Origin of the sequence: Mesorhizobium shonense (genome assembly GCF_040545255.1) — a bacterium.
GTDB classification, from domain to species: domain Bacteria; phylum Pseudomonadota; class Alphaproteobacteria; order Rhizobiales; family Rhizobiaceae; genus Mesorhizobium; species Mesorhizobium shonense.
Map to the genome: position 1 here is coordinate 397,598 of NZ_JBEPLM010000002.1, position 54,967 is coordinate 452,564.

Annotated in this window: 57 protein-coding genes, 1 tRNA gene and 1 pseudogene (2 of these 59 cut by a window edge); 24 read left to right on the plus strand and 35 right to left on the minus strand. The window is 62.7% G+C overall.

The genetic code is table 11. The annotated features are described in order from the left end of the window. From cyoB to ABID26_RS07345, 3 genes are all read right to left on the minus strand, one after another. Positions 1-1,441 carry the 5' portion of a cytochrome o ubiquinol oxidase subunit I gene (cyoB, locus tag ABID26_RS07335; protein WP_292303995.1) on the minus strand. It extends 563 nt beyond the left edge of the window, so only the first 1,441 of its 2,004 coding nucleotides appear in the window; it begins with the start codon at positions 1,439-1,441; the stop codon falls past the left edge of the window. A 2-nt stretch (positions 1,442-1,443) separates the two neighbouring features. Beyond that, positions 1,444-2,388: a ubiquinol oxidase subunit II gene (cyoA, locus tag ABID26_RS07340; RefSeq protein WP_354414706.1), complete on the minus strand. Its 945-nt coding sequence runs from the start codon at positions 2,386-2,388 to the stop codon at positions 1,444-1,446. 301 nt (positions 2,389-2,689) lie between these two features. Further along, positions 2,690-3,238 (minus strand): DUF6496 domain-containing protein, encoded by a 549-nt coding sequence (locus ABID26_RS07345; RefSeq protein WP_292303991.1) that lies wholly within the window; start codon positions 3,236-3,238, stop codon positions 2,690-2,692. A 284-nt stretch (positions 3,239-3,522) separates the two neighbouring features. On the opposite strand from ABID26_RS07345, the gene ABID26_RS07350 reads away from it, so the two are divergent. After that, positions 3,523-3,960, plus strand: coding sequence for a DUF2267 domain-containing protein (locus ABID26_RS07350; RefSeq protein ID WP_292303989.1), 438 nt, complete (start codon positions 3,523-3,525; stop codon positions 3,958-3,960). A 77-nt stretch (positions 3,961-4,037) separates the two neighbouring features. On the opposite strand, the gene ABID26_RS07355 is transcribed toward ABID26_RS07350, so the two are convergent. Then, entirely contained in the window at positions 4,038-4,478 is a 441-nt protein-coding gene (locus ABID26_RS07355; protein ID WP_354414711.1) for a CBS domain-containing protein, read from the minus strand. Positions 4,479-4,878: 400 nt separating this feature from the next. Between ABID26_RS07355 and ABID26_RS07360 the strand changes: the two genes are divergently transcribed. Beyond that, positions 4,879-7,326 carry a phosphoketolase family protein gene (locus ABID26_RS07360; protein WP_292303986.1) on the plus strand — a complete coding sequence of 816 codons (2,448 nt, stop codon included), beginning with the start codon at positions 4,879-4,881 and terminating at the stop codon, positions 7,324-7,326. After that, positions 7,323-8,489 carry an acetate/propionate family kinase gene (locus ABID26_RS07365; protein WP_292371342.1) on the plus strand — a complete coding sequence of 389 codons (1,167 nt, stop codon included), beginning with the start codon at positions 7,323-7,325 and terminating at the stop codon, positions 8,487-8,489. Before ABID26_RS07360 ends, ABID26_RS07365 begins: the two co-directional genes overlap by 4 nt. A 70-nt stretch (positions 8,490-8,559) precedes the next feature. On the opposite strand, the gene ABID26_RS07370 is transcribed toward ABID26_RS07365, so the two are convergent. After that, entirely contained in the window at positions 8,560-9,162 is a 603-nt protein-coding gene (locus ABID26_RS07370) for an alpha-ketoglutarate-dependent dioxygenase AlkB (RefSeq protein ID WP_292303124.1), read from the minus strand. Positions 9,163-9,280: 118 nt separating this feature from the next. On the opposite strand from ABID26_RS07370, the gene ABID26_RS07375 reads away from it, so the two are divergent. From ABID26_RS07375 to ABID26_RS07385, 3 genes are all read left to right on the plus strand, one after another. Beyond that, positions 9,281-9,496, plus strand: a complete 216-nt coding sequence (locus tag ABID26_RS07375; RefSeq protein ID WP_292303123.1) for a KTSC domain-containing protein — start codon at positions 9,281-9,283, stop codon at positions 9,494-9,496. 107 nt (positions 9,497-9,603) lie between these two features. Continuing rightward, complete coding sequence (locus ABID26_RS07380; protein WP_292303122.1) at positions 9,604-10,410, plus strand: nucleotidyltransferase family protein; 807 nt, start codon at positions 9,604-9,606, stop codon at positions 10,408-10,410. Beyond that, positions 10,403-11,155: a metallophosphoesterase family protein gene (locus tag ABID26_RS07385; protein WP_292303121.1), complete on the plus strand. Its 753-nt coding sequence runs from the start codon at positions 10,403-10,405 to the stop codon at positions 11,153-11,155. Before ABID26_RS07380 ends, ABID26_RS07385 begins: the two co-directional genes overlap by 8 nt. A 135-nt stretch (positions 11,156-11,290) precedes the next feature. Here the strand turns inward: ABID26_RS07385 and ABID26_RS07390 are convergent, their stop codons facing one another. From ABID26_RS07390 to ABID26_RS07410, 5 genes and pseudogenes are all read right to left on the minus strand, one after another. Continuing rightward, on the minus strand, positions 11,291-11,572 hold the full coding sequence (locus ABID26_RS07390; RefSeq protein WP_126098216.1) for a hypothetical protein: 282 nt from the start codon (positions 11,570-11,572) through the stop codon (positions 11,291-11,293). A gap of 78 nt (positions 11,573-11,650) precedes the next feature. Then, the gene (locus ABID26_RS07395; RefSeq protein WP_292303120.1) at positions 11,651-12,679 is read right to left on the minus strand and encodes an ATP-dependent DNA ligase; all 1,029 of its coding nucleotides are present in this window, start codon (positions 12,677-12,679) and stop codon (positions 11,651-11,653) included. A gap of 13 nt (positions 12,680-12,692) precedes the next feature. Then, positions 12,693-13,113 (minus strand): annotated as a pseudogene (locus tag ABID26_RS07400) (PPC domain-containing DNA-binding protein). 189 nt (positions 13,114-13,302) lie between these two features. Further along, positions 13,303-13,491 (minus strand): DUF2934 domain-containing protein, encoded by a 189-nt coding sequence (locus tag ABID26_RS07405; RefSeq protein ID WP_292303119.1) that lies wholly within the window; start codon positions 13,489-13,491, stop codon positions 13,303-13,305. Between the two features lie 130 nt (positions 13,492-13,621). Beyond that, positions 13,622-15,613 carry a protein-L-isoaspartate(D-aspartate) O-methyltransferase gene (locus ABID26_RS07410; protein ID WP_292303118.1) on the minus strand — a complete coding sequence of 664 codons (1,992 nt, stop codon included), beginning with the start codon at positions 15,611-15,613 and terminating at the stop codon, positions 13,622-13,624. Positions 15,614-15,974: 361 nt separating this feature from the next. Between ABID26_RS07410 and ABID26_RS07415 the strand changes: the two genes are divergently transcribed. Genes ABID26_RS07415 through ABID26_RS07425 form a run of 3 tightly spaced genes read left to right on the plus strand, consistent with a single transcriptional unit; the run spans position 15,975 to position 17,832 of the window. After that, on the plus strand, positions 15,975-16,325 hold the full coding sequence (locus tag ABID26_RS07415; protein WP_292303125.1) for a MaoC/PaaZ C-terminal domain-containing protein: 351 nt from the start codon (positions 15,975-15,977) through the stop codon (positions 16,323-16,325). After that, complete coding sequence (locus ABID26_RS07420) at positions 16,322-17,566, plus strand: MFS transporter (RefSeq protein ID WP_292303117.1); 1,245 nt, start codon at positions 16,322-16,324, stop codon at positions 17,564-17,566. The genes ABID26_RS07415 and ABID26_RS07420 overlap by 4 nt, the downstream gene beginning before the upstream one ends. Before the next feature lie 59 nt (positions 17,567-17,625). Further along, positions 17,626-17,832, plus strand: a complete 207-nt coding sequence (locus ABID26_RS07425; RefSeq protein WP_292303116.1) for a GntR family transcriptional regulator — start codon at positions 17,626-17,628, stop codon at positions 17,830-17,832. On the opposite strand, the gene ABID26_RS07430 is transcribed toward ABID26_RS07425, so the two are convergent. The 6 genes from ABID26_RS07430 to ABID26_RS07455 form a co-directional block, all read right to left on the minus strand. Continuing rightward, positions 17,829-18,578, minus strand: a complete 750-nt coding sequence (locus ABID26_RS07430; protein ID WP_292303115.1) for a ribonuclease activity regulator RraA — start codon at positions 18,576-18,578, stop codon at positions 17,829-17,831. The genes ABID26_RS07425 and ABID26_RS07430 overlap by 4 nt on opposite strands. A 22-nt stretch (positions 18,579-18,600) precedes the next feature. Further along, entirely contained in the window at positions 18,601-19,764 is a 1,164-nt protein-coding gene (locus ABID26_RS07435; RefSeq protein ID WP_292303114.1) for a mandelate racemase/muconate lactonizing enzyme family protein, read from the minus strand. Between the two features lie 60 nt (positions 19,765-19,824). Then, positions 19,825-20,922 carry an ABC transporter ATP-binding protein gene (locus ABID26_RS07440; RefSeq protein ID WP_126098224.1) on the minus strand — a complete coding sequence of 366 codons (1,098 nt, stop codon included), beginning with the start codon at positions 20,920-20,922 and terminating at the stop codon, positions 19,825-19,827. Between the two features lie 9 nt (positions 20,923-20,931). After that, entirely contained in the window at positions 20,932-21,825 is an 894-nt protein-coding gene (locus ABID26_RS07445) for a carbohydrate ABC transporter permease (protein ID WP_126098225.1), read from the minus strand. Continuing rightward, positions 21,822-22,709 (minus strand): carbohydrate ABC transporter permease, encoded by an 888-nt coding sequence (locus ABID26_RS07450; protein WP_435528551.1) that lies wholly within the window; start codon positions 22,707-22,709, stop codon positions 21,822-21,824. Before ABID26_RS07450 ends, ABID26_RS07445 begins: the two co-directional genes overlap by 4 nt. Positions 22,710-22,858: 149 nt before the next feature. Further along, on the minus strand, positions 22,859-24,340 hold the full coding sequence (locus ABID26_RS07455; protein WP_126098227.1) for an ABC transporter substrate-binding protein: 1,482 nt from the start codon (positions 24,338-24,340) through the stop codon (positions 22,859-22,861). A 215-nt stretch (positions 24,341-24,555) separates the two neighbouring features. On the opposite strand from ABID26_RS07455, the gene ABID26_RS07460 reads away from it, so the two are divergent. From ABID26_RS07460 to ABID26_RS07480, 5 genes are all read left to right on the plus strand, one after another. Next, positions 24,556-25,266: a GntR family transcriptional regulator gene (locus ABID26_RS07460; protein ID WP_126098228.1), complete on the plus strand. Its 711-nt coding sequence runs from the start codon at positions 24,556-24,558 to the stop codon at positions 25,264-25,266. A gap of 54 nt (positions 25,267-25,320) precedes the next feature. Next, a complete protein-coding gene (locus ABID26_RS07465) occupies positions 25,321-26,484 on the plus strand; it encodes a mandelate racemase/muconate lactonizing enzyme family protein (RefSeq protein ID WP_292303113.1) in 1,164 nt (387 codons plus the stop codon). A 63-nt stretch (positions 26,485-26,547) separates the two neighbouring features. Then, positions 26,548-27,906 (plus strand): mandelate racemase/muconate lactonizing enzyme family protein, encoded by a 1,359-nt coding sequence (locus ABID26_RS07470; protein WP_354414720.1) that lies wholly within the window; start codon positions 26,548-26,550, stop codon positions 27,904-27,906. A 103-nt stretch (positions 27,907-28,009) separates the two neighbouring features. After that, the gene (locus tag ABID26_RS07475; RefSeq protein WP_126098231.1) at positions 28,010-28,336 is read left to right on the plus strand and encodes an NIPSNAP family protein; all 327 of its coding nucleotides are present in this window, start codon (positions 28,010-28,012) and stop codon (positions 28,334-28,336) included. A 9-nt stretch (positions 28,337-28,345) separates the two neighbouring features. Further along, positions 28,346-29,545, plus strand: coding sequence for a mandelate racemase/muconate lactonizing enzyme family protein (locus tag ABID26_RS07480; protein ID WP_292343565.1), 1,200 nt, complete (start codon positions 28,346-28,348; stop codon positions 29,543-29,545). 113 nt (positions 29,546-29,658) lie between these two features. Here the strand turns inward: ABID26_RS07480 and ABID26_RS07485 are convergent, their stop codons facing one another. The 3 genes from ABID26_RS07485 to ABID26_RS07495 all read right to left on the minus strand — a co-directional run bounded on the left by ABID26_RS07485 (position 29,659) and on the right by ABID26_RS07495 (position 33,216). Further along, positions 29,659-30,372 (minus strand): alpha/beta hydrolase, encoded by a 714-nt coding sequence (locus tag ABID26_RS07485; protein ID WP_354414723.1) that lies wholly within the window; start codon positions 30,370-30,372, stop codon positions 29,659-29,661. 110 nt (positions 30,373-30,482) lie between these two features. Next, positions 30,483-31,931, minus strand: coding sequence for an NAD-dependent succinate-semialdehyde dehydrogenase (locus tag ABID26_RS07490; protein ID WP_435528552.1), 1,449 nt, complete (start codon positions 31,929-31,931; stop codon positions 30,483-30,485). 58 nt (positions 31,932-31,989) lie between these two features. Continuing rightward, positions 31,990-33,216, minus strand: a complete 1,227-nt coding sequence (locus ABID26_RS07495; protein WP_354414726.1) for an iron-containing alcohol dehydrogenase — start codon at positions 33,214-33,216, stop codon at positions 31,990-31,992. Between the two features lie 247 nt (positions 33,217-33,463). On the opposite strand from ABID26_RS07495, the gene ABID26_RS07500 reads away from it, so the two are divergent. Together ABID26_RS07500 and ABID26_RS07505 are read left to right on the plus strand one after the other, a co-directional pair. Further along, positions 33,464-34,162: a GntR family transcriptional regulator gene (locus ABID26_RS07500; RefSeq protein WP_354414728.1), complete on the plus strand. Its 699-nt coding sequence runs from the start codon at positions 33,464-33,466 to the stop codon at positions 34,160-34,162. A 44-nt stretch (positions 34,163-34,206) separates the two neighbouring features. After that, positions 34,207-34,800, plus strand: coding sequence for a DJ-1/PfpI family protein (locus ABID26_RS07505; protein WP_126098237.1), 594 nt, complete (start codon positions 34,207-34,209; stop codon positions 34,798-34,800). 825 nt (positions 34,801-35,625) lie between these two features. Here the strand turns inward: ABID26_RS07505 and ABID26_RS07510 are convergent. Continuing rightward, positions 35,626-35,702: transfer RNA gene (locus tag ABID26_RS07510), tRNA-Met, on the minus strand. Positions 35,703-35,942: 240 nt separating this feature from the next. Between ABID26_RS07510 and ABID26_RS07515 the strand changes: the two genes are divergently transcribed. Continuing rightward, positions 35,943-36,908 (plus strand): Gfo/Idh/MocA family protein, encoded by a 966-nt coding sequence (locus tag ABID26_RS07515; protein WP_126098239.1) that lies wholly within the window; start codon positions 35,943-35,945, stop codon positions 36,906-36,908. A gap of 50 nt (positions 36,909-36,958) precedes the next feature. Here ABID26_RS07515 and mnmA read toward each other — a convergent pair whose 3' ends face one another. After that, positions 36,959-38,149: a tRNA 2-thiouridine(34) synthase MnmA gene (gene mnmA / locus ABID26_RS07520; RefSeq protein ID WP_354415041.1), complete on the minus strand. Its 1,191-nt coding sequence runs from the start codon at positions 38,147-38,149 to the stop codon at positions 36,959-36,961. 269 nt (positions 38,150-38,418) lie between these two features. Between mnmA and sciP the strand changes: the two genes are divergently transcribed. Continuing rightward, positions 38,419-38,694, plus strand: coding sequence for a CtrA inhibitor SciP (gene sciP, locus ABID26_RS07525; protein WP_006203587.1), 276 nt, complete (start codon positions 38,419-38,421; stop codon positions 38,692-38,694). A gap of 68 nt (positions 38,695-38,762) precedes the next feature. On the opposite strand, the gene ABID26_RS07530 is transcribed toward sciP, so the two are convergent. Continuing rightward, complete coding sequence (locus ABID26_RS07530) at positions 38,763-39,689, minus strand: NADP-dependent oxidoreductase (RefSeq protein ID WP_292343571.1); 927 nt, start codon at positions 39,687-39,689, stop codon at positions 38,763-38,765. 90 nt (positions 39,690-39,779) lie between these two features. Here ABID26_RS07530 and ABID26_RS07535 point away from each other — a divergent pair, with 90 nt between their 5' ends. Next, on the plus strand, positions 39,780-40,184 hold the full coding sequence (locus ABID26_RS07535; RefSeq protein WP_126098242.1) for a winged helix-turn-helix transcriptional regulator: 405 nt from the start codon (positions 39,780-39,782) through the stop codon (positions 40,182-40,184). 86 nt (positions 40,185-40,270) lie between these two features. On the opposite strand, the gene ABID26_RS07540 is transcribed toward ABID26_RS07535, so the two are convergent. Beyond that, complete coding sequence (locus ABID26_RS07540; protein WP_126102563.1) at positions 40,271-40,648, minus strand: flagellar export protein FliJ; 378 nt, start codon at positions 40,646-40,648, stop codon at positions 40,271-40,273. Positions 40,649-41,097: 449 nt separating this feature from the next. Between ABID26_RS07540 and ctrA the strand changes: the two genes are divergently transcribed. Further along, positions 41,098-41,793 (plus strand): response regulator transcription factor CtrA, encoded by a 696-nt coding sequence (ctrA, locus tag ABID26_RS07545; RefSeq protein WP_006203583.1) that lies wholly within the window; start codon positions 41,098-41,100, stop codon positions 41,791-41,793. 69 nt (positions 41,794-41,862) lie between these two features. Here ctrA and ABID26_RS07550 read toward each other — a convergent pair whose 3' ends face one another. Beyond that, on the minus strand, positions 41,863-42,231 hold the full coding sequence (locus tag ABID26_RS07550) for a response regulator (protein WP_126098243.1): 369 nt from the start codon (positions 42,229-42,231) through the stop codon (positions 41,863-41,865). Between the two features lie 233 nt (positions 42,232-42,464). Next, positions 42,465-43,094: a histidine phosphotransferase ChpT gene (gene chpT / locus ABID26_RS07555; RefSeq protein ID WP_292298891.1), complete on the minus strand. Its 630-nt coding sequence runs from the start codon at positions 43,092-43,094 to the stop codon at positions 42,465-42,467. A 388-nt stretch (positions 43,095-43,482) separates the two neighbouring features. Here chpT and ABID26_RS07560 point away from each other — a divergent pair, with 388 nt between their 5' ends. Together ABID26_RS07560 and ABID26_RS07565 are read left to right on the plus strand one after the other, a co-directional pair. Continuing rightward, the gene (locus ABID26_RS07560; protein WP_292298910.1) at positions 43,483-44,019 is read left to right on the plus strand and encodes a DUF1134 domain-containing protein; all 537 of its coding nucleotides are present in this window, start codon (positions 43,483-43,485) and stop codon (positions 44,017-44,019) included. A gap of 141 nt (positions 44,020-44,160) precedes the next feature. Further along, complete coding sequence (locus tag ABID26_RS07565) at positions 44,161-45,306, plus strand: coiled-coil domain-containing protein (RefSeq protein ID WP_292298890.1); 1,146 nt, start codon at positions 44,161-44,163, stop codon at positions 45,304-45,306. A 49-nt stretch (positions 45,307-45,355) separates the two neighbouring features. Here ABID26_RS07565 and ABID26_RS07570 read toward each other — a convergent pair whose 3' ends face one another. The 6 genes from ABID26_RS07570 to ABID26_RS07595 all read right to left on the minus strand — a co-directional run bounded on the left by ABID26_RS07570 (position 45,356) and on the right by ABID26_RS07595 (position 50,130). Further along, the gene (locus tag ABID26_RS07570; RefSeq protein WP_292343573.1) at positions 45,356-46,153 is read right to left on the minus strand and encodes a TrmH family RNA methyltransferase; all 798 of its coding nucleotides are present in this window, start codon (positions 46,151-46,153) and stop codon (positions 45,356-45,358) included. 56 nt (positions 46,154-46,209) lie between these two features. Further along, complete coding sequence (locus ABID26_RS07575; protein ID WP_126098248.1) at positions 46,210-46,548, minus strand: ArsR/SmtB family transcription factor; 339 nt, start codon at positions 46,546-46,548, stop codon at positions 46,210-46,212. Between the two features lie 164 nt (positions 46,549-46,712). Beyond that, positions 46,713-47,483 (minus strand): HugZ family pyridoxamine 5'-phosphate oxidase, encoded by a 771-nt coding sequence (locus ABID26_RS07580; RefSeq protein WP_292343575.1) that lies wholly within the window; start codon positions 47,481-47,483, stop codon positions 46,713-46,715. Positions 47,484-47,540: 57 nt separating this feature from the next. Continuing rightward, positions 47,541-48,716 (minus strand): CaiB/BaiF CoA transferase family protein, encoded by a 1,176-nt coding sequence (locus ABID26_RS07585; RefSeq protein ID WP_292343577.1) that lies wholly within the window; start codon positions 48,714-48,716, stop codon positions 47,541-47,543. 5 nt (positions 48,717-48,721) lie between these two features. Continuing rightward, on the minus strand, positions 48,722-49,483 hold the full coding sequence (locus tag ABID26_RS07590) for a 3-hydroxyacyl-CoA dehydrogenase (protein WP_292343579.1): 762 nt from the start codon (positions 49,481-49,483) through the stop codon (positions 48,722-48,724). A 110-nt stretch (positions 49,484-49,593) separates the two neighbouring features. Continuing rightward, positions 49,594-50,130 carry a GNAT family N-acetyltransferase gene (locus ABID26_RS07595; protein ID WP_126098252.1) on the minus strand — a complete coding sequence of 179 codons (537 nt, stop codon included), beginning with the start codon at positions 50,128-50,130 and terminating at the stop codon, positions 49,594-49,596. 314 nt (positions 50,131-50,444) lie between these two features. On the opposite strand from ABID26_RS07595, the gene ABID26_RS07600 reads away from it, so the two are divergent. Continuing rightward, entirely contained in the window at positions 50,445-51,428 is a 984-nt protein-coding gene (locus tag ABID26_RS07600) for a glutathione S-transferase family protein (protein ID WP_292343581.1), read from the plus strand. On the opposite strand, the gene ABID26_RS07605 is transcribed toward ABID26_RS07600, so the two are convergent. Next, positions 51,429-51,932, minus strand: a complete 504-nt coding sequence (locus ABID26_RS07605) for an NUDIX domain-containing protein (RefSeq protein ID WP_126098254.1) — start codon at positions 51,930-51,932, stop codon at positions 51,429-51,431. A 68-nt stretch (positions 51,933-52,000) separates the two neighbouring features. Here ABID26_RS07605 and ABID26_RS07610 point away from each other — a divergent pair, with 68 nt between their 5' ends. After that, entirely contained in the window at positions 52,001-52,945 is a 945-nt protein-coding gene (locus ABID26_RS07610; protein WP_126098255.1) for a metallophosphoesterase family protein, read from the plus strand. An 84-nt stretch (positions 52,946-53,029) separates the two neighbouring features. Here ABID26_RS07610 and ABID26_RS07615 read toward each other — a convergent pair whose 3' ends face one another. The 3 genes from ABID26_RS07615 to ABID26_RS07625 form a co-directional block, all read right to left on the minus strand. Then, positions 53,030-53,647 carry a hypothetical protein gene (locus ABID26_RS07615; RefSeq protein ID WP_292340299.1) on the minus strand — a complete coding sequence of 206 codons (618 nt, stop codon included), beginning with the start codon at positions 53,645-53,647 and terminating at the stop codon, positions 53,030-53,032. A gap of 70 nt (positions 53,648-53,717) precedes the next feature. Further along, complete coding sequence (locus tag ABID26_RS07620) at positions 53,718-54,521, minus strand: alpha/beta fold hydrolase (protein ID WP_126098257.1); 804 nt, start codon at positions 54,519-54,521, stop codon at positions 53,718-53,720. Positions 54,522-54,750: 229 nt separating this feature from the next. Then, positions 54,751-54,967, minus strand: the final stretch of a protein-coding gene (locus ABID26_RS07625) for a tetratricopeptide repeat protein (protein ID WP_292343584.1). Its footprint extends 1,550 nt past the window's final position; the window shows 217 of its 1,767 coding nt (coding positions 1,551-1,767); its start codon lies off the right edge, out of view — the gene reads right to left on this strand; it ends in the stop codon at positions 54,751-54,753.

Consider the following 54,967-nt stretch of genomic DNA (forward strand, 5'->3'; position numbering starts at 1 on the left):
GGCGCGTCATGCCGAGCAGGCCGACGATGTAGAGCGGCACGAAGACCAGCACGTAGCCGGCAAGCGTGAACCAGAACGCGGCCTTGCCCCAGCCTTCGTGCAGCCGGAAGCCGAAGGCTTTCGGGAACCAGTAGGTGAAGCCGGCGAAGGCGGCGAACAGAACGCCCGAGATGATGACGTTGTGGAAGTGCGCCACGAGGAAGAGCGAATTGTGCAGCATGAAGTCGGCCGGCGGCACGGCGAGCAGCACGCCGGTCATGCCGCCGATGATGAAGGTGGTGACGAAGGCCAGTGACCACAGCATCGGCGTGTCGAAGCGCACGCGCCCGCCATACATGGTGAAGAGCCAGTTGTAGATCTTGACCCCGGTGCCGACGGCGATGACCGAGGTGGCGATGCCGAAGGCGGCGTTGACGTCGGCGCCGGCGCCCATGGTGAAGAAGTGGTGCAGCCAGACCATGAAGGAGACGATGCAGATGAACAGCGTCGCCGCGACCATGGAGCGGTAGCCGAACAGCGGCTTCGACGAGAAGGTCGAGAAGATCTCGGAATAGATCCCGAAGGCGGGCAACACCAGGATATAGACCTCGGGATGCCCCCACGCCCAGATGAGGTTCATGAACATCATCTGGTTGCCGCCGGCTTCGTTGGTGAAGAAGTGGAAGCCGAGGTAACGGTCGAGCGTCAGCATGGCGAGCGTCGCGGTCAGGATCGGGAAGGCCGCGACGATCAGCAGGTTGGAGGCGAGCGAGGTCCAGCAGAACATCGGCATGTGCAGATACCCCATGCCGGGCGCGCGCATCTTGAGGATGGTCGTCGCCAGGTTGACGCCGGTGAGCAGTGTGCCGACGCCGGAAATCTGGATCGACCACAGATAATAGTCGACGCCGACACCGGGCGAGTAGGCCGTCTCCGACAGCGGCGCATAGGGCAGCCAGCCGGTGCGCGCGAACTCGCCGACGACGAGCGAGATGTTGACGAGCAGCGCCCCGGTCGCCGTCAGCCAGAAGCTGACCGAATTCAGCGTCGGGAAGGCGACGTCGCGGATGCCGAGCTGCAGCGGCACGGCGAAATTCATCAGCCCGATCACAAACGGCATCGCGGCGAAGAAGATCATGATTGTGCCGTGCGCCGAAAACACCTGGTCGTAATGCTCCGGCGGCAGGTAGCCGGGCCCGTGTATCGCCATCACCTGTTGGGTGCGCATCATGACGGCGTCGACGAAGCCGCGAAAAAGCATCAGCGCCGCCAGCACGATATACATGACGCCGATGCGCTTGTGGTCGACCGAGGTTATCCACTCGTGCCAGAGATAGGGCCAGTAGCCTTTGACCGTTACCCAGATCAGCACCGCGGCGGCCGCCAGAAAGACGATGAGGGCAGCACCCAGCGGGATGGGCTGATCGAAGGGAACGGCCGACCAGTCGAGCTTGCCGAGCATCGTCATCCTCCCACTTTGGGCTGTTGAGCCGCGGGCGTCGTTCCCGCCTTCGGCTCGGCCTTCGGGCTCAACTGCGCCTCGCCGGCGGCGGCCTCAGTCGGTCCCGGGCCTGGCGGCAGCGTCTGCCGCACGATTGCGTCGAACAGGCCTGGCTGCACATGGCCGAAGGAGGACGGCGGCACGTTGATGCTCTGCCGGGCAAGCTCGCGATAGGCGCTGGCGTTGAGCACGCCGCCGCTATGCAAGGACGAGGCCCAGCTGGCGAAGGCGTCGGCCGGGATCGCCCGCACGCGGAAATTCATGTCCGAAAAGCCGTCGCCGCTGAAATGCGCCGACAGGCCGAGATAGTCGCCCTCTCGGTCGGCCTGCAGATTAACTTCGGTCTGCATGCCGTTCATGACATAGACCATACTGCCGAGCTGCGGCACGAAGAAGGTGTTCATCACGCTGGCCGAGGTCAGCTTGAAACGCACCGGCACGCCGGCCGGGATGACCAGCTGGTTGACCGTTCCGACGCCCTGGTCCGGGTAGAGGAACAGCCACTTCCAGTCGAGCGCCACGACCTGGATGTCGAGCGGCGGCTGGCTGGAGGCGATCGGCCGGCGCGGATCGAGATGGTAGGACCCGTAATAGATCAACCCGCCAAGGAAGAGGATGGTGAGCGTCGGGATCGACCAGACGATCAGCTCGATGCGGCCCGAATAGGTGAATTCCGGATCGTAGCGGGCGTTGCGGTTGGAGGCGCGGAACATCCAGGCAAACAAAAGCAGCGCCACCAGCGTCGGAATGACGATGACCAGCATGACCGCCAGCGAGTTCAAGAGGATCGTGCGGTTGCCCGCGCCGATCGGGCCTTGCGGGTCAAGCACGCCTCCCGCGCAGCCGGACAGAGCCGCGAATATCCAGAATAGCGACAGCGTTCGCCTAGATTTGCCGAGGGAGAACACTTGATCTCATCATGTGCGGCAAGAGCTTATCTGGTAAGGCCCGTGGACACTTTGTGCTGGGCATCATTCAATGGACAGGATACCTAAAGCGTGTCGCGCAGAAAAGGATTCAGGGGACGCACTTCAAGTCTTTTCTTCGTTCGATTCATGTCGTTCGCCCAAAACCGCTGCGCACCTTTGGGCGACATGCATTAACTGAGGTCCCCGCCACTTGTTCCGCGGATGCGTCCCTTTTTTGTTCGATGGTGCTACCGCATCACCGACAGGATCGTCCGTGAAGGCGTATCTGGATGGCCGGGAGCTAGCTGCGGCTCGCGCGGGTTCTGGCCGCCTTCTTCGCCGCTTGCTTCCTGCCTTGAGCGCCCTTGGTCTCTACGGCTTTCCGTGCGGCCGCCGAGCGCCCGGCTGCGCCTTTCGTCTCGGCCGCTTTTTTAGCAGCGGCCGACCGTTCACCGGCGGTCCGGCGCGAAGCCGCTCTCTTGGTTTGCCGTGACAGCGCCTCATGAGATGCGCTGCTTTTCGGTTCATCCTGAAGGACCTCGGACACGGCCTTCGAAACTTTCGGCCGGCGCTTGGGTTTGCGTTCGCCCTGGCCGACTTCGTATGCGTATTCAGCGCTTTTGCGCGTGCTCTCCTTGACCTTGCCCTTCTTTGGCGGGGGCAGGTCGACCCCGGCGCGGCGCGCTTCCGAAAGGCCGATGGCGATCGCTTGCTTTGTGGAGCGCGCGCCGTGCTTGCCGCGGCGAATCTCGTCAATCTCCTCGCGCACGAACTCGCTTGCTTGCGTGCTCGGCGACTTGCCTTCACGCTTGTCCTGTCGCGCCTTCTCGATGGTTTTCTTGTCCGGCATCGCCTTCTCCTTTCTCGGCTGGGGACGGCCGATCCGCGTCCTTAAAAGGTGGCAACGCGTCAGGGACGCAATTGATCCTTAGCTCCGAAAGTACGTCCGCATCTCACGCCGAGGGTTGGGTCTTCGCTACTGCCTGGCTGTCCGACCGCGCCATCGGCGAGCGCCTTCCCACAATCGATTTGCGCAGAGTTCAGGCAATCGACCGGATGGACGAAACAATAGCCTCAGCCGGACGTTCCAACCAAAGCAAGGGTGCGTGGGGCGCTTTTGTCTGGGAGATTACGATGAGCGCAAACGGCCTCGAGGTTTTCGACAAGACAGTCCAGATCACCAATATCTGGTTGAATGAGATCATGGATGACCTCGGTCCGGATCGGCAACTTGCATGGCATGCGCTTGGTGTGGTTCTGCGTGCTTTACGCGACAGGCTGCCCGCGGAACTGGGAGCCAATCTGGGCGCGGAGCTACCGCTCCTGATCCGCGGTGCATATTACGACCAATACCAGCCGTCCAATTTGCCGAACCGGAATCGCTCGGTCGAAGAGTTCTTCAACACCATCGCTGAAGGCTTGGAGTCCGGACGACCGGTAAACGCCAACCACGCGGCCAGGACGGTATTCAAGGCAGTCGCCCATCACATCGATTTGGGGCAGTCGGCGAAGGTGCGCGATAGCCTGCCCAAGGACTTCAAGGCGTTGTGGCCCGAGAGCATCGGGGCCTAGGCGGCACGACTGGATGGCACCCAGCGTCGGCCAACGCCCCGCGAAGGCCTGACGTTCCGGCGATCCGGCATCCTGGATCAATGGGTAGTTTGCGAATGTTGCCCGCCAGGCACCGATATGCTGCCCAAAGCCTCTCCGGCTTCTGCCGATTCTCCGCTCTTCGCGAGGTCGCCAAGGGAAATGATCCCGACAAGCCGTTTGTCTCGATTGAGAACGGGAAGTCGGCGCACCTGCAAGTCGCCCATATTCGCAAGTACATGCTCGATGTCTTCGTCATCGAAGCAATATCTGACCTCTCCAACGCTCATGACGTCACGCACCTTGGTGTCAGGCCCGTTGCCCAGCGCTACGCCGCGGACCACGATATCGCGGTCGGTGATCATGCCGACCAGCCGGTCGTTGTCACCAACAGGCATCACGCCGGCATCGAGGCTGGACATCATCTGCGCTACGTCTCGAATTGGCTGGTCGGGATTTGCGATTTTGACGTCCCTCGTCATGCAGTTGCCGACTTTCATGGCAATCTCCTATCGCTTTGCAAAGCCCGCCGCTCGATCCGTGTCGATGAGGGAACGAACTCCTCGCCGATAACGTTCCACGAAATTCGGCCTTGACCGCTGATCCGCGTTCGCAGCTTTCCGCATCCGAAAGAAGGCAGCATACGCGTCGAGCTTATCGAGCCGCCACTCGATCGCGCGTGTCCAGACTGACCTGCCAAAACCAGAGACAGTTTGCCTGGCACGCTTCTGCACTTACGGCCGATGACGCCGGGCATTTGCGATAGATCAAAGCCTGTTCCTCGCTTGCCGGATAGATCGGCGGTGGCCGACCTTTGTAGCGACCGGCATGAACCGGTGCGGGCACCGACGCGTTGTGCTTCAACCGAAGGTCGGCTTGGAACCAGCGAAGGATTGAGAGATGGCCGAGCAACCCAGCGCCAAACGCCTGTCCGAGCAGGAGATGCAAGACATCCATGCCTACTGGCGTGCCGCCAACTACCTGACCATCGGGCAGATCTACTTGCTCGACAATCCGCTGCTTCGCGAGCCGCTTCGGCTGGAGCATGTCAAGCCGAGGCTGCTCGGCCATTGGGGAACCTCGCCGGGGCTCAGCTTCATCTATACGCATCTCAACCGCGCAATCAGACAGCGCGATGCAAATGTCATCTACCTCTGCGGTCCCGGTCATGGCGGACCTGCGATGGTTGCAAACACCTACCTCGAGGGCACCTACAGCGAGATCAATCCGGATATCCAATTGGACGAGGCCGGAATGAGGAAGCTCTTCCGGCAGTTCTCCTTTCCCGGCGGCATCCCAAGCCATGCGGCGCCCGATGTGCCCGGCTCGATCCATGAAGGCGGCGAGCTCGGCTATGCGCTCTCGCATGCTTTTGGCGCCGCCTTCGACAATCCCGATCTTATCGTCGCCTGCGTCGTCGGCGACGGCGAAGCGGAAACCGGGCCGCTCGCCACGTCCTGGCACTCCAACAAGTTTCTCAACCCGGCGCTTGACGGGGCGGTGCTGCCGATCCTGCATCTCAACGGCTACAAGATCGCCAATCCCACCATTCTGGCCCGCATCCCCGAAGAAGAGCTGCGAGCGCTATTCGTCGGCTATGGTTATGAGCCGCTGTTCGTCGAGGGCGATGATCCGGCCTGGATGCATGAGCGGATGGCCGCCGTGCTCGACGATGCGCTGGATCGCATCAAGGCGATTCAGGACGCAGCTCGAAACGGCGCGGAGGCTGCACCGTCCCGGCCGAAATGGCCGATGATCGTGCTGCGAAGCCCGAAGGGCTGGACCGGCCCCAAGGAGGTCGACGGCCTGAAGACCGAGGGTTTCTGGCGCGCCCACCAGGTCCCGCTCTCCGGTCTCGCGGAAAATCCGGCGCATCTGAAGATGCTCGAGGAATGGCTGAGGAGCTACCGGCCCGAAGAACTCTTCGATGCCGCGGGCGCTCCGGCGTCCACGATCCGCGCCACCGCGCCGAGCGGCGCCAGACGCATGGGCGCCAATCCGCATGCCAATGGCGGTCTGCTGCGCCGGTCTCTCGATCTGCCGGATTTGCTCGAGCACGCCGTCCCGGTCAAGCACCCCGGAGGCGTCAAAGCGGAATCGACCCGTGTGATGGGCAACTTCCTGCGCGATGTCATGGCGTTGAACCAAAGCGCGAGGAATTTCCGCATCGCTGGTCCCGACGAGACGGCCTCGAACCGGCTTCAGGATGTCTTCGAGGTGACCGAACGCGCCTGGATGGAAGAGATCCTGCCCGAGGATGTCCACCTCGGCAGGCAGGGCAGGGTTCTGGAGATACTATCCGAGCACACCTGTCAGGGCTGGCTGGAAGGCTATCTGCTGACCGGCCGGCACGGCTTCTTCTCCTGCTACGAGGCCTTCACGCATATCGTGGACTCCATGTTCAACCAGCATGCGAAATGGTTGGACGCTTGCGGCAAGCTTCCCTGGCGACGACCGATCGCTTCGCTGAACTACCTGTTGTCGAGCCACGTCTGGCAGCAGGAGCACAATGGGTTCAGCCATCAGGATCCAGGCTTCATCGACGTGGCCTTGAACAAGAAGGCGGACGTCGTGCGCGTCTATCTGCCTGCGGATGCCAACAGCCTGCTCTGCGTGACCGACCACGTGCTCAAGACATGGAACCGCATCAACGTCATCGTCGCCGGCAAGGTCAATTCCTGGCAGTGGCTCTCCATCGACGAGGCGAAAGTTCACTGCAGCGCCGGCATCGGCATATGGGAGTGGGCATCGACCGACCACGGGGCCGAGCCGGACGTGGTCATGGCCTGCGCCGGCGACGTGCCGACGCTCGAGACCCTGGCCGCCGTCCAAATTCTGAAACGCGCTACTCCGGAACTGCGGATCCGGGTGGTCAACATCGTCGACCTGATGACCTTGCAGGCAAAGGAACATCATCCGCACGGGCTGTCGGATCGCGAGTTCGACGCGCTGTTCACCAGCGACAAGCCCGTCATCTTCGCCTACCATGGCTATCCATGGACCGTCCACCGCCTGACCTACCGGCGAACCAACCACGACAACATCCACGTGCGCGGCTACAATGAGGAAGGGACGACAACCACGCCCTTCGACATGACCGTCCTGAACGGCCTCGACCGCTACCATCTCGTACTGGGTGTTATCGAACGTCTTCCCGGGCCAACCGGCGCCCATGTCGACCTCAAACAGGCCATGGAAGGCAAGCTGATCGAACACCACGCCTATATCCGCGAGCATGGGCAGGACATGCCGGAGATTCTCGGCTGGAAATGGGAGCAGTCGTCGATGCCGAAGCGCCAGGCCGCCAGGACGAGCGCCGCAAAAGCGGCAGGAGCCGGCCGGCCATGACCGGTGCAATCCTCGTCCTCAACGGCGGCTCCTCAAGCCTGAAGTTCGCGGTGTTTCAGCAGCGCGACGACCTTCACCTTTTGGTGCGCGGCAGCGTTTCATCGATCGGGCGCCGGCCACGACTGCATGTCGCGCCGACGGCTGTCTCGCCCGAGATCGACCGGAGCTTGGGAGACGGGCCGATCGATATTGCCAAGGCATTCGAAGCCGTGGCGTCCTTTCTCACCGATCGCGGCCTTTTGCGCCAGGTCGGGAAAGTCGGACATCGGATCGTGCATGGCGGCAGGAGTTTTGTTCGCGCGACTCGGCTCGACGAGCATACGCTCGACGCCCTGCATGGGCTTGAGCCGCTCGCCCCGATCCACCAGGCGATCAACCTCGAGATCGTCGATCTGGCCAGCCGGCTCCTGCCGGAAGCCAAGCAGGTCGGCTGTTTCGATACGGCCTTTCACGCGGCGCGGCCGGAACTCGCCAAAATCTATGGCTTGCCGCATGAGATGTCCGACCAGGGCATCGTCTCCTATGGCTTCCACGGGCTCTCCTATAGCCACATCGCCGCGAAGCTTCGTGACCGCTACGGCCCAGGTGCCAGCGGCCGGGCCATCGTCGCCCATCTCGGCAGCGGAGCGAGCTTGTGCGCCATGATGGCAGGGGCAAGCACCGCCACCACCATGGGGTTTTCGACGCTCGACGGTCTTCTCATGAGCACGCGTTGCGGCGCCATCGATCCCGGCGTGATCCTGCATCTCCTGCAGGACCGGAAGCTGTCGCCCGATCAATTGACCGAATTGCTTTACGAGCGTTCCGGCTTGCTGGGGATATCCGGCATTTCCGGCGATATGCAGACGCTGCTTGCGTCGAAAGATGCCGCGGCACGTCGTGCCATCGATTTCTTCGTCTACCGTATCGGGCGTGAGATCGGATCGCTCGCAGCCGCGCTTGGAGGGCTCGACACACTCGTGTTCACCGCGGGCATCGGCGAGCATGCGCCTCAAATCCGTCAAAGGATCTGCGAGGCCGCCGCGTGGCTGGGTGTCGCGCTCGACGATGGGTTGAACGCGAAGGGCCAAGAGCTGATCAACACTCCGGATTCGAAGGTAGAAGTACTTGTCGTTCCCGCCGACGAGGAAATCGCCGTGGCCAGAGAACTCATCAAGCTTTGAACAGCTTGCCTGCGGCCCACTCGTGTGGCGGGTGACGGCAGCGGCGCCGGGCGCGTAATCGGGCGGGCAATCATAGGCCGGGCCGCAACGTCCGGAAGGTGACCGAGTAACGATGTTCCGCGACCGGAGGAATGCTGTGTTCCCATTCATTCCGCGCCGGACCATCCATGACATAAGCGGATCTCGGTTCGACCTCGATCGTCTCCCGGTCCCATCCCGCTCCATTCTTGCAGCGTAGCCGGAAGCTGCAGGACGCCAGCAGGGAAACGCCGGCGACGAGCCCGAATTGCGGCTTGTCGCGATGCCAGCCTATGCCGGCGCCCGGCCGATACTCGTTGATCAGCAGCTGCGCGAACTCGGCCGCGGGCCGGTGGGCGAGACCCGCAACCTTGTCGCGGAGCCGAAGCAGGAAATCGGGTATGGCCGCCGCCTCCACGACCTGGCTGCGATCGTAGTCGTAACGGAGGCCGAAGCCGACGACCTGCCTGTTGGCAAGATGGCCATGGAAGTCGAAGGGCTTGAACGGCAGGCCCGCAATGCGAATGGCCAATTCGCGTTCTTCGTCGCGCGTGATCAGCTCCGGTTGGTACTGGAAACCTTCCGGCAAACTTTCGGCGGCGCCAAACAGCTCGCCCTGGCGGGCCGTTGCAGTTCTGGTTTTTGTCGATGGCATAACTGCCAGATAGGGAGTGCAGCCGCGCCCGCAAGGCTTCATCCTGTGCCGGACCATCCGATAACGCGGAACCTCGCGGCCGCCTGGAAATTACGCATTGGCAAGCGGGACGTCCGACATGCCTTCCACCGCGATACGGAACATGCATTACGACCGGTCGACGAGGATCCTTTCGGTTTGGTTCGTCCCGAGCGGCGACCGCTATGACTATGACGAGGTTGAGCCCGAGACCTATGCGGCGTTCAAGGCCGCTCCGTCGAAAGGGCGGTTCTTCAACGAATTCGTGCGCGATCGATACAGGTTCCATCTCGTCGAGCACGGGCGCCGCCATTGAGTGACCGGACTGCGGGACGGGTCCCCGCACCAGATGGCGGAACAAGGCAGGGTCGCTGGCTGTTATCGGACCAGGCGGACGAAAGGTCCGAGGCCGGAGCGTTGCTGATGGCGAACGATGAGTTGCCGGGTGTGCTGGCATCACTTCCCGTAATTGATGCCAAGGCCGAGCCGACGCTGAAAAGCGCTGAAGCGGAGGCCTTCTATACGAATGCGATCCGCGAGCTCGCAGCCACCGACATTCCCTTTCTCGTCGCCGGGGCATATGCGGTGAGCGCCTATACGGGCGTTGTCCGCCACACCAAGGACCTCGACATTTTCTGCAAGGCCGGCGACTGCCAGCGCATCCTCGCGCATTTCAAGGACATCGGCTACGGGGTCGAGATCGAGGACGACCGGTGGCTTGGGAAGGTGTTCGAAGGCGAGCATTTCTTCGACGTCATATTCGCCTCCGCCAACGGCACCATGCAGGTCGAGGACCAGTGGCTGGAACATGCCCGTCAGGTCGAGCTTCTGGGGAGTCGGGTCAGGATCGTCGGCCCGACCGAGCTCGTCTGGTCGAAATGCTTCATCCAGGACCGGGGCCGGCATGACGGCGCCGACATCGCCCACACCATCCTCAAGGCGCACGATCAGATCGATTGGCACAGGCTGCTCGCCCATCTCGACGTCCATTGGGAAGTGCTGCTGATGCACATCCTGAACTTCCGCTGGATCTATCCCAGCGAGCGCAGCCACATTCCGGATTGGCTGCTCGACGATCTGCTCGCGCGGCTTGCCAGGCAACGGCAACTGCCGCCGTCCCGGACGAAGATCTGTCGTGGCCGTCTGCTGTCGCAGGTCGACTATGAGATCGACGTCAAGGAATGGGGATTTGCCGGTGTCGGAGGCATGGGAGAATTCCGCGATGGCTGACAGCGTCAACGCCAGAGGCAGCAATGTAAACGGCGACGGCGCCATCAAGATCGCTGCCATAGGCGACCTGCATGCCCAGGAGGATGCCCAGACTTCCTATCGCGATCTCTTCGGCGAAGTTTCGCGCGAGGCGGATGTCCTGGTTCTTGCTGGCGATCTCACCAATCTCGGCAAACCCAAAGAGGCCGAGCGTCTTGCCGAAGATCTGCGCGCCTGCTCGATCCCCGTGGTCGGCGTGCTTGGCAATCATGACTACGAGTCGGGTTTTGTCGAGGAGGTGACGGCAACGCTTCGTAAGGCGGGCGTCCATCTCCTCGATGGACAAGCCACGGAGTTGATGGATGTCGGCTTTGTCGGCGTGAAGGGCTTCGTCGGCGGTTTCGGCGCAAGAATGCTCAGCTCCTTCGGGGAACCCGCAATCAAGGCGATGGTTGCCGAAAGCGTCAGCGAGGCGATGCGGCTCGAGAACGCAATGCGGCAAGTCCGCGCCAAACGCACCTTGGTGGTTCTCCACTATGCACCGATCCTGGAGACGGTCCTTGGTGAGCCGCCGGAAATCTTCCCGTTTCTGGGATCCTCCCGGCTGGGCGAAACGATCGACCGCTTCAAGGTGAGCGCGGTGGTGCACGGGCACGCCCATCGCGGCACCTACGAAGGCTGCACGCCGGGCGGCGCCAAGGTCTACAACGTTGCCATGCATGTCGCGAAGCCGACCGGCCGACCCTACGCGCTGCTCGAAGTCTGAGGCGCGCCTGGTCGACGCTACGCACGGTTCCCTAAAGCGCGTCGCGCTGAAACGAATTCAGGCGCCGCGCTGTAGGTCTTTGTTCCCATGCATGTCGTTGTCCCAAAACCGCTGCACACTTTTGGGCGACATGCATTAAACTTCGTCGAACCGGCTTCCTTCCTTGGAGGGATCGCGTTTCAGGACGTCCTCTTCCTCATCATCGGGCAAAGCTTCGTCGCTCTCCTCGTAGGGGTTGTCGTCGTCTTCTTCGGGAAGAGTTCCCTCCGTCTCCTGGGTATCCGGAACGCCGTTTTCCACAACCACGCTGTCCGGGAGCACCTTGTTGCCCTCAAGGGCCTCCCAGTCCTGCTGCTCAATGGCCGGAGCCTCGGTTTCGCCCTGTTTTGCCGATCGTTGCTTGTTGCGCGGGTCCATCTCGTTCTCCAACGCTAGTGTTCCCTTGAGGAACCGCTCAAGCGGCCGGTAGTTCCGCTGAGCAGCAAGCGGGTGCCATCATACGGTGGCGTGCTGCTCGATCTGCTCGAACGTGCATTGGTGCGGGGCTTTGTCGGGCCGCCAGCGCAGCAGCTTGGTTCCATGCCGGAAGCGGCCGCCGGTGACATGGTCGAAGCGGACCTCCACCACCAATTCCGCCCGCACCGCTTCCCATTTCCCGCTGCGTTCGGTGCTCCAGCGGCTCGGTCCGCCCGGCGCCTTGCCGGAGAAGCCGGAACCGCCGCGCAATTTCTCTAGCTTGTCGGTGATCGCCGCGCGCTCGTCATTGCCGATGGTCGAGGTGAAGCCGACATGGTCGAGCAGGCCGCGTTCGTTGTAGAGGCCAAGGAGCAGCGACCCGACCTGCGGCTTGCCGTTCAGGTAGCGAAACCCACCTACCACGCAGTCGGCGGTGCGCAGCCGCTTGACCTTGATCATCGCCCGCTCGCCTGGCCGGTAAGGCTCGGCCAGCGCCTTGGCGACGATGCCGTCGGTCGAACCGTGCCCGGCGCCTTGCAGCCAGCGTTTCGCGGTCGCAAGGTTCGTCGTGGATGGCGAGAGCCGCAGGCAGGCCGTATTTGCCTTCGCCACGAAGTCCTCGAGTGCCGCACGCCGATCGACCAGTGTTTTCTCGAGGAGGCTCTTGCCGCCCGCCGCGACGAGCATGTCGAACAGGACCAACTGGGCCGGCGTCTCCACGCTCAGCTTGCGGATCCGGCTCTCGGCGGGGTGAAGCCGCATCTGCAGTGCGTCGAAGGAGGCGCGGCCTTCGATCTCGATCACGATCTCGCCGTCGACGACGAAATCCTTGGCGTCGAGAGCGTGCAACATCGCTGTCAACTCGGGAAAGTAGCGGCCGAGCGGCTTGCCGGACTTTGCCCTGAGATCGACGGCTTCACCGCCCTTGAAGGCGAGACAGCGGAACCCATCCCATTTCGGCTCGTATTGCCAGGCACCGCGGTCCTCGGGCAGCGCGTCGGCCGTGCGTGCCTCCATAGGAGGCGTGTCCGGAGGCAGCGAAAACCTGTCGCTTGATGACTCAACCATCTTGCGCCGGATATCAGGCCTCCAGGTCGATCAGGGCGATGCCGAGTTCAGGACGCTTCCTCCGGCGCAGATAGCCGGGCGACTCCAGCACCGTGATTTCGAGCGTCGGCCGCACGATGCCTTCGAGCAGATGTCCGCCGCGGGCCGATCCATCGCTCAGGCCGAGCACCGCATGGAGATGCAGGCTTGGTTTGCCGCCGTCGCCGACGGGGATGTCGCCGATGGCGCTCAGCACCTCGCATTGCTCGTCGACGGGGATCTTGCGGTAGGACTTCGACTGGAAGTCGAACCAGCCGACCGTCGCCTTCTCGAATGCGCCGATCGCTGTCAGCGAGGCGCCGGTGATGTCCTTCTGGCCGGCAAACGCAGTCAGCGCAGCGATTCACCACGAATGTCCTTTGCCCTGAGGTCTCGGCAACCAGCTTCGATTTCATCTCACCCAGCAATGATAACGATGGTCTCGAACGCAAAACTCCAAGCCGGAGCACATGTTCCAGCCCGATGCAGAGACTTCTCTTGCGCTTAGACCGTGATGGCGTTTCGTTGAATCGCCATCACGATCTAACTCTTTGTTGGAGCAAGATCTTTCTCCGAAAACCGGTTCCACTTTTCGGGATCATGCTCTAGCCGCCCGGCTTGTTGGTATCTGGCTCCGTCGGATCAGGCGCAACCGGACCGCGTTCGCTCTCCGAACCTTCAGCCTCGATCTCCTGGACTGCCTGATCCCAGTGCTCTTGCTCCCGTCCTTTCGGCCGACCTTCCCGCTCCCAGATCTCGTAGGCGCGGCGTTTTATGCGCTCTTCCCTGTCCATGGCTGCCTCCTGGGCGCCTGATACGGCGCTTGTTTACATCCAATCGGACGGCTTGATGTTTGTTCCATCAAGACAGGCTGCCTGCCGCGAGACCGGTGCAGGAAAGTACCTGGCCAACATGCGCCATAGCCTAGACGCCGAACGGATAGGTCTCCGGCACGCCGCGCACCGCATGCTCAGGCCCGAGCGGCGCCACGGCGGTGGTCTCGTCGAACCAGACGAAGGCATCGAACTGCCGCGCAAGGGAGGCATCGGCATAGTGGCTGTGCAGTTCCGTTTCCGGCCGGTAGATCACGCCGATAAAGCGTTCGAGCCGACGTTCGATCAGCCGGTCACGAAGGACTGGATCGCTTCCAGGATCGAGCAGGAAACGGGCGATGCCGGCGTCGTGGCAAAGTCGCTCATAGCTGTCTTCGCGCGAAGGCTGCACGGACATGACTTCCATGTCGCCGTCCCAATCCCTGGCGGCAGCGACCGTGCCGGTATGCGTCCCGAAGCCGATGAGGGCGACCTCATCGCCGAAGCGCTGACGGCAGAGCTGACCGATATTCACCTCGTCGCGTGAGATTCCCATATCGGTGTAGCGCGCGTCGCCGATATGGGAATTGTGCGCCCACACCACCGCTCTCGCGCTTGGGCCGCGCGCTTCGAGAATATGTTGCAGCGTCTCGAACATGTGCGTGTCGCGCAGGTTCCAGGACTGCGATCCACCATAGTACATGATGCGGTAGTAGCGTTCGGCGGAAGCGATAAGCCGCGCGTTCTGCGCGGCGTCGAAAAGCTCGGCGCCGTCCTCGCCGGCATGCTCGATCTGCCTCGCCAGCATGTCCCGGCATTGCTTGAGGACCGCTTCCTCGCATTCCCTGTAACCGCTGGTGAGCGCCGCGCGACCATAGGTCGAAGGCTCTTTCTGCCACGGGGTCAGGCAGCCATAGCGCTGTCGGGCTATTGCCGCCGCTTCAGGGTCGACGCGGTCCAGATAGTCGAGGACCGCGGCAATGGAACCGCTCATGTTGTAGATGTCGAGGCCGTAGAAGCCGGCCTGACGCTTTGATGTTCTGATCCTCCGATTATGGTTGCGCAGCCAGTCCACGAACGCCGCGACTTCGATGTTGCGCCACATCCAGGTCGGGAACCGCTGGAACGGCAGGGTGGCCATGGGCGAATGTCTGCGGTGACGCACATAGCGGTCGATCGCGGCGGCATCGGGCCAGTCGGCTTCAACCGCAACGATCGTGAAGCCATGTTTCTCGATCAGCCTCCTGGTGATCGCAGCTCGCGCCCGGTAGAATTCGGACGTGCCGTGGCTGGCCTCGCCGAGCAGCACGAGCCGCCGCTCCGCAAAGCGGTCGAAAGCTCCCGCAAAGGCCGGATCATCGAAATCCGGAAGCGGTTCGGCCGCCGCGGCGATCATCTGCGGCAGGCTCCGCGTCGGCAAATGCAAGGGGGCACGGCCCGTGCGGATCCGGTTGTCCTCCCGCCAGCCTTCTTCGCCGATCAATGGGACAAAGCGCACCGCACCGAAATCTTCTTCGCTATAAGTCGACGCGCCCGTGCGGGTGACCTTGAGCAGGCGCTGCTCTTCAGGATCCTCCCCGACCGGGATGATCAGCCTGCCGCCGACGTCCAACTGCTGCTGCAGCGCAAGCGGCGCTCCCGGTCCGCTCGCCGCGACGATGATGGCATCGAAGGGCGCCGCTTCGGGCCAGCCCTTGGTGCCGTCGCCCGTCCTGACCTCGATGTTGCGATAGCCGAGCTTCTCGAAGCGGCGTCTAGCAGTCTCGGCGAGCCCCGCGTGCCGCTCGATCGTATAGACATGATCGACGATGCGGCTCATCACGGCGGCTGCGTAGCCGGAGCCTGTGCCGACTTCGAGGACCTGATCGCCGGGGCCGATCCCAGCCATCTCCAGCATGAACGCGACGATATAGGGCTGCGATATCGTCTGGCCCTCGGCAATCGGCAGCGGTCCATCCTCATAGGCGAATTCTTCGAAGCCAGGATCCACGAAAGCCTCGCGCGGAACCTCCCGCATCGCTTGCAGGATCTCCCGGTCATGGATGCCGCGGCGGCTGAGATGGACATCGACCATTCGACGGCGTTCGCGGGACAGGTCGAGCATGTGCTTCCTCAACTGGTCAGGACGATGAAACCGCAAGCGCCTGCAGCAGTCTCATCAGACGGCTTCCATCGCCCCGGCCGGCTGCCCGCGCCTCCACGTTCCATGTCGATGAGGATTTTCGGTTGCGCCCGGGCATGGCAAGGCTCCGCTGGATGCCTTTCGAACCAGCAGGCGCGCGGTTGGTTCCTTCGGCGTACAAAAAACGGCAAGGAAGGGTAGCAGCGGCGCCTTCGGCGATGTCGCCGGCTAGGCGATAGCTCTGATCGATGTTTCTAAGGGGTGAGGGCCTAAAGCGGACGCCAAGCGCATCTGGGCGCCGGCGCCGGGCGCGTTCCAAGCGTCCAACCTTGCGCGCTTTTCGCTGGCGAACGGCTTCGTCCCGCGCGACCGCAATCCGCTGCGCTATGACCGCGCGCTGGCCGAGAAATCGGTGTTCGGCAAGCTGATCGTCCAGGGCGGCGTCACTTCTGGTATTCTCAATGCGCTGGTCGTGGAGGATTTGCCCGGGCCAGGGACGGTGTTTCTGGAAGTCGCCTGGAAGTTCGTCAAGGCGGTCGGCGTTGACGAGGAGATCACCGGGCGGGTGGAGGTCAAGGAAGTGCGCCCCGACAAGCCGATCTGCAAGATCGAGACCAGCGTGCGCAATGGCCAGGGCGAGCTTTGTCTCACCGGCACCGCGACGGTGTTCACCGTGCCGCTGCAAGGCGCATGAGCGCGGCGGACGACAGCCGGCTTGGCACGGGGGTCGGCAGCGAACGATGGCGAGTCCTTTCGCTGCTTTGCCTTGCGGTTGTTCTGTCGCTGACCACCTGGTTCTCGGCGACCGCCATCCTGCCCGAACTGAAGCAGGAGCTTGCGCTAGGGCCTGACGCCGAGGCCTGGCTGACCAACGGCGTTCAGGTCGGCTTCGTGATCGGCGCGCTGGCCGCGAGCCTGGTCAACCTTCCCGACCTGGTGCGGCTCAGCCGTCTCATGGCGGCGGCGGCATTTGTTGCGGCGCTCGCCAATACAAGCCTGCTGCTCAACCTTGGGCCGGGCGGCGTGATCGCCGCGCGGACCGTCACCGGCATGGCGCTCGCCGGCGTCTATCCGCCGGCACTGAAGCTGGTGGCAACCTGGTTCGCGCGCGACAGGGGGCTGGCGCTCGGCGCGGTCATCGGTGCGCTGACCATCGGCTCGGCGCTGCCGCATCTCTTCCGTGCCATCCTGACCGCGCTCGACTGGCGGCCGGTGGTTGCCGCCGCCAGCGTGGCGACGGCCATCGGCGCGCTGCTATTCTTGCTTTTTGCCAGGGAAGGGCCCTATCCCTTCGGCAAGGCGGTGTTCGAGCCTTCGCGCATCGGGCAGGTGTTTCGCGAGCGGCCGCTGCTCTTGGCCAATCTCGGTTATCTCGGGCACATGTGGGAGCTCTACGCCATGTGGGCCTGGCTGCTCGCCTATACGCGCGCCGCGTTCGAGGCGCAGGCGATCGGAGCGGCCGCGGCCGCCTCGCTTTCGACCTTCTTCGTCGTCGCCTCCGGCATCCTTGGCTGCCTGTTGGGCGGCTATCTTTCTGACCGCATCGGCCGTACAGCGACCACCGCCGGCATGATGATCGTTTCGGGAAGTTGCGCGCTGCTGATGGGCTTTTTGTTCCCCGGTCCGCTCTGGCTCTTCATGTTGGTCGCCATCATCTGGGGCATTTCGGTGATTGGCGATTCGGCGCAATTCTCCGCCGCTGTGACGGAACTCGGCGACCGCCGCTTCGTCGGCACCGCGCTGTCGGTGCAGCTTGGGTTGGGTTTCGCGCTGACGGTGCTTGCCATCTGGCTGACGCCGCGCTTTGCCGACTTCATCGGCGGCTGGCGATGGGCCTTCCTGCTGCTGGTTCCCGGCCCGGCTTTTGGCGCGATCGCCATGCTGTGGTTGCGAAATTTGCCGGAGAGCGTGAAAATGGCTGGCGGTCTCCGTTAGGGAGACGCTGCCGCTATTTTGAGTCGCGGCAAATGATTTTGCGGCGGGCTGAAGACCGAATGGAACAGATGACCAGAATGCGTGGGCGTTCTCGTTACGACCAGGAAGATGCCGCCGCCGCCGAGGCGTTCCGCTCGATCGGCTCCAAGGTCCAGCTCAACCGCGACGAGGCCGCACCGCTTTGGGTCCAGTTGCGCAACCAGGTGGAGGAGGCGATCAACACCGGGCTGCTGGCGGCGAATTCCCGCATCCCGTCAACCCGCTAAATCGGGTTCTCCAAGCGGTTCGTCTTGCGCCACTCCTCGTACTCCCCGCGGGCATCGTCATGCAGCGGATAGTAGCGCTGCAACGGCGCGCCCTGCATCAGCTTCTCTCGCGAGAACTCCTCCCAATCGTGATGCTTCTTCGCTTCTCCGATCACCTTCGGGGCCATTGCGACGGGAACCACCACCACCCCGTCATCGTCGGCGACGATGATGTCGCCGGGGATCACCGTGACCCCGCCGCAGGCAATCGGCACGTTGACGGCATTGGGATAAATGGTGGTCTGCACATGATAATTTGGCGTCCAGCCGCGCAGCCAGAGGGGCAGATCGAGCTTTTCGACATTGGGCCGGTCGCGCATGCATCCGTCGATGACGATACCCGCGCCGCCTCTGCCCTTGAAATACGTCGACATCATATCGCCGAAGACGCCGGAGCTCATGTCGCCGCGAGCGTCGACCACGACCACATCACCCTCCTGCGCGTGATAGAGCACGTGCCGGTGCAGTTGCGTCTCTGGATCTGCATATTCCCCCTCGGTGAAGAGGTCCGGCCGCTGCGGCATGAATTGCAGCGTCAGCGCCGGCCCGACGATCGACTTCCCGTGGTTCTGCGCCACCGGACCGACCATGTGCGGATTGCGGAAGCCCATGTGGCCAAGCGTGCCGGCAACCGTCGCAGCGCCGATCTCCCTTAGCGCGTCGATCAGGTCTCTGGGCGGCCGGGTGATGTCGGGAGTATGCGTCATGGTGGACTCCGATTGGAATGGACTACCAATTGGTAACAGAACCGTCGCGGCGCTTGAGGTGGGGCGCCTCCCAGAAACGGAAACTCTCCGCCTGGATCGCCGCTTCGTTGATCTCAACGCCGAGTCCCGGCAGATCACTGACCGGATAATCGGTCCCGTCGAGCCGTGGTTGCACGGGGAAGAAGTCGGAATTGTCGAAGCCCAGCTTCCTTTCCGGCGCCCTGGTCTCGAGCCAGGCGAAGTTGGGCACCGCGGCGGCGAGATGCACGGTCGCGGCCGTGCACACCGGACCGAGGGGATTGTGCGGCATCAGGTCCACATAATGCGCCTCGCTCCAGCCGGCGACCTTCATTGCCTCGGTCAGCCCGCCGACATTGCAGACGTCGAGCCGGTTGAACTGGTGGATGCCGCGCTCGATATAGGGCAGGAACTGCCACTTGCTGGCAAACTCCTCGCCGATGGCAAAGGGGATGTCTGTCATCCTGCGCAGGGATTCGTAGGCCTCCGACGTCTCGTCGCGTATCGGCTCCTCGAGGAAATCAAGCACGCCGCGACCGAGCTTGTTGCAGAAGCTCGCCGCCTCGGCCACCGACAGCCGATGATGGTAGTCGATGCCGAGGACGACGTCCTCGCCCAGCGCCGCGCGCGCCTTGTTCAGCATATTCGCGGTAGCGCCTATCGACTCGCGCGGCTCGAATATGTCCCTGTTGCTCTGCCCGACGGGGAAGAAGCGGATCGCCTGCCACCCCTGCGCGCGCAGTTCGCGGGCCCGTTCGATGGCCGCGTCGCCCTCCGGCTCGTCTCCGGTCGAGGCGAAGGTGGGTATGCGGTCGCGCTGCATGCCGCCCAGCAGCTCATAGACCGGCACCCCCAGCGCCTTGCCCTTGATGTCATGAAGGGCGATGTCGATGGAGGAAATCGCCGCCTGCAGGACTCGCCCGCCTTCGAAGTACTGGCTACGGTAAAGCTCTTGCCAGATGCGGCCAATCCGCATCGGGTCGCGGCCGATGAGAAACTCGCGGTAGTGCTCGATCGCGCCGGCCACGGCCCTCTCGCGACCGCTCAAGCCGCTCTCGCCCCAGCCGAAGATGCCCTGGTCGGTCTCGACCTTGACGAGCATCTGGTTACGAGTTCCCACCCACACCGGGTAGGGCTTGATCGCGGTGATCTTAAGTTTCGTAGTCATTCGTGCCCACGTTCCACACGCATCCTCGTCTCAGTTGGCCCAGTCTCAGTTGGCCCAGTTTCAGTTGGCATTGAGGGCCATTTCGGTTTCGCCGTCGAACAGGTGCATGCGCTCCTGGTCGAACTCGAGCCAGATCTGTTCGTCAGGTATGACGGCGATGTTGGGGGACACGCTGATGTTGACGATGGCGCCGGAGAGGAACGCTTGCACGAAGGTGACGTCTCCGGTCGGTTCCACCGTATAGGCCTTGGCCGGAATGGCGCCGGCGACCGCGCTCTTGTGCAGCTTGATCGTCGAATGCCGCGCACCGAGCACGACCTTTTTGGTGGCCGCTCTCTGGACCTTGCGCGCGTTGAGTTGCGACAGCTCGAGGCTCCAGCCTTCCGCGCTCGTCAGAACGGTGTCGCCGTTTGCCGTCGATGCCTCCAGCGGAATAAGGCTCATCGCCGGGCTGCCCACGAAGCTCGCGACGAACATGTTTACGGGATGGGCGAAAACTTGCGCCGGCGAATCGTATTGCTGCAGGTAGCCGCCATTCATCACAGCCATCCTGTCCGCCATGGTCACGGCCTCGAGCTGGTCGTGCGTGACATAGATGATCGTCGCCTTCAGGTCCTGATGGAACCGTTTGATTTCGGACCGCATCTGCACGCGCAGCTTTGCGTCGAGATTGGAGAGCGGCTCGTCCATCAGGAACACCGCCGGATCTCGAACGAGGGCGCGGCCCAGGGCCACGCGCTGCTGTTGCCCGCCCGAAAGTTCGCGCGGCTTGCGCTCGAGCAGCTGCGTCATGTCGAGCACGCGCGCCGCTTCCCTGACCTTCTTGTCGATCTCGTCCTTGGGCAGTTTGCGCATCTGCAGCGGGAACGCGAGATTCATATAGACCGACTTTTGCGGATAGAGCGCGTAGTTCTGGAACACCATTGCGATGTCCCGGTCCTTAGGGTCGAGGTCGTTGACCACCCGGTCTCCGATGACGATGTCGCCCGATGTGATCGAGGTCAGACCCGCGACGAGATTGAGCGTCGTTGTCTTGCCGCAGCCCGAAGGGCCGACCAGCGCAACGAATTCGCCGTCATTGACCGTCAGCGAAACCTCGTTGACCGCTTTGAAGCCGCCATAGGTCTTGACGAGATCTTTTAGGACCACGTGGGCCATCGGCAACTCCTAATGCTTGACCGCGCCTTCCGTCAGGGCGCGTACGAAGTATCGTTGCAGGACGAGGAACAGCACCACGACGGGCACGCTCATCATGAAGCTAGCCGCCATCAGGCCCGGAAAGTCCGTCGTGTTTTCCGAGAAAAAGCGCTGGATGCCGACCGGCAGCGTCAACTGTTCGTTCTTGGAGAGGAAGGTGTAGGCGTAGATGTACTCGTTCCACGCGCCGATGAAGGAATAGATCGCCGTGGCGATGATGCCAGGCGCCGAGAGCGGCATCACGATCAGGATGAAGGCTTGCAGCCGCGTCGCCCCGTCAATGCGCGCCGCCTGCTCGAGCTGCACCGGAATGTTGTCGTAGAAGCCCTTGAGGAGCCAGATTGCCAGCGGCAGGCCGAAGGTGAGGTAGGTGAGAACAAGCGAACCATGCGTGTTCACCAACCCGATCGCGCGCATCAGGATGAAGAGCGGCACGAGAAAGATTACCGCCGGGAACATGTTGCGCAGCAACACGGCGAAGAACAGGAAGTTCCGGCCGGGGAAGGTGAAGCGCGAAAACGCGTAGGCCGCAGGAACCGCCACGATCACCGAAAGGATGGTCGTGGCGGTCGAGACGAAAAGGCTGTTCCAGAAGAAGCGGAGGAAGTCCTGGCCGACGCTGTTCTGCGGATCGAGCAGCTTCTGGTAGCTGGCGAGGGTAGGCTGGTCGGGCCACCATTGCGGCGGGAATTGCATTGCCGCGAAGCCGGACTTGATCGAGGTGAGCAGCATCCAGACCATCGGCAACGCGGTGTAAAGCAGCATGAACACCAGGAAGAAGCGCCCGCCCCACCGCCATCCGTCGACGCGCGCGCGGCGGCGACTGGGCTGGCCTCGAGAGGTTGTCTCGGCAATCGTGCTCATGCGCTCCCGACCTTCCGCTCGTTGCCGCTCAGCGCGCGGACGTAGAAGTAGCCGAGCGTCATCAGGATGAGGAACAGAAGCACCGAATAGGCCGATGCCACCCCCCAGCGCTGGCGGCCGAAGGCGAGCTCATAGATGTGGGTGATCCAGATATGCGATGCGTTCGACGGCCCGCCGCCGGTCATGATCCAGGGGATGATGAAGGAATTGAAGTTGGCCACGGCCAGCAGCAGGATCGTCACCGTCGAGACATTCCTCAGATGCGGGAAGGTGACGTGCCAGAAGCGCTGCCATGCGTTGGCCCCGTCGACTTTCGCGGCGCGCAGCAACTGGTCAGGGACGGTCTGCAGGCCGGCCATCATCATGATCATGGCGAACGGAAACTCGCGCCAGATATTGACGACGATCAGGGAGGGCAGCACCGTGCCGACGCTGTCGATGAAATTCGGCGGCCGGTCGGCCAATCCGAGCTCGACCAGGATCGCGCCGATGATGCCAAAGTCCGAATGGTAGATCCATTTCCAGATATAGGACGCGGCGACCGCGCTGATGACCCAGGGGATGATCAGGATGGCGCGCAGGATACCGCGGCCGACAAAGTCGCGATGGAGCGCCAGCGCTGTGGCAAACCCCAGGACGAAGGAGATGAAGGTGGATCCCACTGTCCAGACAAGGGTGTTCCAGGTGACTTTCCAGAACACCTCACTTTTAAGGATGGCCGTGTAGTTGTTGAAGCCGACGAAGATCTTATCGCGGAGCTGCAGGCCGGGCGGCGTGTTGAAGAAGGACAGCTCGATCGTGTAGTAGATCGGATAGGCGATGACGATCAGCATCACGGCGATCGCGGGGAGCACATACGCGTAGTCGGCGCGATGCTCCCACATCTTTCGTAGCAGACCGGACCAGCCAGGTTGCAATTTTCGGCGAACCTCGGTCCTGCCGCTCACGATCGTCACTTTGGCGTGCCCTTGTTCTTCGGAACGAACCGGCTGCGTTGTCGGCGCAGCCGGTGAGATCGCAGGTCAGGTTTCTGCTAGAGTCCGCCGCCCATCAGGTCCTTTACCTTCTTGGCCGCATCGTCCGCCGCCTGGTCGACAGTCATCGCTCCGGTCAGGGCATTCTGCAGCATGTCCGGAACGATGATGTTCATGATCTCGGGCGACTGCGGCAGGGCCGGGAACGGGATGCCATATGGCAGCATCGAGGTCGTGACATCGAGGAACTTGATGCTGTCCAGACGCTCCTTCATCCATTTGGTCTTGAAGCCGTTGAGGTTGCCGGGGTTCGAGCCGGCATAGGCCATTTTCAGCGACCATTCGGGGCTCGTCCACATGCAGATGATGGCCTTTGCCGCCGGCTCGTCCACCTTGCCGCCCTCGACATATTCAGGCTTCAGGATGTGAATGTTCGAACCGCCGAACACGACGGCGCGCTTGCCGTCGGGACCCGTCGGAATGAGGCCGTAGCGCATGTTGTCGATGACGGTCTGCGCCTTCTCCTTGTCGGGACCGGTCGCCTTCTTCTGCAGGTCGAGCATGACGTTGTAGTCGGACGGGTGCGAGATCATCATGCCGAGCTGGCCGGCGAGGAACAGGGGCTGGTTGTCGGCCTGCTGGTTGGTGAGCGCCGAAACCGGAACCGATTTGTCGCGAACATACATGTCATAGGAGGCCTGCAGCGCCGCCTTGCTCTGCGGGCTGTTAAGCTCAATGTCCTTATAGGTCGGGTTCGCCGTGGCTTCGTCGAAGACGCCGCCGCCATAGGCCCATAACTGAGGCATGAAGCGGTACGGCGTATTGCCGGCATTCTTGCGCGCCACCAGACCGTAACCGGAAATGCCGAGCTTGTCGTGAATCTGCTTGGAATACTTGACCACGTCGTCCCAGGTCGCCGGAGCCTTGTCCGGATCGAGGCCCGCGCGCTTGAAAATGTCGGCATTCCAGATGAACGCCATCGTTTCGTTGTTGGTTGGGATGCCGTAGGTCACCCCGTCCCAGGTAACCGCCTTCATGGCGCCGGGCCAGAAGTCCTCGGTCGAATACCCGACGTCCTCGGGCTTGAGCGGCTGCAGGTAGCCCTTTGAGGCGAACTCGGTGCCGCCCAGGATTTGCAGGCGGACCGCCATCGGCGCGGCATTGCCGAGCAGCGCCGTGCGGAACTTGTCGAGAAGGTCGTTGTAGGTGAGGGCCTGTTCCTCGAGCTGGATGTTCGGATAGGTCTTGCGGAAAGTCTCGAAGAAATCCTTGTAGTATTGGCGCAGAAGGTCGGGGTCACCCTCGAACACGCCCTGGTACCAGAAAGTCAGTCGTCCCTTGTAGTCGAGCGGGGTGACCTTGCCGCAATCGGCCGCCGTGTCAAAATCCTGTGTGCCCGCAATCGAGCGCACATATTCCGGCGACCACTTGCTCAGGTCGACCGGCGGCGCACCCAGCGCCGAGGCCGACATCAACGATGCCATTAAAGCCGTCGAGACAGTGCCACGCAGGACGGCACCGCCGAGTGTAATCCTCCTCATAGGTCTCCTCCAGGTTCTCTCCCATGCCGCTCTGCGTCGAGGCAAGCGGTCCTTGCTCATTCGATCGCGGGACATTTTCCGGTTCTATGTATCCCTTCGACCACTTTGTACGTTTTCAGATCACAGATTGCCTGTCAACGAGCAGAATCGTACATTGTTTTATCGAAGTCGAGCGTGATATAGGGCAGGGTGTGTGCTGAATTGGGGGAACTGCCTTGGCGGAAACGAGCGATTTTAAAGCGGAGCCACCCGCGGGGATTGACCCCATAGGGGCCTCCAGCGAGGGCGCCTCGCTTTATGAATTGATCAGGGAAGACATCATCGAGGGACGGCTGGCCGCCAACGAGCGGCTTGTGGTCGCCGATCTTGCCCGGCGTCACGGCACCTCGACCAACCCCGTGCGCGAGGCCCTGCAATTGTTGCGCGGCGAGGGCTTCGTCATCTTTGCCCCCAACCGCGGGGCGCGCGTGCGACCCATAGATCAGGAATTTGTCCGCGATATCTATGAGATCGGCGTTTTGATCGAGCCGGCCCTGACGCGATGGTTCGTGAACATGGCCACCGGCGAGGACATCGCGGAACTCGAACGTCTTCAAGGCCTGATTGAGGAAAACAACTTCGCCGACACGTTCAGGCACAGTGAGCTGGATACCGCCTTCCACACCGTCATGTACCAGCGGCACTACAACCGCCATGCCGCCGAGCTTTGGTGGAAGCATCGCGAAGTGCTGCGAGCCGTGAGCCGGCGTTTCGATTTCACGCTGGCGCGACGTGCCGCGATCCTTCGCGAGCACCGCGAGCTCATCGCGCTCGTGAAGGCGGGAGATGCCGACAAGGCGGCCGAACTCGTTGCTCGCCATGTCGAGGGCTCCGGCCGGCACATCCTCGAACACATGCGTGCGCGCAATGCCGCTCGGGCCGGATAGAACATCCGGTCCAGAACATCGTTATCCTGACCACTTCGGACAAAGGTAGATGAGATGAAAATCACGAGCATTCGGCCGTGGCTGATCAAGTCCGACGCTTCTTATTGGGGAGAGTACCTGTTCGTCGAAGTGACGACCGACGAGGGGGTGAGCGGCTGGGGAGAAATCACCACCACGACAAAACTCGCCAACCGCGCGCTCTGCACGATCCTGCGGCAGATCGGCGTCGCCGTGACAGGCGAGGACCCGGCGCGTATGGAGTATCTCTGGCACAAGATTTTCCGCAGCTTCACCTACATGGGCAGCCGCGGCGCCGCCGTCGAATGCGTGAGCGCCATCGACATAGCCCTCTGGGACATACAAGGCAAAGTCCTCGGCAAGCCGATTTACGAGCTGCTTGGCGGGCCGGTACGCGATGAGATCGCCCTCTACACCCATCCAAATCAGGCCAAGTTCACCAGCAAGGAGGCCGTGGTCCGCGAAATTCACGACATCGTCGAGTCCGGACACACCGCGCTCAAGTTCGATCCTTTCCCCCACCAGGGCCGCAGCGTCGATGGCGTGCCCCGCGAACGGCGGGACGGCTACCTCGATGGCAGCATGACACGCAAGGATGAGCGCGAGGCGGCCGAACTCACGGCCCTGATCCGGGAAACGGCGGGCCCTGATGTCGACATCCTGATCGATGCGCATGGCCGCTTCGACGTCCCCACCGCCATTCGCCTCTGTCGGAGTCTCGAGGAAGCCGGCCAGATCGACTGGTTCGAGGAGCCCTGCCCACCCGAGAGCCTTAACGCCCTCAAGCAGGTGCGCGAGAAGGTCAGTGCCGCTATCTCGTGGGGCGAGCGCGGCCACACGAAGTGGGATTTCGTGCCGGTGCTCGAGAACAAGCTCGCCGACTACATCATGCCCGACGTCACCTGGACCGGCGGCATTACCGAGCTCAAGAAGATTTCCGCCCTATGCGAAGCCTATTACGTCCCGGTTTCGCCGCATGACGCCGCGGGACCGATCAACGTGGTCGCGGGAGCGCAGGTGATGATGACGGTTCCCAACTTCTATAGGCTCGAAACGTCGGAGTGGAACCTCTCCAAATACGATCACCTCATCGACAAGCCGCTCGACGTTTCGAACGGCAACCTCAAGCTGACGTCGAAGCCCGGTCTCGGCGTCGAGATGAACCGCGACTATCTGCAGGCCCATGAGATCGAGCTGTAGCAGCGCCCAGCGCTGCCCCGATGCACGGGCAATAAGCCCCGCCGACCAGAACGAGGATAAGTCATGCCAACGACGAGTGGAGCCGACGAGGCCCTCAATCGGGTGAACACGAATTCCAGGCCGTCCGAGCTTCGCATCACCGACATGCGGGTGGCCGAAATCGTCGGCGCGCCTTTCACCTCCGCGCTGCTCAAGATCTACACCAATCAGGGTATCGTCGGGCTTGGCGAGGTGCGCGACGGCGCCAGCGCCACCTTTGCGCTGATGCTGAAGAGCCGGCTGCTTGGCGAGAACCCTTGCGATGTCGACCGCCTGTTCCGCCGCATCAAACAGTTCGGCGGACATGGGCGGCAGGGCGGTGGCGTGTCGGCGGTCGAGATCGCGCTATGGGATCTTGCCGGCAAGGCTTATGGCGTGCCGATCTACCAGATGCTCGGCGGCAAGTTTCGCGATCATGTGCGCGTCTACTGCGACACCGACGCCGAGAAACCGAGCGGCACCGAAACCGGAAAGCGCCTCAAGGAGCGCATGAACCGCGGTTTCACCTTCCTCAAGATGGACTTGGGCTTAATGCAGATCGCCCATATCCCAGGCGCCGTGGTCGCGCCCGCCGGCGTGCTCGAAGGGTTTCACGGCAATCCGCGCGGCCGCGGCGGCTCGTTCGAGGAGCGCAAGGCCCGCAACCTCGCCTATGACGCGCAGAACGTGCAGCACCCGTTCACGGGCCTGCATTTCACCGAAAAGGGGATCGACCTGCTCGAGCAGTATATCCACGAGGTTCGTGAGGTCATCGGCTACGAGATCCCTTTAGCCATCGACCATGTCGGCCACATCTCGCTGCAGGACGGCATCCGCCTCTCGCGCCGCATCGAGAAATACGTCCCTGCCTGGCTCGAGGACGTAATTCCCTGGCAGCATACCGAGCAATACCGACTGCTGCAGCAAGCGACCTCGGTGCCGATCTGCACCGGCGAGGACATCTACCTCAAGGAGGCCTTCGAGCCTCTGCTCAAGAGCGGCGGCCTCTCCATTGTCCACCCGGACCTGCTCACCAGCGGAGGTATCCTCGAGACCAAGAAGATCGGCGACATGGCGCAGGACCACGGCGTCGCCATGGCCATCCACATGGCAGAAAGCCCGATCGCCGCAATGGCCGCGGCGCATGTCGCGACCGCGACCGAGAACTTCATGGCGCTCGAATACCACTCCGCCGATGTCGACTGGTGGGACGACATCGTCACCGGCCTGCCCAAGCCGCTGGTGAAGGACGGCTTCATAGCCGTGCCCGACAAGCCGGGGCTGGGCATAGACGATGTGATCGACGAGGTGATCAGCCAGCATCTGCAGCCCGGTGTCACGGGGATATGGCAATCCACCGAGCATTGGGACAATGAATATAGCTGGGACCGGACCTGGAGTTAGCCCAGACCCGTACCCTCATTCCCCCCAGGCTCACAGGGCCAACGACCGACCATTCGTGTCGACCTCTCCCAAGGGAGAGGCGAAGAAAGAAACGGACGAAACCATGATCTACGAACTGCGTATCTATGACTGCCTGCCGGGCAGGCTGCCGGCTTTGCTCAAGCGCTTTTCCGACCAAACGCTGGCCATCTGGGGGAGGCATGGCATCCGCCAAGCCGGGTTTTTCACCACGGCGATCGGCGAAAACAGCAATCGCCTCACCTATTTCCTCGCCTGGGAATCGCTGGCCGAGCGTGAGGCGAAATGGGCGGCTTTCGTCACCGATCCGGCATGGCACAGGGCCCGGGACGAGTCTGAGCGCGACGGGCAGATCATTGCCAATATCAGCAGCCAGTTGCTCACGCCGACAGCTTTCTCGTCTGTGAAATAGGACTGCGCCATGAAGATCACCGACCTGCGCTGCGCCGTCATCGGCAAGCACCCCATCGTTCGCATCGTCACCGATGAGGGGCTCTATGGCCTCGGCGAAGTCGAGTTCACCAAGACCTACCTCAAACCCTTTGTGCTGCATTTCCGCGAGGCGCTGATCGGTGAGGATCCGACCGACGTCGAGCGGGTGATGTTGAAGATCCGCCAACGCGGTTCTTTCAAGCCCTATGGCGCGGCGGTAAGCGCTATCGAGCATGCGCTGTGGGACATTGCCGGCAAGGCAGCGGGCGTGCCGGTCTACAAGCTGCTCGGCGGCAAGGTGCGCGACAAGGTGCGCGTCTATAACGGCTCGATCCGCCGGAAGCGTTCGGGCGACCGGCCGGAGGACTACGCCGCCGACGTCAAGTGGATGATGGAGCAGCCGCAGAACTTCTTCATGATCAAGCAAGGTATCTCGTTCCACTCCAACATGAAGGACTCTGTCGAGGGCTTCCACTACGGCGTGACGCAGAAGAAGGCCGGCTATCACGGCGCCATGGATCAGGGCGTGATCAGCGAGCGCGGCTTCAATCACATGCTCGACTGCGTGATCGCGATGAAGGAAGTGCTGGGCGACAAGGTCAGCCTGGCGCTCGACTGCGGCCCGGGCTGGATGCTGCCCGATGCGATCAAGTTCGCCCGCGCGGTCGAGAAGTACAATTTGATGTGGCTCGAGGATATGCTGACCGGCGACTATGTGCCGTGGGTGAACCCGCAGGCCTACCGGGAACTGACCACCTCAACCTCGACGCCGATCCATACCGGCGAGCAGATCTACCTGCGGCACAATTTCAAGGAGTTGATCGAGACCCAGGCGGTGCGCGTCATCGGCCCCGATCCCGCCGATATTGGCGGCATTGCCGAGCTCAAATGGGTCGCCGAGCACGCCTATATGCACTCGATCCTGATGGCGCCGCACGGCACCGCGAACGGCCTGCTCGGCCTCGGCGCGCTTATCAATGTCTGCGCCACCTTGCCGGCCAACTACATCGCCTTCGAGTACCCGAGCGCCTCCGACCCCTGGTGGGAGGTCCTCGTAATCGGCCTGCCGAAGCAGATCGTGAAGGACAGCATGGTGGACCTGCTGGAAGCACCGGGGCTAGGCCTCGATATCGACGCCGAGGCGGCCAGGAAATATCTCAGGGAAGAGGATGCGGGCTTCTTCGACTGAACCACTTACGACCTTCAAGATGCTGGTGAGGCATCGCAGCAGAAGCGCCATTCTGAGCAATTGATTTGCAAGTCCGCCCGAAGCGACAGGCGAGTTTCGGCAGGCCGACCATTTCAAATGGTCAACACACGGGCCAAGGATGCCGCAGCCTCCGTACCAGCCAAGCCGAGGTCGCGGACGCTGCTCATGTGATTGGCCCCTGCAAGGCTGGTGCGTGAAACGGTCAGTCCTTGCTTCTCCAGATGCTCAGTGAAGGCTGCAGCCTGGCTATGGAAGGGTGGAGTCTCATCGGCTCCGACCGAGATCTCGACGGCCACGGATCGATCAAAGCGATGGTCGATCGGCGAAAGTCGACCTGCCTCGTCATCCGTGATCGCGATCTCACCGGCGAGGAAGGAGGTTTGCAGGGGTCTCAGCTCGTAAAGCCCTCCAAGCAGCATGGCAGCTCTTATGCCTGAGGGCCGGCTGCCGTCGTTGAAGAGCATGGTTGCGAGATGCGCCCCGGCCGAGTGACCGCTTACGGTGAGCAGCCCGGGATCGCCGCCGTAATTTGCAATTTGCTCGCCCACCCACTTCCTGGCGCGGCGCACCTGATCGACGATCGTAGCCATCCTCACCGCAGGCATAAGCGCATAGTCGACGATGACTGCGATCGCTCCCGCATTCGTGACGGTCTGCGCGACATAGGAATAGTCGCGCTTCGAGAACATGCGCCAGTAGCCGCCGTGAATGAACATGTGCACCGGCAATCGATCGCGCCTGCCTTCCGGGAAAAACAGGTCCGCGGTTTCGGTGGGGTCCTGCCCATAGGCGACATCGGGGACCATTGGAACCTTCGCCCTGGTCTCCGCGCTTCTGCGAACAATCTCGGCGACGATGTCGTCGAACTCGACAACATGGTCACGAATGCGGAACGGATCTTTCGGCATCTCTCTGCTCACATCGTCACGGCGATGTATTTCGCCTCCATGAACTCGGCTATGCCGTGCTTCTGTCCGCCTTCGCGTCCCAGCCCGCTCTGCTTGACGCCGCCGAACGGCGCCGCAGGATCCGACATCAGGCCACGATTGAGCGCGATCATGCCGGACTCGACCTTCGACGCCACGCGCATCCCCTTTGCCAGGTCGCGCGTGTAGATGTAGGCGGCCAGGCCGTATTCGGTATCGTTCGCCTTTGCGACTACTTCCGCCTCTTGTTCGAAGCGGCTGATCGGCGCCACCGGGCCGAAAATCTCCTCATGCGCCATGGCTGCACCAGCGGGGACATCGCTCAGCACCGTTGGCGGATAGAAATAACCTCTGCCTGCAGAAATTGCGCCGCCGCACAGGATTTTCGCGCCGCGGGCAACGGCGTCCTGGACGAGGCGATCGATCTTGTCGACCGCCTTCCTGGTGATCATCGGGCCGCATTCGGTTTCCCAATCCGTGCCGGGGCCGACATTGAGCGCGGCCATGCGTTTGGCTAGCCCGTCAACGAAGGCGTCATGGATGCCGGCCTGCACGTAGAGCCGATTGGCCGCCGTGCAGGCTTCGCCGGCATTGCGCATCTTGGCGATCATCGCGCCGTCGAGAGCGGCCTCCAGATCGGCGTCGTCGAAGACGATGAACGGCGCGTTGCCGCCAAGCTCCATCGAACAGGAGATGACGTGTTTTGCCGCCTCGGCGAGCAAGACCCGGCCGACGCCGGTGGAGCCGGTGAACGACAGTTTCCGCACACGTGCGTCGGCCAGCATGGCCGCCGTCACCGGGCCGGGGTTCGAGGTGGTGATGACGTTGACGACGCCGGGCGGCACGCCGGCTTCGTCGTAGAGCGCTGCAAGCGCATAGGCTGTCAGCGGCGTCTCGCTGGCGGGCTTCAGGATCACGGTGCAGCCGGCTGCGAGCGCCGGCGCGATTTTGCGGGTCGCCATGGCTGCCGGGAAATTCCAGGGCGTTATCAGAACGCAAATGCCGATAGGCTGGTAGTCGACGACGATCCGGTTTGCGCCCGACGGCGCAAGGCCGAACTCGCCGCTGATACGAACCGCTTCCTCCGCGTTCCAGCGGAAGAACTCGGCCGCATATGCGACTTCGCCGCGCGCGTCGCGCAACGCCTTGCCGTTCTCCAGGGAAATCAGCGCGGCCAACGTCTCCGCCCTTTCGGTCATCAGCTCGAAGCAGCGCCGCAGGATTTCGGATCGCCTGCGCGGCGGTGTCTCGCGCCAACCCGGCGCTGCTTGGGCGGCCGCATCGACGGCGGCAGCGGCGTCGGCGAGCGTGGCATCGGGAACCGCCGCGATCACGGCTTCGGTGGAAGGATCGACCACTTCGATGACGCGGCCGTCCGATGAGGGCCGCCATTTGCCGCCGATGTAGAGCCCGTGGGAGAACGTGGTGTAGTCGGACATGTCAGCATCCAGGTCGAATAGTTCCGGGGAAATGTTCATTGGGTGCGTGCTCCATCCTTCACATGGCGCTGGCAGCCATGTCGCCCTCATAGGCAGCCCTGACCAGCCGCCGCATCGCGGCAATGTCGAACGGGCGGGGATTATTCTTGATCAACCGGTCGATGCCGAGCGCCTGCTCGGCCGTCCAGTCGATCTTGTCCTCGGGAAGGCCCAGTTCAGCCAGCGTCCGCGTGATGCCTATGGCGTTGAACAGTCTGGCAACTTCGCCGATCGCCGCGTCTGCCAGTCCATTGGCGTTGCCGTCCTGGCGAGGCAGGCCTAGAGCGGCGCCGACCTCGGCGATTTCCGCAGCCGCGGTGGAAAGATTATAGCGCATCACATAGGGAAGCATGGTTGCGACGCCCAGCCCGTGCGGCGTGTGGGTGAGCGCGCCGACCGGATATTGCACCGCGTGTGCGGCGGCGGTTCCCGCCGTGCCGAAGGCGCAGCCGGCGGCCAGCGCGCCCATCATCACGTCGGCGCGCGCGTTCTCGTTCGACCCGTCACGACAGGCTACTTCGAGGCTGCGGCCCAAAAGTCTGATCGCCAGCAGGGCGAAATGATCGGTGAGCGCGCTCTTGCCGATGAAGACATGTCGTTGCGGCAGATCGGCATCGGCGCCGCGTTTTGCGGCGGTGAAGGCTTCGATCGCATGCGTCAGCGCGTCGGCGCCGGCGATGGCGGTCAGGGAGGGCGGGCAGGTCGCCGTCAGATCCGGGTCGCAAAGCGCCACCGCGGCAATCAGGTGGGGGCTGGAGATGCCGACCTTGAGCGTCCGCTCGGGATCGGAGATCACGGCGACCGGTGTCACTTCCGAGCCGGTGCCGGCCGTGGTCGGCACTGCAATCACGGGGAGGGTGGGACCCGGCACCTTGAACTCACCATAATAGTCCTGGAGCTCGCCACCATGGCTGAGCAGAAGCGCGGCGCATTTGGCCATGTCGAGGCAACTGCCGCCGCCGATGCCGATCACCATGTCGGGCTTGAAGTCTTTCGCCCCCGCAATGCAGCCGCCCACGCTGTCGCGGGGAACGTCAGGCAAGGTCTGGTCGTGGACGAGCGTGTCGACATGGGCAGCCTCCAACCCGACGAGGATTTCAGCGAACTCTGACGTCTTCGAGAGACGTTCGTCGGTGCAGATGAATGCGCGGCTGCCATATCGCGCGGCAATGGCCGGCAGCGCATGGCGCTGGCCTTTACCGAACAGGATTTCGCGCGGCAGGCGCGCGGCGGCAAACAGGGTCATGGACTGATGTCTTCGAAACAGATTGATGGCTAAGCTATCGAGTTCGTTGCAGGCCCACTTGGTGACACCTGCCTGGTGACAAGGGCCTGCCCTCGGCGTCAGGTTTCATGCTGGGTCCGTTGAGGCCAGCCAACGTCCAGAAAGGATCTAGCCCATTCATTCGTATCCTCTATTAAATCGTATAGGATATAGTATTGAATTGGCCCAAGCATCGTGGTAGGGCTTGCTCCTGTCAAGAGGCAATACGATGCAGAATCCCGACCTGACGGTTGACAATGAAGGCCGCACGAGCGGCCGCATCCAGCGAGCCAACAGTCTGGCCGGGGATGTCTATGAAGCAATCTTCGCGCAATTGATGTCGCTGGGGATTGCTCCGGGATCGCGGATCACCGTCGACAATCTGGTCAAGGAATTCAACGTCTCTCACACGCCTATCCGCGAAGCGCTCGGCCGGCTGGAAGGGGAGGGGCTGGTGGTGAAGACTCACCTGATCGGCTATCGCGCCGCGCCGCAAATCACGCGACGCCGGTTCGACGAGCTTTACGAGCTGCGTCTTCTGCTCGAGCCCGCTGCCGCGGCCAAGGCCACGGCAACGCTGGATGACGAGCGTCTTGCAATCCTGCGGGAAGCGGCCGGCGTCATGGCGCGGCGGGTGGGAAAGGACGAGCGCCTGCGCTATTCGAATTTTGCGCGGCAGGACGCGATCTTCCACGACAAGATCATGGAGTTCGCGCAGAACGAGCTGATCCGCGAGACGCTGAACCACCAGCATACGCACTTCCACATCTTTCGCCTGATGTATCATTCGCGCGTCACCGAAGAAGCGCTGGACGAGCACGAGGCGATTCTCGCTGCCTTCGCCGCGGGCGATGCGGGCGCCGCCAAGAAGGCGATGCGCGTGCACATTGAGAATTCGCGGGACAGGCTCCTGCCCGCCTTCGAGTAGGCGCGTCCCGCGCCTTGCCACTTCCAAATCGAAAAGGACAAGTCATGCCAGCCAAGAAGATACTGATGCTGACCGGTGAATTCACCGAGGAATATGAAATCTACGTCTATCAGCAGGCGATGGAGGCGGTCGGCCACACGGTCCATGTCGTTTGTCCCGACAAGAAGGCAGGCGACCTGATCAAGACCTCGCTGCACGACTTCGAGGGCGACCAGACCTATACCGAGAAGCTCGGTCACTACGCGCTGATCAACAAGACGTTCGCGGATGCGGAGAAGCAGCTCGATCAGTACGACGCGGTCTATTGCGCCGGCGGCCGCGGACCGGAATACATCCGCACCGACAAGCGCGTTCAGGCGATGGTGCGCCATTTCCATGAAGCCAGGAAGCCGATCTTCACGATCTGCCACGGCGTGCAGATCCTGATCGCGGTCGACGGCGTGGTGCGCGGCAAGAAGGTCGGGGCGCTGGCGGCCTGCGAGCCGGAAGTGACGCTTGCGGGCGGCACCTATATCGACCTGTCGCCAACCGAGGCATATGTCGACGGCACAATGGTCTCGGCCAAAGGCTGGACCGCTCTGGCAGCCTTCATCCGGGAATGCCTGAAGGTGCTCGGCACGGAAATCCGGCACGGCTAGACCGTGATGGCGTTTCCTTGAATCGCCATCCCGATCTAACTCTTTGCTGGAGCATGATCTTTCTCCGAAAACCGGTTTCCACTTTTCGGGATCATGCTCCAGAGGAAGCGGAGGCCACTTGGAGCGGGATCGCCAGTCAGCGATCTCTCGACCATCCGATCCTGTACACGCACCCGGTTTGCCCGCCCTCGACGCTCTTGACGTAAACAAGCACTACGTCGTTCGTCGCCACGGCTTTCGAACCCACGAAGTAAGGACCGTAGAGCGGAGATGATTCCTCGAGCACGGTCGGGCTTGCCAGGTTGATGCGGCGATCCCTGCGAAGTTCGATCGCCACGCTTCGGACAATCCTTCGAGGGCGCCGTTGACCATCGCCGAGGAGGTTCCCAGCGGGATCGGGTCTTCATTCGTCGGACCGGAGGTCAATGTGAACGATCCTCCTCCGCGAAGATATTTTACCCCCGACCTGACGAGGTTGACCTGCTCCATCAATTTGCTTTGCAGACCGATCGCGTACTGTTCCACGGAGAACTCCGCCAGTGGCGCGAAATGGACCGCGCCGGCGGTGCAGACCAGAAGTTGGAAGAGCAGAAGCTGGTTACCGAGAACGGCTGCGAGAACCTTACAAAATGCCCGTTTGACCCGGCTCTGAGCTAATTCACCAGGGAGTACACCGATTGTCTGCTTTTGGCGTATCTGCGACGCACATAAGTGCCGCAATGGTAGCGGGCAGATGGCGCGGGGCCTTGAAATCATCCGGGTTTCGGACGATAGCGCTGCCAACCATCCGCTTTTTTCTGTGATTTCAATAGCTTGCGTGGATGATGGTAGCGGAGGAGGGACTTGAACCCCCGACCCCAGGATTATGATTCCCGTGCTCTAACCAACTGAGCTACTCCGCCAGGAGTGACGAAGAGGCTCGATGAACCGCCCGGGATCGGGCAATTTCGAGGCGTTCGCCAAGGTCGCGCGGATATAAGGTTGGCAGAGCAAACCTGTCAAGCTTGGATGCGACCGGCAAGTCGGCATAATCTCATCCCCGAAAAAGCTTTGCCGGACAGACACTCAAGCGCATGCGGCGGGGTTGAGTTCGACGGGGCACGTCGCTATGTCTCGGCCATGAAATTCTAGAGTTTGAACGAATGAAGCCGCGCATTGCAGTCCTCGGTTGCGGATACTGGGGCAGCAACCACATCCGCACCCTCAAGGCGCTTGGCGCGCTCCATGCCGTTTCCGACGTCAATCGCGCCCGCGCCGAAGGCTTCGCCAGCGAGCAGGACTGCGAGGCGATCGAGCCGGACAAGCTGTTCGAGCGCGCCGATGTCGACGCCATCGTCATGGCGCTGCCGCCGCAATTCCACGCCGACATGGCGGTGCGCGCCGTCGAGGGCGACAAGGACGTGCTGGTGGAAAAGCCGATAGCGCTGACGGTTGCCGACGCCGAACGCGCGGTGAAGGCGGCAAGGAAAAATGGCCGCGTCTTCATGGTCGGCCATGTGCTGCGCTTCCATCCCGCCTTCGAGACGCTGAAGGCGTTGATCGACAATGGCGAGCTCGGCGAGGTGCGCTACATCCATTCGCACCGGCTCGGCCTCGGCAAGTTCCATACCGAGAACGACGCGCTCTGGGACCTGGCGCCGCACGATCTGTCGATGATCCTCGCCATTACCGGCACCGAGCCGATCGAGGTCAGGGGAGAGGGCGCAGCCCTGCTCGACAATCTCAGCGATTTCGCGCATCTGCACATGCGTTTTCCGAACGGCGTGCGCAGCCATCTCTTCGCCTCGCGTCTCAATCCTTATCGCGAGCGGCGACTGACCGTGGTCGGCACCAAGGCGATGGCGGTGTTCGACGACGTCGAGCCCTGGGAGCGCAAGCTTGCCGTCTACCGGCACGCCGTCTGGCAGGACAGCGGCCAGTGGGCTTTTACCGCCAACGAGCCGTCCTATGTCGCGGTCGGCGAAGGCATGCCGCTGACGCGCGAACTTGCGCATTTCATGCAGTGCATCGAAACGCGCGCCGAACCCCGCACCGACGGCGAGGAAGCGATCCGGGTGCTGCGCATCCTCACCGCGGGCACGGTGACGCATAGCGGCTCGTCCGCCTGAGGCGTTCGCAAAGACAATCCTGAAACTGCAGCGGCTGGTCGAAGAGACGCTTACTCGGCGGGGATGTGCGCGGGCCGCGCCGCAAGCCTCGACAGCATGGCCTCGGCCTCGGCGCCGCGCTCTGAGCGCTCGATGAAGCCGCCGCCGAAGACACGCGCCTCGTTGCCATCGTCGGAATAGAGCACGCAGGCCTGTCCGGGGGCGATGCCGGATTCGCCGTCGACCAGTTCGACCGAGGTCACGCCGTCGCGGTGGTGCAGCACGGCCGGACGCGGCGGCCGGGTCGAACGGACTTTTGCGAAAAGCTCGATCCCGCCCTCAGGGATGTCGCAGAGCGGGCCGTCGCCGAGCCAGTTCATGGCTCGCAGGTAGATCTTGTGCGTCTCCAGCGCCTCGCGCGGGCCGACAACGACGCGTGCGCGATCGGCGTCGAGATGAACGACATAGAGCGGCTCGCCGGAAGCGATGCCGATGCCGCGGCGCTGGCCGATCGTGTAGCGCAGGATGCCTTCATGACGGCCGAGCACGCGTCCGTCGATATGGACGATGTCGCCTGGATTGGCGGCCGCCGGCTTCAGCTTGGCGATGATGTCGGAATACTTGCCTTGCGGCACGAAGCAGATGTCCTGGCTGTCCTGCTTGGCGGCGACCGTCAGCCCCATTTCCTCGGCGATCGCCCGCACCTGCGGCTTGGAGAGACCGCCCAGCGGGAAGCGCAGATAGTCGATCTGCGCCTGGGTGGTGGCGAACAGGAAATAGCTCTGGTCGCGGTCGGCATCGACCGGACGGTAGAGCGCGCGATGCGCGCCGTTGGCGCGCGAGCGGATGTAGTGGCCGGTGGCCAAAGCGTCGGCGCCGAGATCCTGCGCGGTGGCCAAAAGGTCGGCGAACTTGACCGTCTGGTTGCAGGATACGCACGGAATTGGCGTTTCGCCGGCGACATAGCTCTCGGCGAAGGGGTCGATGACCGCCTTGCGGAAACGCTCTTCGTAGTCGAGCACGTAATGCGGAATGCCGAGCGTCTCGGAAACACGTCGGGCATCGTCGATGTCCTGGCCGGCGCAGCACGACCCTGCACGGTGCGTGGCCGCGCCGTGGTCGTAAAGCTGCAGCGTGACGCCGACAACATCATAGCCTTCGCGCTTCAGGATGCCGGCAACGACCGACGAATCGACGCCGCCCGACATGGCGACGACGACGCGGGTGTTTTCTGGGCGTCCGGGAAGATCGAGGCTGTTCATGGTTCTTTCAATCTGCATGGCGCTGGCCGCCATGGCCGGAATATAGGTCAAGCGCTGCGGCTGCGCCAGCTTGGCTCCTCAAGCGATTTTTCCGGCGATTTTTCCCGGCGAAATCGGGGCCTGGACCACCATTGTCTCAAATGCCGAACAAAAACCTAACGTGACGTTCACGATCCTTACCTAGTCATTACGGTTGGCTTAGGCAATTTTTAAAGCTGTGGCGGTACTGTGGCGGGGATTGGGTCTTTGAGTTTTTAGTAGAGAGTACGATGACCGATCTGGTTAGACCTAGAGTCAAATATGTTATCGGGCCTGACGGCAGCCCCCTCACCATAGCCGATCTGCCGCCGACGAATACACGGCGCTGGGTTATCCGGCGCAAGGCGGAAGTGGTCGCTGCAGTACGCGGCGGCCTGCTCAGCCTCGAGGAAGCCTGCCAGCGTTACAAGCTCACCACCGAGGAATTCCTCTCCTGGCAGGCATCGATCGACGAATATGGCCTCGCCGGGCTGCGCACGACGCGAATCCAGCAATACCGGCACTAGGTAAACACAACCGGAAGCAGGAAGGGCGCGGAATTCCGCGCCCTTCATTTTTCAGAGGCGCGCTTCGCTTACACCGTCAGCACGACCTTGCCGATCGGCCGGGTCGCAAGGAAGGCATGGGCGGCGCCCGCCTGATCGAGCGGGAAGGCCTTCGCCACGTGGGGCGACAGCTTCTTCGCATCGACCAGCCTTGCGAGTTCGACGAGACCCTCGCGGTCAGGCACCACCGACATGCGCTCGACGCGGATGTTCCGCTCCCTTGCCTTCGCCTTTGTCGTGTCGTGGACGTTGAGCAACGAGACAAGAACGCCACCGTTGCGGAGCACTTTCAACGACTCCTCGGCGTGGTCGCCGCCGACCGTCTCCAGCACAAGGTCGAACTCGCCGGCCTTCTGCGCGAAATCACTCTTGGTGTAGTCGATGACCTCATCGGCGCCGAGCGAGCGAACGAAGTCGAGCTTGTCCGGGCTGGCGGTCGAGACGACATAGGCGCCGCTTGCCTTGGCGATTTGCACGGCCAGATGGCCGACACCGCCGGCCCCGGCGTGGATCAGCACGCGCTGGCCGGGCTGAATGCGGCCGTGCCGGACAAGGCCTTGCCAAGCGGTGAGGCCGGCGAGCGGCAGCGCCGCGGCATGGGCATGATCGATGCCCGCGGGCTTGATGGCGATCTCGTCCGCCGGCGCGGCCGCGAGCTCGGCATAGGCGCCGGCTCGCTTGGGAAAGCGCGGCATGCCGAACACATCGTCGCCGACCTTCGAGGCGGTCACACCGGCGCCCAGCGCCTCGACGGTTCCGGAAATATCCCAGCCGAGAATGAAAGGCGGTTCGCCAAGCAGCGGGTAAAAGCCGCCGCGCACGGCGCCGTCGACAGGATTGATGCCCGCCGCCTTGACGCGGACCAGCACCTCGCCAGGCTTGGGCGAGGGGTCTGGCTGCTCGGCGACGAAAAGGACGTCGGGTCCACCGACGGAGTTTTGGATAACGGCACGCATGGAAGCCTCCTTCTCAATTGGTATGCTGCTATCATTTGGATAGTAATATTCTGTTGTCTAGTATGTACCTTTTCTATATATAGGCACCTCATGGATAGTGATGACGCCACCCCCTTCGGCTACGATGCGTTCCGGCGCACCTGCCCGTCGCATACCGTGCTCGAGATGCTGGCCAGCAAATGGGTTTATCTGACCGTTTGCGCGCTGCAGCGCGGCCGGCTGCGCAATGGCGAACTGGCGCGCAAGCTGGAAGGCATCACGCCGAAGATGCTGGCCCAGACGCTGCGCGTGCTGGAGCGCGACGGCCTTGTCCGGCGCGAGGTCTTTCCGGTCATCCCGCCGCGGGTTGAATATCAGCTGACGGAGCTTGGCCAGAACCTGGCGGGGCTGCTCAGCCAGATACGCTCCTGGGCGGAAGAGCATGCGCCCGACATCAAGGATGCCCGCGCGCGGGCATCGGCGAACCATCAAGACGATATGGCAGTGCTGCCTTGAAGCGGGAGCGTGAGCACGAGTTGTTCCCGGCGCGGTTCAAGGGCGCCGCCGGCCGGCCCCGGCGATAGCGGCTAAGCGCAGTCGGCTCAGCCGATCATGGCGCTGCGGCCGCCCATATCCGCATCGCGGATCTTGCTGTCGCGCGATTCCAGCATCTCCGCCTTGGAAAGCTCCGCTTCAGCTTCGCCGAGTAGTGATTCGGCCATGGTTCGCTGCTGGGCGAGGTCGCTCTGCGAGTTCCTGAGGTTGTCGCGGCGCAGGCGTGCCGCCTTGGCGAAGGTCGGATAGGCAAAATGATTGATGTCGGTGATGCCGGCTTTTTTCTCTTCGGCGACGATCTGCGCCTCCAATTCGACGGCCATGCGTTCGAACTCGGCGATCATCATGTCCAGCTGCAAGAGCTGGCGCCGTTTCTCATTCACCTGAAACTGCTTCAGCCGAACGAGGTTTTCACGTGACTTCATGACTCGGTACTCCCGGAACCGCACACCTTGCATATCGTCCCATCGGCCTGGACAGGCCCATGCGTCGCCCGTTTCCCCCGGCTTTCCCCCTGCTATGGGAAACAAAGCCCTAAAGATTTTTGCCGGCGGTAACCATTCGTTTACGGGCATTGTTAATCATACGGGCGAGGACTTAAGGCCGGGTAAAAATTCCGGCTGCGGCGAGGGAAGCGCGGCCTGCGAGTCACTGGAGTCACTTAGGCTGGCTTGTTAATGTGGTACATGAGCGATTTGGGTCTGTGATTCATTATTAGATTCAAGTGGGTGTAGAAAGGGGTTAAAAAATCTGATATCGTGGTCAGCACGAAATTAGGATTTGTTAACCAGTCGGTGGCACCTTCTGTTCAGGCAATCACTGCTCCGGTCCGGACGGGTCGTGACACGGTTCGGCAGCAGAAAAGGGGAATGAAATGCGTGTTCTGCTGATTGAAGACGACAGTGCAACCGCACAAAGCATCGAGCTGATGCTGAAATCGGAAAGCTTCAATGTCTATACGACCGATCTCGGCGAAGAAGGGGTCGATCTTGGCAAGCTCTACGACTACGACATCATCCTTCTCGATCTCAACCTTCCCGACATGTCGGGCTACGAGGTGCTGCGCACGCTTCGCCTCTCCAAGGTCAAGACGCCGATCCTGATCCTCTCCGGCATGGCCGGCATCGAGGACAAGGTGCGCGGCCTCGGCTTCGGCGCCGACGATTACATGACCAAGCCTTTCCATAAGGACGAGCTGGTGGCGCGCATCCACGCCATCGTGCGCCGCTCCAAGGGCCATGCCCAGTCGGTCATCACCACCGGCGACCTGGTGGTCAATCTCGACGCCAAGACGGTCGAGGTCGGCGGCCAGCGCGTGCACCTGACCGGCAAGGAATATCAGATGCTGGAGCTGCTCTCGCTGCGCAAGGGCACCACGCTGACCAAGGAAATGTTCCTCAACCACCTCTATGGCGGCATGGATGAACCGGAACTGAAGATCATCGACGTCTTCATCTGCAAATTGCGCAAGAAGCTCGACGCGGCGTCCGGCGGCCAGAACTACATCGAGACGGTCTGGGGCCGCGGCTATGTGCTGCGCGAGCCGGAAGACATCCGCGTCAGCGCCTGATCTTCGGCCAAGCGATTCGTACAAATAACCCGGCTCCCGCCGGGTTTTTTGTTTTTTGGCATCGAAAGCTCAGGCCGCGATCTTCAGGAAGCGGAAACTCTCGAGCAATTGCGCCCGGTTGAAGGGCTTCAAAAGATAGCCCTGGGCGCCGGCACGCTTCGCGCGCATGATCGAGCCGACGTCGACTTCGACGAGCGAGACCAGGATCTGCGGCTTGACGGGGCTTTCGATGGCACGGATGCGGCGAATGAGGTCGACTGCCTGCATGTCCGGCAAACCGCCGTCGACAACGACGACGTCGGGCATGTCGCTGGAGCAGATCTCGATCGCATCAAGCCCGCTGGCCGCTTCGATGACCACGATGTCCGAACCGCCAAGGATACGCTTTGCGACCTTCCTGATGACGCTCGAATCGTCCACGAACAGGCAGCGCTTCATTTCCGGGCCCTCTTTGCCATCTGCCGAACCGGCAACCTCCGGTAACCGTGGGACACCCTAGAGCAATCTGGTAAAGAAGCCGAAAAGCGGTTAGGTAAAGTTTTTCCAAAGAGACGCACGGCACGGTTTTTCGTCCCACGCCAATAAGCCGGTAACGGCAGAAGTTGCTTCGCTCGCACCCCGAGCAGCAATATCAGCCGAGATAAATACTTGGCCTGTTCTTGTCTGTTGCCTCAGGCTACAGACAACACGATCTCGTCGGCGGTCGCATGAATCGAGATCGTCATGTTGGCCTCACGAGCCAGAAGCAGCGTGTAGTAGGGCTGGACCGAATGGGCATCGATCGCTTCCTCAGGCTTGTGGCCGGAATGCAGCTCGAGGAATTTCGGCGGCACGCGCAGCATCGGGCCGCTGGCCGACAGCGCAAAACGCGGTTCGGTCTCGAGGTTCTCCAGCGTGACCACCAGCTTGCCGCCGCGCGGTATGGCCGCGTTGGCCACGAGAATGAGATTGAGCAGGAGCTTGACCTTGTTCTTGGGCAGCAGCGCGCGGGGACCGTTCCAGACCAGCTCCGGCTTTTCGTTCTTCAAAAAGGCAATGGCCACGGCCTCTGCGTCGCCGGTATCGATCATCATGCCGGCCGAGCCGGCGGCACCGAAGGCGATGCGGGCAAATTGCAGACGCGCCGAGGCGTTCCTGGCGCTCTGGCGAATCAGTTTCATGGCGTCTTCGTCGGCGCCGCCTTCGTCGAGCAGTTCGAGGCCGTTGTTTATGGCGCCGACTGGCGAGATGATATCGTGGCATACGCGGCTGCACAGAAGCGCCGCCAGATCGGGGGCGGAGAGGGTGAAGAGCTCGGCCATCGGAGAATCCCTGCTAGTTCACATATTCATGGCCGAGCGATCGATTTCGCGCCCGCCACGCGAATCACGCCCTTTCCAAGGCTTTCTGAATACACAGCGCCCGCCCGTGCATCAACAAATCCGCAACCGCGGATGGCGAAAATGCTGCATTCATTCCGGGAAAACGAGGCCGGACGGGCCATGTCGGGCCGCCAGCCTTCGAACCGCCATCTTCCTGCGCCAGCTTAATGGTTGAAAAAGGATTACGGCATAGTTTGCCCGTAATAGTCATCTCGAAGCGGCCGCCAAGAGCCGCAGGGGTACGAGGCGTCGGCGAAAGTGCTCCCTGACGGAGATTGGAAGCATGTTTTCCCGATTCTATGACCGGACTCTCGTCCGCGTCCTCACCATGACCATCGCCCTCATGGGTGCTGTCATCTGCTCAACCTCCGCGTCGCGGGCCCAGGAATACACCGCGCAGGAGATCGTCGATTCCGGCCACAAGTTCTTCGGCGCGACGTCGGGCGGCCTCGCCACCGTCGTCGAAAAGATCTTTGCGTCCTACGGCCTGCCCAACGGCTATCTGCTCGGCGAGGAGGGATCCGGCGCGCTGATCGGCGGCCTGACCTATGGCGAGGGCACGCTCTATACCAAGAACGCCGGTGACCATAAGGTGTTCTGGCAAGGCCCATCGCTCGGTTGGGATTTCGGCGGCGAAGGGTCACGCGTGATGATGCTGGTCTACAATCTGGACGACATCAGCAGCCTCTACAACCGCTTCGGCGGCGTCGCCGGCTCCGCCTATGTCGTGGCCGGCGTCGGCTTCAACGTGCTGCAGAGCAACAGGGTGCTCATCGTTCCGATCCGCACCGGCGTCGGCGCCCGGCTCGGCGTCAATCTCGGCTACCTGAAGCTTACCGAACGGGCGACCTGGAACCCGTTCTGAGCGGACAGGATTGCCACAACCGCTCGGATAAGACCGATCGCGCCGCGGCATGCTCTTGCCGCGGCGCTGGATTTCCGCCATGCCAAGATGGCACAGTCGGGCATTGGCGGTTTGCCGCCCCCGTATACGGAATAGTCCACCTTGGTCCAGTCGATCCTGTTCTTCGCACTCGGCTTCCTCTGCGCCGTCTTCCTGGTGTCGCTGATTGCGCCGGCCATCTGGCGGCGGGCCGTCGTTCTGACGCGCAGGCGCCTCGAGGCCTCGATGCCGCTGACGCCTGCCGAGATCCTGGCTGAAAAGGATCGGGTCCGCGCCGAATTCGCCATGAACACGCGCCGGCTCGAGATGAACATCAAGAGCCTCAAGGAGAAGGCGGCCGAGCAACTGGTCGAGATCGGCCGCGGCCGCGAGGCCCTGAAGGGGCTGGCGGTCGAGACGAAAGACAAGAACCAGGCGCTTTCCGACCTGCAGGCCAGGAACGCGGAGCTCCGGCAGCGCGAGGAAGAACTGCACAAACTGTCGGAAAAGCTGGCGCAGACGGAGCGCTCCCTGGAGAAGCGCGCGCTGGAGCTGCAAAAGCTCGAGCAGATGTATGACGATGCCAGCTTCTCATCCAGCAACCGCCAGATCGAGCTCGTGGCCCGTGAATCGGAACTGGACAAGCTCGCCAACGACATTGCGGTGCTGCGCAGCCAGCGCAAGGAAGCGGACCGGCGCAATCAGGAAATCGCCGCGGAAGGCAAAGCGGCCAGGGACGCGCTCAAGGCGGAAAAGAAACGGGCAGCCGAACTGGACAAGAAGGTCGAGCGGCTGCTTGCCACTCTTGCCGACCGCGAGGAAAGGCTCGACAGGCGCGAGAAGGAGCTTGCCCGGATGCGCGAACGCTCAAAGCAGGGTGCCGAGGCAAATGGCGGAACGCACCAGACCGGCGAGGTCGAAGGCATCGACAAGGCGATCGCCAAGCTCGAAGGCGATCGGGAGCGGCTGGAGGCGAGGCTGACGGCGCTGGCGCGTGAGAACAAGCGGCTCAAGACCGATCTTGCCACGCTCGAAACGGCAAGGCCCGAACAGGCCAGCGACGCGCGACGCGCCGGTGCAGCGCTTCGCGAACAGATGAACGAACTGGCGGCCGAGGTCGTCAACCTGACGATGAAGCTGGACGGGCCGGATTCGCCGATTGTGAAGGCGTTGGCGCCCCCTCGCGACGGGCAGCAGGGCGCGGGCGAGCGCGGCATCAGCCTCGCGGATCGTGTAAGGGCCCTTCAGAAGGCCGACCCAACCAGCTGATCAAAACGCAGGCTGTCGGCAAGGCGACGCTTTCCCTGCTTCTGGACAGCTATCGTCTCGAGAACTGGTGCAGGGCGATGGCCGAAGCGGCGGCAACGTTCAGGCTGTCGAAACCCTCCGCCATGCCGATCCGTACCGTCCGCAGCCGGTTGAGCACGGTTTCGGGCAGGCCTTCGCCTTCCGTGCCGAGATAAAGCGCCAGCCGCGAAGTTCTTTCCGCGGCACGAATTTCGGTTTCGCCGCGCGGCGAGAGCGCGAACTGGCTGAAGCCCAGCCGGTTGAGCGTCGCAATCAAGCTCATGGCGTCGCCGAAGGGCGCGAAAGGAACCTTCAGCGCCGCGCCGACCGAAACCCGGATCGCCTTGCGATAGAGCGGATCGCAGCAGGTAGGATCGAGAAGCACGGCGTCCGCGCCAAAGGCCGCGGCGTTGCGGAAGATCGAGCCCATATTGTCGTGATTGGATATGCCGACCAGGACCACGACCAGCGCGCCTGCCGGCAAGGTTTCGAGCAAAACCTCCGCCGGTCGAGGAGCGCAGCGAACGCCGATCGCCAATATGCCGCGATGCATATGGAAGCCGGCGATCCGGTCCATGACCTCGCCCTTGGCGACAAAGACCGGGAAATCCGCCGGCGCCTTACGCAAGACGCCTTGCAGGCCCGCCAGCCTGTTTTCCAGAATGAGGGCCGACTCCGCGGCGAAGCGTCGGACCGACAAAAGAAGATCCAGCACGACCTTGCCTTCCGCGACGAAGCGCCCGTGGCGCCCGACGAGATCGCGCTCGCGGATGTCGAGATAGGCAGCGACACGCGGATCCTGCGGGTCGTCGATGGGGATGAGGTTCATGCAAATCTCGCCGGCGAACGATCATCAGCGAGGTAAGGGGCTTTGGACAGCGCGGGTCAAGCCCCGGCGCGGCGCATCCTGTAGGCCATCTGGGACAGGTCGCCGTCGCCGAAAATGCCTTCCAGCATGCGAAGCAGCTCGCGCACCGCATCGGATTTGCAGGAATAATAGATCATCTGGCGGTCGCGGCGCGTCTCGACGATTTCAAGTGCTCTCAGTTTGGCCAGATGCTGCGACAGCGCGGACTGGCTTAACTGGACTTTTTCGGCGATGGCACCGACCGACATTTCGCCTTCGATCAGATAGCTGACGATCAGCAGCCGCTTTTCGTTGCCCATGAGCGTCAGAAACGCGGCAGCCGATTCGGCATTGGCGACTAGCTTGCTCGAGATCATAGATGCCCCATGTTTTCTGGCTCATCCAGCCGCCATGGGGGCAATGGTGGCTGATTCCACAATGTTCAGGTCAGGAAGCGCCGCTGAATCAGCGCTACAACAAAGGGTAGATCATTTTATCTAAATCTCAAGAGTTGCTTTCGATCTGGGACGATTAACTTTCGCTACTGTGGCTGGCCGGCGGCGCGTCCGATCTTTGCCATCTCGACCAGCACGGACCGCAACTCGCTGGCGGCGCCGAGAGGCCGTGGGAAGAAGACCCTGCAGGTGGCATCCGCAGACACCAGATCCATGCCGTCGGCATCGAAACCGGTGACGATCCAGCCGTCGCCTTCGGCCCGGCCGAAATGGCGCGCATAGAGGCAAAGCGCATCGCCATGGTCGGCGTTCATGTGGTCGAGCGCCGACTGTTCGCTCACCGCGAGCTCCTCGATGATCGGGCCGCCGGTGATCAGATCGGCGCGATCCAGAAGATAGGCCTTGCCGAAGCCGCCATTCAGACTGGCGCGCTCAGGCTCGAGCCGGAATATCGAGAAGTCGCCAAGCCCGGCATAGAGCTTCGCCTTCGGATTGCGGTTGAGGTAGCGCCGTTCGGCGCGGGCGTGAACGGCCGATCCACGCTCCAGCCGCAGCGCCCGGCATATCAGGCTGATACGCGGATGCGCCAGCGGATCGCCCTTGCCGGGCTCGCCAAGCAGCAGCGAGCAGCGCGGATCGGCGAGAAGCGCGCCGGTATGCGCGGACAGCATCGAAACCAGGATCAGCGGCGCGCCGTCGATGTCGGTCGCCACACCGACGCGGCTTGCCAACGGCGTGCCGGTGCCGGGCTCGATCACCGCTACCGCGCCGAAGTGGGCCGAGCGGATCAGCGTCTTCGCCAGCCTGACGGCCTCGGCATCGGTCTCGCGGATGACATCCTTCCTGGTCTCGGTCAAAGCGCTCACCTTTTCGGTCGAAACACTTTCAGGATAAGCTGATTTCTGTTCTCCGGTTTATTGGCCAAACAGGCCGGACCTGACAAGGGCCTCGATTTCACTTTCGTCGATGCCGAAGCACGCCAGCACGGTTGCCGGCTGACGATCGGCAGCGTTTGGCGCCGTGGCAAGAGTTTGAGGAGCTTGCGAGAAGCGCGGCGAAGGGGCCGGACGCTCAAGCCGGCCGGAACTCACGAAGCTCTGCCTTGCGCTATTGTGAGGGTGGTCCCTGGCTTCGGTCATGGAAAGAACCGGCGCCACACAGGCATCGGTCGGGCCAAAGACGTCGACCCACTCGTCGCGCGTCTTCTCTCTGATCCTGGCTGCGATCACGGCTCGCATCTCGGGCCACGATGCCCTGTCATATTGGCTGCGGACAAAACGCTGGTCGAGCGGCAGCAGCCTCGCGAATTCGGCGAAGAACTCAGGTTCGAGGCAGCCGATGGCGACATGCCGGCCGTCTGCGGTCTCGTAAGTGTCGTAGAAGGGCGCCCCTGAATCGAGCAGGTTCTCGCCGCGTCGGTCGCTCCAGAGGCCTGCCGCCATGAAAGCGTGGATCGGAGCCGCGAGCATCGATGCGCCCTCGATCATCGCGGCGTCGATCACCTGGCCCTTGCCGGTGCGCGAACGCTGGAACAGGGCCGCCAGCATGCCGGCGATCAGCATCATGGCGCCGCCACCCTGATCGGCGACGAGGTTGAGCGGCGGCGCGGGCGGCGCCTCTTGCCTGCCGATGGCGTGCAGCAGGCCGGCATAAGCGAGATAGGTGATGTCATGGCCGGCACGACGCGAGAGCGGCCCGTCCTGGCCGAAACCCGTCAGGCGGCCATAGATCAGCGCCGGATTGCGTTCGAGCGCGATGCCGGGACCGAGGCCCAACCTTTCCATGACGCCGGGGCGAAAGCCTTCGATGAGCATGTCGGCCTTTTCCGCAAGGCGCAACAGAAGCTCCTGGCCATCCTGGCGTTTCAGGTCGAGCTTGAGGATTGAGCGGCCATGGCGGTCGAGGTCGTAGGCTTCCGGCAAGGACAGAAGCGGCTCTCTGGCGTCCGCCCGCTCGATGCGCAGCACCTCGGCGCCCATTTCCGACAACATCAGGGCGGCCAGCGGCACCGGGCCGAGGCCTGCCATCTCGATCACCCTCAAGCCAGCCAGAGGTCCTGCCTTGTCGGTGGCTGTCGGTGGCGTGGTCATTCCTTCTATTTCGGCGACATGCGGATCGCGCCGTCGAGGCGGATCGTCTCGCCGTTCAGCATCTGGTTCTCGATGATGTGGAGAGCAAGCGCGGCATACTCTGATGGCTCGCCGAGGCGGGGCGGGAAGGGGACCGAGGCGCCGAGCGAATCCTGCACCTCCTGCGGCATGCCGGCCATCATCGGCGTCTTGAAGATGCCGGGGGCGATGGTGCAGACGCGGATGCCGGAGCGCGCGAGGTCGCGCGCCACCGGCAGCGTCATGCCGACGACGCCGCCCTTGGATGCCGAATAGGCGGCCTGGCCGATCTGGCCGTCATAGGCCGCGACCGAAGCGGTGTTGACGATGATGCCGCGCTCGCCGCCTGCCAGCGGATCGAGTTTCGCCGCCCGGTCGGCGACGAGGCGGATCATGTTGAAGGTGCCGATCAGGTTGATCTCGATCACCTTGCGGTACTGGTCGAGTGGGTGCGGACCATCCTTGCCGACCGTCTTCACGCCGATGGCGATGCCGGCGCAGTTGACCAGGATGCGCGGCTCGCCGAGCTTGTTCGCCACCTCGGCAATGGCGGCGATGCCGCTGTCGCCGCTGCTGACATCGCACTGAACGGCGATGCCGCCGATATCGGCGGCAACCTTCGCCGCGCGCTCGACGCCGACATCCAGTATGGCAACCTTGGCGCCCTTGGCGGCAAGCGCGCGCGCCGTCGCCTCGCCCAGGCCGGAGCCACCGCCGGTGACGATCGCGATCTGGCCATTCGGGTTCATGTCGGCGTCCTCCCAGGATTTTTGGTCATGCTACGAAGCCCGCCCGCGAGGCGCAACCTGCATCGGGGATCGATCCGGCGGGATCAATCGCTCTGCGATTGACCCGTTGATCACGCCATTGCCGGGAGTTGCTCGGGCAGGCGGGCGGTGTCCGCATGGCAGACCTCGCCGACGAACCGGGCAACCGCGCCAGGCCTGATTTCGTGGTGGAGAAGCCTGTCGAGATCGACCGGGCGCGGCATGGTGATCTGCCCGCGCGGGAAGCGCTTGAAGCCGAGCGGCCCATAGTAAGGCTCGTCGCCGACCAGCATCACGGCCGGCGCGCCGGCCTTCGCCGCGGCTTCGAGCGCGATCGCAACCAGCCGGCGGCCGATGCCGAGATTCTTGAACGCCGGCCGCACGGCGAGCGGTCCGAGCATCATGGCGCGGCCGACGCCTGCCGCGACGCGCGTCATGCGCACGGAAGCAATCACCGTATCGCCCTTGACCGCGACAAAAGACATCGAGCGGTCATGCCCGCCTGACTCGCGGATCTTGTAGGCGGCAAGCACGAAACGGCCTGGCCCGAAGGCTTCCTCGTTTATGGCTTCGATTTCAGGATCGTGCGCCGGGGTTTCCGGCAGATATTTCACGTCGGCAAGGCTCATGGTCTTTGCGTTCCGGTATGCGAGGAAAGGTTTGCTGCAAGCGGCAGCGTTCGCCAGTCAGCGCTTCATCAAGCGCGGGCGCCCTTTCGTCGTCGGTCGAACCGGATCGAGGCAAAGTCGAACATGGGCGCCTCCGCTACCATCAATTTTTCCCGGCTGCAATCGGCGCTTTTCACCTTTCTTTGTGCGGCTCGACGAACTGGTTCGTCGTTTGAACGAACTGGTTCGCCGTTTGACGAACTGTTCAGCGCCCGAGGGCTTCGACATTCCGGCCAAACGCCTAAATATCTGTTGGGGCCGCAGGGAGATTTCGCATGGGATTGCTGATTGAAGGCAGATGGCAGGATCGGCCGGTCGCCAACAGCGGCGGCAGATTCGTGCGGGCCGAAGCGCAATGGCGCGACTGGGTGACGCGCGACGGCGCGCCGGCGGAGGGCCACAAGCGCGGCTTCAAGGCAGAACCCGGCCGCTACCACCTTTACGTCTCGCTTGCCTGCCCATGGGCCCACCGGACGCTGATATTCCGCGCCCTGAAGAAGCTGGAAGCCATCATCTCCGTCTCGGTGGTGCACCATTTCATGGGCGAGAACGGTTGGACCTTCAAGGCGGAAGACGGCGCCACCGGAGACACCCTCTACGGCCTCGACTTCCTGCACCAGATCTATGCGAAGGCCGATCCCGCCTATTCGGGCCGGGCCTCGGTGCCTGTGCTGTGGGATAAACACCAACAGACCATCGTCAATAACGAGTCCTCAGAAATCATTCGGATGCTCAATTCCGCCTTCGACGAATGGGGCGATGCGAACCTCGACTTCTATCCGCGGGCGCTGCGCGCCGAGATCGACAAGATCAATGCGCTGGTCTATCCGGCGATCAACAACGGCGTTTACCGCACCGGCTTCGCCACCACGCAGGAAGCCTATGAGGAAGCGTTCGGCGAGCTGTTCTCGGCGCTCGATACGATCGAGGAGCGGCTTTCAAAGCAGCGCTATCTGGCCGGCGAACGCATCACCGAAGCCGACTGGCGGCTGTTCACCACGCTGGTGCGCTTCGATCCGGTCTATGTCGGCCACTTCAAATGCAATCTGCGCCGCATCGCCGACTATCCAAACCTGTCGAACTATCTGCGCGACCTCTACCAGGTGCCCGGCGTGTCAGGAACGGTCAACCTGCATCACATCAAGTCACATTATTACGGAAGCCACAAATCGATCAATCCGACGGGCATTGTCCCGGTGGGGCCGGAACTCGACTATGCGGCGGCGCACGATCGCGGCAGGTTCAGGAAGGCAGCTTGACTACCAGTAGACTGAGGCCTGCTCGCCGTCGAAAATTTCGGCAATCCGCCGTCGTGTCGCCGGCGTCGTGTCTTTCGGCAGGCGGTCTAGCGGAAAGAAGGCCGCCTCGGCGATCTCATGGTCAGGCAGTTTTGGCGCCGCCTGGCTGAAGGCTTCGATCAGATAGAGACCGACATGGTCGCGGCGGCTGGAGCGGCGGTTGAAATGCATCGATTTCAGCATCGGCGGGGCCGTCAGCGCGATGTTGCCTTCCTCGGCCAACTCGCGCGCCAAGGCCTCAAGAAGGGTCTCGCCTATCTCGACGCCGCCGCCCGGCAATTGCCAGCCCGGAACATAGGTATGGCGGATGAGGAAGACGGTGTTGGAGGCGCGGTCGTAGACCAGGCCGCGGACGCCAAGCGTCATCGGGCGCCGCAGCAGGAAATAGAGATGGAACAGCCTTGCCCGCAGTCCCGCCCAGCCGGCCTGGCGGAACGCCTGTTCCGGATCGGTGGCGCCGGTCATCCGGCAATCGCCAAGCGAACAGCAAACGGTGAGTGGAAAGCCTGAACCGTGTCGCTTAAGAAGGGGCTATGCTCAGGCTCGCACATATTTCCGATGTCCATCTGGGGCCTCTGCCCGATGTAACCTATCGCGACCTCGCGTCCAAGCGCGTGCTGGGTTACGTCAACTGGCAGCGCAACCGCCGCCGCCATATGCATGATGCCGTCATCGACACGATCGTCGCCGACATCAAGGCCAACGCGCCAGACCATCTCGCCGTCACCGGCGATCTCGTCAACCTGGCGCTCGACGGCGAGATCGAGATGGCGAAGCATTGGTTGGAGACGCTTGGCGCTCCGAACGACGTGTCCGTGGTGCCAGGCAATCACGACGCCTACGTGCCGGGCGCCTTCGACAAGGTCTGCCGGTCCTGGGCGCCGTGGATGACAGGCGACGGTGTCAACAGCCCGGTCGACCGCAATTCCTTTCCGTATCTGCGTGTGCGCGGCGATGTTGCGCTGATCGGCGTCACGACGGCGCGGGCCACGGCGCCTTTCATGGCCAACGGCTTCTTCATGGAGGGCCAGGCGGAGCGGCTCGCCAAGATACTCGATGCCACGGCCAAACAGGGGCTGTTTCGCGCCATCATGATCCATCATCCGCCAGTGCGCGGCGCCGTCTCGCAGCATAAGCGGCTGTTCGGCATCGCGCGCTTCAACAAGGTCATTCGCCGGCATGGCGCCGAGCTTGTCCTGCACGGTCACTCGCACCTGCCGTCGCTGTTCACCATCGGCCCGCGCGGCGCCAAGGTGCCGGTGGTCGGCGTGGCCGCCGCCGGCCAGGCGCCGGGCGGCAGGCATCCGGCCGCTCAATACAATCTGTTCGAGATAGACGGGGAAAAAGGCAACTGGAGCATCCGCCTGACACGGCGCGGCCTGACCGGTCCGGCACTGCCGCCGTCGGATATTCAGGTGATGGAGCTCGGCGTCGATATGCCTGTGGTTCGGGAGCCAAAGCCTGTTCCATCCCGATGAAATCGGGATGGATAGGCTCTATCTGTTTGTTTGAGCATGATCTTTTCCGAAAACCGGATTCCACTTTTCGGGATCATGCTCCCGTCAGAAGCTGATCTTCATCTGGGCGATGCGGTCCCAGAACAGCACCAGCGACACCGCCAGGCCCACCAGGGCGCCGGCGGCGATCAAGCCAAGGCCGGCGAAGAAGGTCGTCCAGCCGTTGCGGCGCGCTGCGGATTGCAAGGGCGGCTCCGCTTCCTGGACATCGGCGCGATGCAGGCCAGGCACGGCGCTCTCGACCCCGCCCTCCATCATCCGCTGCCGTTCGACGACACGCTCGGCCACGTATCGTGTCACGGCGTCGGAAACGGGCTTCATGTCGATGGATTCGGCCAGCACCACGCGGCCGATGCGCGTGTCCTTGAGGAAGCGGAAGGTGCGGCGATCCCGCCCCATGGCGACGTGGCTGACGGCATCGATCCACAGTCGTGGCTGCAGGCCCGACGAGACGGCGAAATCGAAATTGTCGATGTCGGCCGGCACATCGGCAAAGACGGGCGCAAGCTCGGCAGCCAGAAGTTCGAGCCGCATGCGGTGCGCCTCGCGCATGTCGACCACCACATCGTCGCGGTCGGCGAAGGCATTCTTGACGTCGCGGATCGCATCCGCGAGCTTTCGCGACGGCTCGATCGGGGTGATTTTGTCGCCTGCATCCTTCATGGCGGCTGCCTCGCTGTTGGTAAACAGCGAGTTAACACAGTCGCCGGCAAAATGCACTGCGAGATGGGGTTCAGCTCGCCGCGGCGCCCAACACAGGCCGCCGGCCTCGACGGCGCCGCCGCGTGTTGCGGCGCACGACCTCTGCGATCAGGTCGGGCGCCTCCTCGGCCAGCATGTGGCCGGCCTCCAGCACGTGGTGCAGGTGGAAATGCGCCGGCAGGCTTTCGGCCTGGTCGACGGGCAGGACGGGATCGTCGGTTCCCCAAACCACCATCACCGGCATGTTCAAGGTCTCCAGCCGTTCGCCGGGGATGACACCTTGCCGGTCATCCCTGGTCATCGCGGCCGCGATATCGACAAGGGTCTGTAACTGGCCCGGCCGTCCACGCATACGCAAAAGCGCCTCCACCACGTGTTCAGGAGGCATGCTTCCCGGTCCCGACATGGCGGCAAGACAAGCGCGAATCTCATTGCTGTCGTCTGCGGCGGCATAGCGGCGCAGCAGCGGCCCGTTGATCTCGGGACCGAAGCCGCCGGGCGCCAGCAAGGTCAGCGAGGCCACCCTTTCGGGATCGGCGAGCGCCATCAACGTTGCGATCGCGCCGCCCATGGAATGGCCAACGAGGTGGACCCTGCCCAGCCGGCGGATGGCCAGATCCGCGAGGATGGCCCGTGCCGCCTGCTTGGCGCCGCCATTTCCGTCACATTCCAACGAGTTTCCATGGCCCGGCAGATCGTAGGCCAGCACCCTCGCACTCGGCGCCAATGCAGAAATCACGTCGCGCCATGTCTCATGGCAGCTACCGAAGCCGTGCAGCAACACGATCGTCTTCGGGCCTGCACCGTATTCGGCGACGTTAAGGGATGGGAGCATGAAATTTATCGGTTACGAAGCAAAACGAGCGGCAATTCCAAATCGTGGCTGGATGCTCCCCGGCCGAGTCGATAGCTAGTAAAATCTTCGCGACTGGGGCGGTCAGCGCCAAACCAACAGCATAAGCATACTCTAATTTTTTCGGTCGTCCTCGTGCTATTGAGGCGATCGGGGCAGCCAGGGATCGGTTCCATCGTCGGGTCGACGTGGCTAAGACAGGCTTGCGGCCTCAGCTTGGATTGCCGATTCCCGCAGAGCGCAGGGACTCCACCAGCCGATCGGTGAGATCCGCGGGATACTTCCTGTCGACGAAGGTCGCGCGCGGGTCGGCGGCGAATTTCGGGAATTCGGCCGTCAATTCGTTGGCCAGCTGGCTCGCGAGTTTGTCGCGGCCTGAAATCTTGGCGCCGATCAGGCGTGCGGCCAGGTAATGCGATTTTGACGCC

Bases quoted from the DNA above. Each gene is read 5' to 3' on its own strand.
- ABID26_RS07605 (WP_126098254.1), bottom strand. From the start codon at position 51,932: ATGACCGGCGCCACCGATCCGGAACAGGCGTTCCGCCAGGCCGGCTGG.
- ABID26_RS07370 (WP_292303124.1), bottom strand. From the start codon at position 9,162: ATGCCATCGACAAAAACCAGAACTGCAACGGCCCGCCAGGGCGAGCTG.
- ABID26_RS07410 (WP_292303118.1), bottom strand. From the start codon at position 15,613: ATGCTCGACCTGTCCCGCGAACGCCGTCGAATGGTCGATGTCCATCTC.
- ABID26_RS07585 (WP_292343577.1), bottom strand. From the start codon at position 48,716: ATGACCACGCCACCGACAGCCACCGACAAGGCAGGACCTCTGGCTGGC.
- ABID26_RS07375 (WP_292303123.1), top strand. From the start codon at position 9,281: ATGCCTTCCACCGCGATACGGAACATGCATTACGACCGGTCGACGAGG.
- ABID26_RS07450 (WP_435528551.1), bottom strand. From the start codon at position 22,709: ATGTGGGAGCATCGCGCCGACTACGCGTATGTGCTCCCCGCGATCGCC.
- ABID26_RS07440 (WP_126098224.1), bottom strand. From the start codon at position 20,922: ATGGCCCACGTGGTCCTAAAAGATCTCGTCAAGACCTATGGCGGCTTC.
- ABID26_RS07420 (WP_292303117.1), top strand. From the start codon at position 16,322: ATGAGCGCGGCGGACGACAGCCGGCTTGGCACGGGGGTCGGCAGCGAA.
- mnmA (WP_354415041.1), bottom strand. From the start codon at position 38,149: ATGAACAGCCTCGATCTTCCCGGACGCCCAGAAAACACCCGCGTCGTC.
- ABID26_RS07610 (WP_126098255.1), top strand. From the start codon at position 52,001: ATGCTCAGGCTCGCACATATTTCCGATGTCCATCTGGGGCCTCTGCCC.
- ABID26_RS07360 (WP_292303986.1), top strand. From the start codon at position 4,879: ATGGCCGAGCAACCCAGCGCCAAACGCCTGTCCGAGCAGGAGATGCAA.
- ABID26_RS07540 (WP_126102563.1), bottom strand. From the start codon at position 40,648: ATGAAGTCACGTGAAAACCTCGTTCGGCTGAAGCAGTTTCAGGTGAAT.
- ABID26_RS07435 (WP_292303114.1), bottom strand. From the start codon at position 19,764: ATGACTACGAAACTTAAGATCACCGCGATCAAGCCCTACCCGGTGTGG.
- ABID26_RS07490 (WP_435528552.1), bottom strand. From the start codon at position 31,931: ATGTCCGACTACACCACGTTCTCCCACGGGCTCTACATCGGCGGCAAA.
- ABID26_RS07430 (WP_292303115.1), bottom strand. From the start codon at position 18,578: ATGACGCATACTCCCGACATCACCCGGCCGCCCAGAGACCTGATCGAC.
- ABID26_RS07505 (WP_126098237.1), top strand. From the start codon at position 34,207: ATGCCAGCCAAGAAGATACTGATGCTGACCGGTGAATTCACCGAGGAA.
- ABID26_RS07620 (WP_126098257.1), bottom strand. From the start codon at position 54,521: ATGCTCCCATCCCTTAACGTCGCCGAATACGGTGCAGGCCCGAAGACG.
- ABID26_RS07385 (WP_292303121.1), top strand. From the start codon at position 10,403: ATGGCTGACAGCGTCAACGCCAGAGGCAGCAATGTAAACGGCGACGGC.
- ABID26_RS07535 (WP_126098242.1), top strand. From the start codon at position 39,780: ATGGATAGTGATGACGCCACCCCCTTCGGCTACGATGCGTTCCGGCGC.
- ABID26_RS07530 (WP_292343571.1), bottom strand. From the start codon at position 39,689: ATGCGTGCCGTTATCCAAAACTCCGTCGGTGGACCCGACGTCCTTTTC.
- ABID26_RS07485 (WP_354414723.1), bottom strand. From the start codon at position 30,372: ATGGTCCCCGATGTCGCCTATGGGCAGGACCCCACCGAAACCGCGGAC.
- ABID26_RS07600 (WP_292343581.1), top strand. From the start codon at position 50,445: ATGGGATTGCTGATTGAAGGCAGATGGCAGGATCGGCCGGTCGCCAAC.
- ABID26_RS07365 (WP_292371342.1), top strand. From the start codon at position 7,323: ATGACCGGTGCAATCCTCGTCCTCAACGGCGGCTCCTCAAGCCTGAAG.
- ABID26_RS07615 (WP_292340299.1), bottom strand. From the start codon at position 53,647: ATGAAGGATGCAGGCGACAAAATCACCCCGATCGAGCCGTCGCGAAAG.
- ABID26_RS07495 (WP_354414726.1), bottom strand. From the start codon at position 33,216: ATGACCCTGTTTGCCGCCGCGCGCCTGCCGCGCGAAATCCTGTTCGGT.
- ABID26_RS07590 (WP_292343579.1), bottom strand. From the start codon at position 49,483: ATGAACCCGAATGGCCAGATCGCGATCGTCACCGGCGGTGGCTCCGGC.
- ABID26_RS07395 (WP_292303120.1), bottom strand. From the start codon at position 12,679: ATGGTTGAGTCATCAAGCGACAGGTTTTCGCTGCCTCCGGACACGCCT.
- sciP (WP_006203587.1), top strand. From the start codon at position 38,419: ATGACCGATCTGGTTAGACCTAGAGTCAAATATGTTATCGGGCCTGAC.
- ABID26_RS07380 (WP_292303122.1), top strand. From the start codon at position 9,604: ATGGCGAACGATGAGTTGCCGGGTGTGCTGGCATCACTTCCCGTAATT.
- ABID26_RS07405 (WP_292303119.1), bottom strand. From the start codon at position 13,491: ATGGACAGGGAAGAGCGCATAAAACGCCGCGCCTACGAGATCTGGGAG.
- ABID26_RS07455 (WP_126098227.1), bottom strand. From the start codon at position 24,340: ATGAGGAGGATTACACTCGGCGGTGCCGTCCTGCGTGGCACTGTCTCG.
- ABID26_RS07355 (WP_354414711.1), bottom strand. From the start codon at position 4,478: ATGAAAGTCGGCAACTGCATGACGAGGGACGTCAAAATCGCAAATCCC.
- ABID26_RS07465 (WP_292303113.1), top strand. From the start codon at position 25,321: ATGAAAATCACGAGCATTCGGCCGTGGCTGATCAAGTCCGACGCTTCT.
- ABID26_RS07470 (WP_354414720.1), top strand. From the start codon at position 26,548: ATGCCAACGACGAGTGGAGCCGACGAGGCCCTCAATCGGGTGAACACG.
- ABID26_RS07345 (WP_292303991.1), bottom strand. From the start codon at position 3,238: ATGCCGGACAAGAAAACCATCGAGAAGGCGCGACAGGACAAGCGTGAA.
- ABID26_RS07570 (WP_292343573.1), bottom strand. From the start codon at position 46,153: ATGAACCTCATCCCCATCGACGACCCGCAGGATCCGCGTGTCGCTGCC.
- ABID26_RS07475 (WP_126098231.1), top strand. From the start codon at position 28,010: ATGATCTACGAACTGCGTATCTATGACTGCCTGCCGGGCAGGCTGCCG.
- ABID26_RS07550 (WP_126098243.1), bottom strand. From the start codon at position 42,231: ATGAAGCGCTGCCTGTTCGTGGACGATTCGAGCGTCATCAGGAAGGTC.
- ABID26_RS07425 (WP_292303116.1), top strand. From the start codon at position 17,626: ATGGAACAGATGACCAGAATGCGTGGGCGTTCTCGTTACGACCAGGAA.
- ABID26_RS07560 (WP_292298910.1), top strand. From the start codon at position 43,483: ATGACCATCGCCCTCATGGGTGCTGTCATCTGCTCAACCTCCGCGTCG.
- ABID26_RS07445 (WP_126098225.1), bottom strand. From the start codon at position 21,825: ATGAGCACGATTGCCGAGACAACCTCTCGAGGCCAGCCCAGTCGCCGC.
- ABID26_RS07480 (WP_292343565.1), top strand. From the start codon at position 28,346: ATGAAGATCACCGACCTGCGCTGCGCCGTCATCGGCAAGCACCCCATC.
- ABID26_RS07575 (WP_126098248.1), bottom strand. From the start codon at position 46,548: ATGATCTCGAGCAAGCTAGTCGCCAATGCCGAATCGGCTGCCGCGTTT.
- chpT (WP_292298891.1), bottom strand. From the start codon at position 43,094: ATGGCCGAGCTCTTCACCCTCTCCGCCCCCGATCTGGCGGCGCTTCTG.
- ABID26_RS07500 (WP_354414728.1), top strand. From the start codon at position 33,464: ATGCAGAATCCCGACCTGACGGTTGACAATGAAGGCCGCACGAGCGGC.
- ABID26_RS07350 (WP_292303989.1), top strand. From the start codon at position 3,523: ATGAGCGCAAACGGCCTCGAGGTTTTCGACAAGACAGTCCAGATCACC.
- ABID26_RS07515 (WP_126098239.1), top strand. From the start codon at position 35,943: ATGAAGCCGCGCATTGCAGTCCTCGGTTGCGGATACTGGGGCAGCAAC.
- ctrA (WP_006203583.1), top strand. From the start codon at position 41,098: ATGCGTGTTCTGCTGATTGAAGACGACAGTGCAACCGCACAAAGCATC.
- ABID26_RS07595 (WP_126098252.1), bottom strand. From the start codon at position 50,130: ATGAGCCTTGCCGACGTGAAATATCTGCCGGAAACCCCGGCGCACGAT.
- ABID26_RS07390 (WP_126098216.1), bottom strand. From the start codon at position 11,572: ATGGACCCGCGCAACAAGCAACGATCGGCAAAACAGGGCGAAACCGAG.